The 57,671-nt window shown below is 38.8% G+C and carries 48 protein-coding genes and 5 pseudogenes (2 of these 53 only partly in view); 13 read left to right on the forward strand and 40 right to left on the reverse strand.

Going from position 1 to position 57,671, the window contains the following annotated elements; genetic code table 11:
* Positions 1-87, reverse strand: partial view of a 50S ribosomal protein L33 gene (rpmG, locus tag EHR_RS02605; RefSeq protein ID WP_002294578.1) — the 5' portion only. It extends 66 nt beyond the left edge of the window; 87 of the gene's 153 nt are visible here — the first part of the coding sequence; the start codon lies at positions 85-87; its stop codon lies off the left edge, out of view.
* Between the two features lie 160 nt (positions 88-247).
* Between rpmG and cbpA the strand changes: the two genes are divergently transcribed.
* Entirely contained in the window at positions 248-889 is a 642-nt protein-coding gene (gene cbpA, locus EHR_RS02610; protein ID WP_010738510.1) for a cyclic di-AMP binding protein CbpA, read from the forward strand.
* Positions 890-1,099: 210 nt separating this feature from the next.
* Here the strand turns inward: cbpA and EHR_RS02615 are convergent, their stop codons facing one another.
* On the reverse strand, positions 1,100-1,603 hold the full coding sequence (locus tag EHR_RS02615; RefSeq protein WP_010738511.1) for a QueT transporter family protein: 504 nt from the start codon (positions 1,601-1,603) through the stop codon (positions 1,100-1,102).
* A gap of 426 nt (positions 1,604-2,029) precedes the next feature.
* Here EHR_RS02615 and EHR_RS02620 point away from each other — a divergent pair, with 426 nt between their 5' ends.
* Positions 2,030-3,007, forward strand: a complete 978-nt coding sequence (locus tag EHR_RS02620) for a diacylglycerol/lipid kinase family protein (RefSeq protein ID WP_010738512.1) — start codon at positions 2,030-2,032, stop codon at positions 3,005-3,007.
* Positions 3,008-3,433: 426 nt separating this feature from the next.
* On the opposite strand, the gene recD2 is transcribed toward EHR_RS02620, so the two are convergent.
* The 4 genes from recD2 to EHR_RS02640 all read right to left on the reverse strand — a co-directional run bounded on the left by recD2 (position 3,434) and on the right by EHR_RS02640 (position 8,570).
* Positions 3,434-6,049 (reverse strand): SF1B family DNA helicase RecD2, encoded by a 2,616-nt coding sequence (recD2, locus tag EHR_RS02625; RefSeq protein WP_010738513.1) that lies wholly within the window; start codon positions 6,047-6,049, stop codon positions 3,434-3,436.
* Positions 6,050-6,068: 19 nt separating this feature from the next.
* Positions 6,069-6,725 carry a histidine phosphatase family protein gene (locus tag EHR_RS02630; protein ID WP_010738514.1) on the reverse strand — a complete coding sequence of 219 codons (657 nt, stop codon included), beginning with the start codon at positions 6,723-6,725 and terminating at the stop codon, positions 6,069-6,071.
* 263 nt (positions 6,726-6,988) lie between these two features.
* On the reverse strand, positions 6,989-7,492 hold the full coding sequence (gene trmL, locus EHR_RS02635) for a tRNA (uridine(34)/cytosine(34)/5-carboxymethylaminomethyluridine(34)-2'-O)-methyltransferase TrmL (RefSeq protein ID WP_010720164.1): 504 nt from the start codon (positions 7,490-7,492) through the stop codon (positions 6,989-6,991).
* 220 nt (positions 7,493-7,712) lie between these two features.
* Entirely contained in the window at positions 7,713-8,570 is an 858-nt protein-coding gene (locus EHR_RS02640; RefSeq protein WP_010720165.1) for a methyltransferase domain-containing protein, read from the reverse strand.
* Positions 8,571-8,710: 140 nt separating this feature from the next.
* Here EHR_RS02640 and EHR_RS02645 point away from each other — a divergent pair, with 140 nt between their 5' ends.
* The gene (locus EHR_RS02645) at positions 8,711-9,349 is read left to right on the forward strand and encodes a copper homeostasis protein CutC (protein WP_010720166.1); all 639 of its coding nucleotides are present in this window, start codon (positions 8,711-8,713) and stop codon (positions 9,347-9,349) included.
* Between the two features lie 104 nt (positions 9,350-9,453).
* Here the strand turns inward: EHR_RS02645 and mgtE are convergent, their stop codons facing one another.
* From mgtE to yjbM, 4 genes are read right to left on the reverse strand one after another with little or no spacing between them, the layout of a single operon-like run.
* Complete coding sequence (gene mgtE / locus EHR_RS02650) at positions 9,454-10,815, reverse strand: magnesium transporter (RefSeq protein ID WP_010720167.1); 1,362 nt, start codon at positions 10,813-10,815, stop codon at positions 9,454-9,456.
* A 17-nt stretch (positions 10,816-10,832) separates the two neighbouring features.
* The gene (locus tag EHR_RS02655) at positions 10,833-11,732 is read right to left on the reverse strand and encodes an RluA family pseudouridine synthase (protein WP_010720168.1); all 900 of its coding nucleotides are present in this window, start codon (positions 11,730-11,732) and stop codon (positions 10,833-10,835) included.
* 1 nt (position 11,733) lies between these two features.
* Positions 11,734-12,531: an NAD kinase gene (locus EHR_RS02660; RefSeq protein ID WP_010720169.1), complete on the reverse strand. Its 798-nt coding sequence runs from the start codon at positions 12,529-12,531 to the stop codon at positions 11,734-11,736.
* Positions 12,509-13,210, reverse strand: a complete 702-nt coding sequence (gene yjbM, locus EHR_RS02665) for a GTP diphosphokinase (protein ID WP_010738515.1) — start codon at positions 13,208-13,210, stop codon at positions 12,509-12,511. Before yjbM ends, EHR_RS02660 begins: the two co-directional genes overlap by 23 nt.
* Before the next feature lie 130 nt (positions 13,211-13,340).
* On the opposite strand from yjbM, the gene EHR_RS02670 reads away from it, so the two are divergent.
* Positions 13,341-13,916 carry a CYTH domain-containing protein gene (locus EHR_RS02670; RefSeq protein WP_025480558.1) on the forward strand — a complete coding sequence of 192 codons (576 nt, stop codon included), beginning with the start codon at positions 13,341-13,343 and terminating at the stop codon, positions 13,914-13,916.
* A gap of 117 nt (positions 13,917-14,033) precedes the next feature.
* Positions 14,034-14,705: pseudogene (locus EHR_RS02675) on the forward strand (ClpXP adapter SpxH family protein).
* Between the two features lie 283 nt (positions 14,706-14,988).
* On the opposite strand, the gene EHR_RS02680 reads toward EHR_RS02675, so the two are convergent.
* The 10 genes and pseudogenes from EHR_RS02680 to EHR_RS02730 form a co-directional block, all read right to left on the reverse strand.
* On the reverse strand, positions 14,989-15,501 hold the full coding sequence (locus tag EHR_RS02680; RefSeq protein ID WP_010738518.1) for a type 1 glutamine amidotransferase domain-containing protein: 513 nt from the start codon (positions 15,499-15,501) through the stop codon (positions 14,989-14,991).
* Between the two features lie 116 nt (positions 15,502-15,617).
* Complete coding sequence (gene pheA, locus EHR_RS02685; protein ID WP_010738519.1) at positions 15,618-16,463, reverse strand: prephenate dehydratase; 846 nt, start codon at positions 16,461-16,463, stop codon at positions 15,618-15,620.
* Positions 16,435-16,965 (reverse strand): shikimate kinase, encoded by a 531-nt coding sequence (locus EHR_RS02690; RefSeq protein WP_010738520.1) that lies wholly within the window; start codon positions 16,963-16,965, stop codon positions 16,435-16,437. Before EHR_RS02690 ends, pheA begins: the two co-directional genes overlap by 29 nt.
* Positions 16,962-18,248: a 3-phosphoshikimate 1-carboxyvinyltransferase gene (gene aroA, locus EHR_RS02695; RefSeq protein WP_010738521.1), complete on the reverse strand. Its 1,287-nt coding sequence runs from the start codon at positions 18,246-18,248 to the stop codon at positions 16,962-16,964. Before aroA ends, EHR_RS02690 begins: the two co-directional genes overlap by 4 nt.
* A gap of 4 nt (positions 18,249-18,252) precedes the next feature.
* A pseudogene (locus EHR_RS02700) lies at positions 18,253-19,332 on the reverse strand (prephenate dehydrogenase).
* A 12-nt stretch (positions 19,333-19,344) separates the two neighbouring features.
* Complete coding sequence (gene aroC / locus EHR_RS02710; RefSeq protein ID WP_010720178.1) at positions 19,345-20,508, reverse strand: chorismate synthase; 1,164 nt, start codon at positions 20,506-20,508, stop codon at positions 19,345-19,347.
* Positions 20,509-21,573 (reverse strand): 3-dehydroquinate synthase, encoded by a 1,065-nt coding sequence (gene aroB / locus EHR_RS02715; RefSeq protein WP_010738524.1) that lies wholly within the window; start codon positions 21,571-21,573, stop codon positions 20,509-20,511.
* A gap of 15 nt (positions 21,574-21,588) precedes the next feature.
* Entirely contained in the window at positions 21,589-22,608 is a 1,020-nt protein-coding gene (gene aroF, locus EHR_RS02720; protein ID WP_010738525.1) for a 3-deoxy-7-phosphoheptulonate synthase, read from the reverse strand.
* 638 nt (positions 22,609-23,246) lie between these two features.
* Positions 23,247-24,551, reverse strand: coding sequence for a DUF438 domain-containing protein (locus EHR_RS02725; protein ID WP_010738526.1), 1,305 nt, complete (start codon positions 24,549-24,551; stop codon positions 23,247-23,249).
* Positions 24,548-24,781, reverse strand: coding sequence for a DUF1858 domain-containing protein (locus tag EHR_RS02730; RefSeq protein WP_010738527.1), 234 nt, complete (start codon positions 24,779-24,781; stop codon positions 24,548-24,550). The genes EHR_RS02725 and EHR_RS02730 overlap by 4 nt, the downstream gene beginning before the upstream one ends.
* Positions 24,782-25,164: 383 nt before the next feature.
* On the opposite strand from EHR_RS02730, the gene EHR_RS02735 reads away from it, so the two are divergent.
* The 3 genes from EHR_RS02735 to EHR_RS02745 are packed head-to-tail and all read left to right on the forward strand — an operon-like array spanning position 25,165 to position 27,318.
* Complete coding sequence (locus tag EHR_RS02735) at positions 25,165-26,553, forward strand: Y-family DNA polymerase (protein ID WP_010738528.1); 1,389 nt, start codon at positions 25,165-25,167, stop codon at positions 26,551-26,553.
* Positions 26,516-27,013, forward strand: coding sequence for a hypothetical protein (locus tag EHR_RS02740; protein ID WP_010738529.1), 498 nt, complete (start codon positions 26,516-26,518; stop codon positions 27,011-27,013). The genes EHR_RS02735 and EHR_RS02740 overlap by 38 nt, the downstream gene beginning before the upstream one ends.
* Positions 27,014-27,072: 59 nt before the next feature.
* Entirely contained in the window at positions 27,073-27,318 is a 246-nt protein-coding gene (locus tag EHR_RS02745; RefSeq protein WP_010720185.1) for a hypothetical protein, read from the forward strand.
* A gap of 264 nt (positions 27,319-27,582) precedes the next feature.
* Here EHR_RS02745 and EHR_RS02750 read toward each other — a convergent pair whose 3' ends face one another.
* The 5 genes from EHR_RS02750 to EHR_RS02770 all read right to left on the reverse strand — a co-directional run bounded on the left by EHR_RS02750 (position 27,583) and on the right by EHR_RS02770 (position 35,248).
* Positions 27,583-29,163: an alpha-L-rhamnosidase-related protein gene (locus tag EHR_RS02750; protein WP_010738530.1), complete on the reverse strand. Its 1,581-nt coding sequence runs from the start codon at positions 29,161-29,163 to the stop codon at positions 27,583-27,585.
* Between the two features lie 18 nt (positions 29,164-29,181).
* Positions 29,182-30,513 carry an MFS transporter gene (locus tag EHR_RS02755; protein ID WP_010720187.1) on the reverse strand — a complete coding sequence of 444 codons (1,332 nt, stop codon included), beginning with the start codon at positions 30,511-30,513 and terminating at the stop codon, positions 29,182-29,184.
* 302 nt (positions 30,514-30,815) lie between these two features.
* Positions 30,816-31,787, reverse strand: a complete 972-nt coding sequence (locus tag EHR_RS02760) for an AraC family transcriptional regulator (protein ID WP_010738531.1) — start codon at positions 31,785-31,787, stop codon at positions 30,816-30,818.
* 111 nt (positions 31,788-31,898) lie between these two features.
* Positions 31,899-33,239 (reverse strand): MFS transporter, encoded by a 1,341-nt coding sequence (locus tag EHR_RS02765; RefSeq protein ID WP_010720189.1) that lies wholly within the window; start codon positions 33,237-33,239, stop codon positions 31,899-31,901.
* 17 nt (positions 33,240-33,256) lie between these two features.
* Positions 33,257-35,248, reverse strand: a complete 1,992-nt coding sequence (locus tag EHR_RS02770; RefSeq protein ID WP_010738532.1) for an alpha-L-rhamnosidase-related protein — start codon at positions 35,246-35,248, stop codon at positions 33,257-33,259.
* Between the two features lie 463 nt (positions 35,249-35,711).
* Between EHR_RS02770 and EHR_RS02775 the strand changes: the two genes are divergently transcribed.
* Positions 35,712-36,374 carry an AraC family ligand binding domain-containing protein gene (locus EHR_RS02775; protein WP_014834300.1) on the forward strand — a complete coding sequence of 221 codons (663 nt, stop codon included), beginning with the start codon at positions 35,712-35,714 and terminating at the stop codon, positions 36,372-36,374.
* Positions 36,375-36,469: 95 nt separating this feature from the next.
* On the forward strand, positions 36,470-36,676 hold the full coding sequence (locus EHR_RS14390) for a helix-turn-helix domain-containing protein (protein ID WP_243464876.1): 207 nt from the start codon (positions 36,470-36,472) through the stop codon (positions 36,674-36,676).
* 179 nt (positions 36,677-36,855) lie between these two features.
* Here the strand turns inward: EHR_RS14390 and EHR_RS02780 are convergent, their stop codons facing one another.
* A complete protein-coding gene (locus EHR_RS02780) occupies positions 36,856-38,235 on the reverse strand; it encodes an FAD-dependent oxidoreductase (RefSeq protein WP_010738534.1) in 1,380 nt (459 codons plus the stop codon).
* A 459-nt stretch (positions 38,236-38,694) separates the two neighbouring features.
* Between EHR_RS02780 and mazE the strand changes: the two genes are divergently transcribed.
* A complete protein-coding gene (gene mazE / locus EHR_RS02785; RefSeq protein WP_010738535.1) occupies positions 38,695-38,925 on the forward strand; it encodes a type II toxin-antitoxin system PemI/MazE family antitoxin in 231 nt (76 codons plus the stop codon).
* Positions 38,925-39,266 carry a type II toxin-antitoxin system PemK/MazF family toxin gene (locus EHR_RS02790; protein WP_010738536.1) on the forward strand — a complete coding sequence of 114 codons (342 nt, stop codon included), beginning with the start codon at positions 38,925-38,927 and terminating at the stop codon, positions 39,264-39,266. The genes mazE and EHR_RS02790 overlap by 1 nt, the downstream gene beginning before the upstream one ends.
* 163 nt (positions 39,267-39,429) lie before the next feature.
* Here the strand turns inward: EHR_RS02790 and EHR_RS02795 are convergent, their stop codons facing one another.
* The 14 genes and pseudogenes from EHR_RS02795 to EHR_RS02860 form a co-directional block, all read right to left on the reverse strand.
* Positions 39,430-40,596 carry a pyridoxal phosphate-dependent aminotransferase gene (locus EHR_RS02795; protein WP_010738537.1) on the reverse strand — a complete coding sequence of 389 codons (1,167 nt, stop codon included), beginning with the start codon at positions 40,594-40,596 and terminating at the stop codon, positions 39,430-39,432.
* Between the two features lie 29 nt (positions 40,597-40,625).
* Positions 40,626-41,735: a M20 family metallopeptidase gene (locus EHR_RS02800; protein ID WP_025480561.1), complete on the reverse strand. Its 1,110-nt coding sequence runs from the start codon at positions 41,733-41,735 to the stop codon at positions 40,626-40,628.
* Positions 41,695-43,044 (reverse strand): aspartate kinase, encoded by a 1,350-nt coding sequence (locus tag EHR_RS02805; protein WP_010720195.1) that lies wholly within the window; start codon positions 43,042-43,044, stop codon positions 41,695-41,697. The genes EHR_RS02800 and EHR_RS02805 overlap by 41 nt, the downstream gene beginning before the upstream one ends.
* Positions 43,041-44,042, reverse strand: a complete 1,002-nt coding sequence (locus EHR_RS02810; protein WP_014834302.1) for an aspartate-semialdehyde dehydrogenase — start codon at positions 44,040-44,042, stop codon at positions 43,041-43,043. Before EHR_RS02810 ends, EHR_RS02805 begins: the two co-directional genes overlap by 4 nt.
* Positions 44,043-44,056: 14 nt before the next feature.
* Positions 44,057-44,752: a 2,3,4,5-tetrahydropyridine-2,6-dicarboxylate N-acetyltransferase gene (dapD, locus tag EHR_RS02815; RefSeq protein WP_010738540.1), complete on the reverse strand. Its 696-nt coding sequence runs from the start codon at positions 44,750-44,752 to the stop codon at positions 44,057-44,059.
* Positions 44,753-44,766: 14 nt separating this feature from the next.
* Positions 44,767-45,473, reverse strand: a pseudogene (gene dapB / locus EHR_RS14670) (4-hydroxy-tetrahydrodipicolinate reductase).
* On the reverse strand, positions 45,470-46,351 hold the full coding sequence (dapA, locus tag EHR_RS02825) for a 4-hydroxy-tetrahydrodipicolinate synthase (protein ID WP_010738542.1): 882 nt from the start codon (positions 46,349-46,351) through the stop codon (positions 45,470-45,472). Before dapA ends, dapB begins: the two are co-directional and overlap by 4 nt.
* Positions 46,344-47,150 carry a diaminopimelate epimerase gene (gene dapF / locus EHR_RS02830; protein ID WP_010738543.1) on the reverse strand — a complete coding sequence of 269 codons (807 nt, stop codon included), beginning with the start codon at positions 47,148-47,150 and terminating at the stop codon, positions 46,344-46,346. The genes dapA and dapF overlap by 8 nt, the downstream gene beginning before the upstream one ends.
* Positions 47,147-48,394, reverse strand: coding sequence for a diaminopimelate decarboxylase (gene lysA, locus EHR_RS02835; RefSeq protein ID WP_010738544.1), 1,248 nt, complete (start codon positions 48,392-48,394; stop codon positions 47,147-47,149). Before lysA ends, dapF begins: the two co-directional genes overlap by 4 nt.
* A gap of 374 nt (positions 48,395-48,768) precedes the next feature.
* Positions 48,769-49,416 carry a PAQR family membrane homeostasis protein TrhA gene (gene trhA, locus EHR_RS02840; protein WP_025480259.1) on the reverse strand — a complete coding sequence of 216 codons (648 nt, stop codon included), beginning with the start codon at positions 49,414-49,416 and terminating at the stop codon, positions 48,769-48,771.
* Between the two features lie 98 nt (positions 49,417-49,514).
* A pseudogene (locus tag EHR_RS02845) lies at positions 49,515-50,341 on the reverse strand (class C sortase).
* 33 nt (positions 50,342-50,374) lie between these two features.
* Complete coding sequence (locus EHR_RS02850) at positions 50,375-52,252, reverse strand: SpaH/EbpB family LPXTG-anchored major pilin (protein ID WP_010738546.1); 1,878 nt, start codon at positions 52,250-52,252, stop codon at positions 50,375-50,377.
* The gene (locus tag EHR_RS02855) at positions 52,249-53,658 is read right to left on the reverse strand and encodes a SpaH/EbpB family LPXTG-anchored major pilin (RefSeq protein ID WP_010738547.1); all 1,410 of its coding nucleotides are present in this window, start codon (positions 53,656-53,658) and stop codon (positions 52,249-52,251) included. Before EHR_RS02855 ends, EHR_RS02850 begins: the two co-directional genes overlap by 4 nt.
* Positions 53,658-57,164, reverse strand: a complete 3,507-nt coding sequence (locus EHR_RS02860; protein WP_010738548.1) for a SpaA isopeptide-forming pilin-related protein — start codon at positions 57,162-57,164, stop codon at positions 53,658-53,660. The genes EHR_RS02855 and EHR_RS02860 overlap by 1 nt, the downstream gene beginning before the upstream one ends.
* A 354-nt stretch (positions 57,165-57,518) precedes the next feature.
* Between EHR_RS02860 and EHR_RS02865 the strand changes: the two are divergent.
* Positions 57,519-57,671: pseudogene (locus EHR_RS02865) on the forward strand (helix-turn-helix domain-containing protein); it runs 1,337 nt beyond the window's last position.

Here is a 57,671-nt window from a genome sequence, read left to right on the forward strand (position 1 = left end):
TTCGCCACTTTTTCCTTCACTAACCGATTTGGTATAGTTTCTAGAACCACAAACGGAACAAGCTAATGCTGCTTTCTTCTTTGCCATCCGCTCCTACCTCCTCACTGAAAATCAAAATTATACTCATTTACAGTATCATGGAAAAGATTTTCTGTCAATTCGAGATTGAATAACCTATTGTTTTATAATTAATTATGATATGATTAATTTGAAATTAAGTAAAAATGAGATACATGGAGGTAACTTTATGCTACTAAAAACACTCGTATATAAGAAAAAAGATTTAACAACTGTCACAGAAACTAGTACCTTGGAAGAAGCCTTAGCGATTCTAGAATCCTCTGGTTATCGTTGTGTGCCAATTTTAGATGCTTCAGGAAATATTTTCCGTGGAAATATTTACAAAATGCACATTTATCGTCACAAAGCGAATGGTGGAGATATGACTTTACCCGTCACCCACCTCTTGAAAAATGCAACAAAATTCATTTATTTAGATACTTCATTCTTTAAAATATTTTTTACGATCAAAGAGTTGCCTTATATTGCTGTTCTTGACAATGACAATCATTTCTACGGTATTTTGACCCACAGTACATTGCTAAACATGCTTTCACAATCTTGGAGCGTAGAACAAGGCAGCTATGTTTTAACGATTGCTTCTACTGGAAAACAAGGAGATTTAGCTACGATCGCTAAAATCATCGCAAAACATAGTAGTATCGCAAGTTGCATCACTTTAGATATTGAAAAAGAAGAATACATCCGTCGTACACTGATCACGTTACCTGCACATACAGATCAAAAAGTTTGCGACACGATCGTGAACCATCTTGAAAAGAAAAATTACAAAGTGATCGAAATCGAAAATTTACAAAACCCTGAATAAATGTGTAAAGGATCAGTCAACTTTACGACTTTACGATAGAAAAAAACATACTAAGATTAGCGGATAGAATCAATAACGGTTGGTTCAATCCGCTAATTTTTCAGAAATAAAAACAGTAGCTAAAGATGAATTTCTTTTAACTACTGTTATCCCTTTTTATAAATATATTTTAACTGATTAACAGGTTTTCCTATATCTACCTATTGATCGCTATACTCTTTTTTCAAAGTCTAGGGAACGATCCAAGTAATACATCAATGGTGCAGAAATAGCCATAATGATGAACTCACTCAAAGCTAGCGTACCGTAAGTTGTCCAAAATGCTTGTCCACCAGTTGGTACCAACATGTACGCAATCAATCCCATACTAATTGTAAAGAAAAGCGTATTTAATGCTAATCTTATTTTGACATTCTTTACTTTATTTTGTAGCAAAGCAGTCAACCCCAATGAAATCAAGGTTTGTCCCCCACCATAGACCACATCTAATATACCAAAACCAAAAAATGCGTTATAGACAATGACGCCACCTAACACGCCCCAAAGTAATTTCCGGTTGAAGACTACTAAGTGATTCAAGCTTTCAGAAATACGAAATTGAATAGGTCCAGAAGAGACTGGTGCCACTAAAATCGTAAGTGCCAAATACAAAGCCATAATGATTCCATTTACTACAACGACCATCAATCGTTGGCGTTCCATCGTTTTTTGCATAAAATATTCCTCATTTCTCCTAGTTTTTTTAATGCGGGATGGTTGATGAACCGCAGCTGTCATAAGCAAGGATTCATTATAGCAGATATCCCCGCGATTTGAAACTGCTCCTACAAAAAACGTTCTCTAAATATAAGTCTTTTGCTTCCATGCTATTTATTCAAATCAGGGTGAACTTTACCTCTTATTTATGCACGGTGCTTTTTCAAAATTCCTCTTCTCTGCTATAATAGCCAAGGATAAAAAATAATGTTTGTTTTCTTAGTTTCGCTAAGACACAAACCATGTAAAATTAACGATAGAAGTTTCAGTTGCTTGTTCACTAAATGACTAAGCAAAAAATAGTTTGATCATTTTTTCTATTTTAATGAATGAGTGGAATGAGTGAGATTTACTCATCTTCTGAATCAGATGCAGGAGGTAAAAATGAATTTCCATTATTACTTATTGATCAATCCAGCTGCTGGAAGTGGTGCTGGTAAAAAAGTAGCAGAAAAAATGATTCCGCTATTTGCCGAAAAAAAGCTTCACTATTCGATCCAATACAGTGAGTATCCAGGGCATGATGCTAAAATTGCCGAAGAGTTAGCGAAAGAAACATTAGTTGAATGGACAGACGAACCACAAGAAAGCGAGTCTGAATTTCCCCTACTCGTGATCATCGGTGGTGATGGTACACTGCATCAAGTGTTAAATACCTTTTATCAACTAGATGTGGCATTTCCAGTAGCCTATATTCCCGCAGGCTCTGGCAATGATTTCGCTCGAGGGATTGGGTTACCTAGAAATGCCGAGAAAGCATTAGAAAATATCCTAAAGACGAACAAACCTCAAGAAATCAACCTCTTAACTTACGAGGAAAAAGTGAGTGACAAACAAGGTGTAGTAGTAAACAATTTTGGTATTGGCTTAGATGCGACAATCGTTCATGCTACAAACCACTCTACTTCAAAAACAAAATTAAATAAATATAATTTAGGTTCTTTTGCTTACCTATTTTCTATCCTACGTGTCTTTTTTTGGCAAAAAGGGTTTCCAATCTTAGTGGACATTGGCGGAAAACAAATCAGTTTTGACAAAGCCTTTTTATGTACTGCAACGAACCATCCTTATTTTGGCGGCGGTGTAGCGATTGCGCCGACAGCAGAAATTGCCAAACCAACGATCGATCTAGTTGTTGTTGAACGAGTGAATTTATTCAAAATCTTGGGAATCATCTTCTTATTACTACAGAAAAAGCAAATGAAATCAAAAAATTTCCATCATTTTACTACTAGCAGATTGCGCATACTATCAACTGTTCCTCAGTATGGTCAAGAAGATGGTGAAGATAGCCAAAAACAACCTTTTGATTTGCAATTAGCTACCAAAAAGCAACTGTTTTGGTGTAACGTGTCACATTGATTTTGCCTATTTTATATACATTTTCTTCCATGGGGAAGATAACCCCATAAAAAGAGCTGTAGATATTAAAAAGACCGCAAAAGTCAGACTTGTTGGGCTAACTTTTGCGGTCTTTATCTATCTCTTGGCTCTTAAAAAATAAGTAACATTCTCATTAGGAGCGATTCAAGTGAGCCTGAGCCAAAACTTGCCTCAGGCTCTTCTGCCTATCTCTAAAAACGGATAAACGGTGTTCAAACATCAGCTCCTTGAAATAAGCCTGAATTTTTCAAAACATGAGAAGCTGTTTCAAAAAATTCTTTCTTATTGTCATCAGAGCTACCCGATGTTTTCACGACCTCTTGCTAAACGGCGTTCAAGAAGCAACTCCTCAACAATAAGCGATGATTTTCTAAAATATGAGGAGCTATTTAAAAAAATCCTCTCTTATTCGGAGCTAAACGCTTCTTTCACAGCCTCTTGCTCCATCCCAATCATTGGATCAATCCACTGTTTTTCAATCGCTTCGGTTGTTAAAATATATGTTTTTGGCAGTTGCTCTGTTGGTGCTTCTTCCATCACTTTTGATTCGACAGCCGTTTCGGTTGTGTCTTGTTCTACTGATAAAGTAAAGAGATCATCGCCAACATTTCCCTCCGTTGAATCTACGACATTTTCTTGAGTGGCTTGTTGACTTGTCTCTGTTTTTACGGAATGAGCAGTTTCTCCCGCCTTGGTATAATTTCCTTCTTCAAAAGGATCATTACCTACAAGGGAATCTTCATAAGCGACAAGCTTCGTCCGTGTAACAAGACTCATACTGTCATTTTCTTCGATCCGCTTCTTCAATGTCGTCATTCGACTAGCCGATTCATTCGCAACGCAGGTAACGTAAGCTTGTTCTTCCCCTAGTAGAATCAATAGTTCTTTACTTCTTGTGACAGCCGTGTAGAGAAGATTCCGTTGCAACATCCGTTGGTACTGATGAACCATCGGTAAAATGACCATCTTAAATTCGCTTCCTTGAGATTTATGGATCGAACAACAATAAGAAAGGGTGATTTTATTCCATTCATTGCGTTTGTAAGTCACTTCATTCGCATCAAATTGAATCACTAATTCATCCACTTTATCTTCTGAATCTTTCGCTAACACGATCCCCGTGATCTCACCCATATCACCATTAAACACATTGAGTTCAGGTGTGTTCACTAATTGTAATACTTTATCACCGATTCGATAAACAGTCTCATTCCAGTGGACTTCTTTCCGCCCTGCACCTCCAGGGTTAAAAATCGACTGCATCATTTTGTTTAACGCATCGATTCCAGCTGGACCACGGTACATTGGCGCCAAGACTTGGATATCTTGTGCAGTGAAGCCTTTATTTTTGGCTTTTTCAACAATCTTTGCGATTAAAGGTTCGATACTGTAGGCATCGCTTCGAAAGAAAGAACGATCTTTTTGATTTTGCAAAAAATCACTTGGTAAATGACCTTCTTTGATTTCATGAGCAAGGGGGATAATACTTGATCCGTCTCCCTGCCGATAAATTTGATTCAATTCCACTTTCGGGATTTGGTCAATTCCTAATAAATCATGCAAGACTTGTCCCGGTCCGACAGATGGTAATTGATCTTTATCTCCTACTAAAATCACTTGCATGTTGGTAGGGATGGCTTTAAATAGCGTATTAGCTAGCCATGTATCGACCATCGACATTTCATCGATGATCAACAACCCACCTTCTAATTCTTTCGTACTTACTGAAGGAGATTTTTCTCGACCATTCAAACCTAGTAGTCGATGGATCGTACTGGCAGGTAATCCTGTCGTCTCGTTCATCCGTTTGGCTGCTCGACCAGTTGGTGCAGCCAGTAGAATCGGAAAAATTTCTTGGGTATATTTGTTTGGATCTAATTCTAAGCCATTTAATTCTGCAAACAAGTTGACGATCCCATTGATAACTGTTGTTTTCCCTGTGCCGGGACCCCCAGTTAAAATAAATAAAGGTGACCGGATTGCTTCCGAAATTGCTTTTTCTTGCGATTCTCCATATTGGATACCAAATATTTTTTCAATTCGCCGAATGTTTTTCTGCACTTCTTTTTCGTCATAGTTGATTTCTTTTTTCCGACTAAGTAACCGTTGGATCGAGTTACCGATCCCCCATTCTGAGAAATACAGACTATTTTCATAGAGATTGGTTTCTTCTTGTTGGATCTTACCTTCTTCCACAAGTTGAATAATGACCGTCGCCACTTGATCAGGTTGGATCTCGATTGGTCGACTGGTTTCCAAAATTTTGATTGTTTGATGAAGAAGCGTTTCAGCTGGTACATATGTATCGCCAGTTTGAACAGCATGTTGAAAAATCTGATGTAAAACTGCAGCTCGAATCCGTCTTGGTGAATCAGCCGCGATCCCTAATTGTTCTGCAAGATTATCTGCTCTTTTAAAGCCGATCCCTTCCACATCTTCGACTAACTGATAGGGATTTTCCTGGATGATATCTAAAGCTTCATTTTTATATGTTTGATAGATACTAAAAGCTAACTGACTACCAAAGCCATAACGATTCAAGCCCATGATCACTTGATCCATCCCATGGTTCAAACGAATCGTCTCAACGATCATATCTCTTTTGGCCTGATTCAAGCCTGCGATTTGTTCTAATACGGACGGCTCTTCGATGATTTTTTCAATCGCTTCTTCACCTAGTTGCTCCACGATCTTCTCAGCTGTTTTCTTGCCAATCCCAGGAAATTTTTCACTGGATAGATAACCCACGATCCCGTTGACTGTTGTTGGTTTCTCCTGCTCATAGCGTTCAACCTTTAACTGTCGCCCATATTTAGGATGATCGACTAATTCGCCGTAAAAACGATAAAGCTCATTTTCTTGGATCTCACCAAAGCTTCCAGTGACCACAATTTCTTTTTCACGATAGTCAGCTGTTGTTTCAGTGAGCCGAACCAACAGTACTTTATAAAAATTACTTGGATTTTGAAAAAAGATTGCGGCAACTGTACCAACAAAATAAGGCATTTCTTCTGGCTGCATCTTGCCGCCTCCTTTCCAATTAGAGTAATGGTTCTGGTTTTGTCTCTTTTCCTAAAAAGTCAATTTCGTTCCAAACTTTTAATTCATAAGGCAACAAATTGTTGGGTTCTCCTGTTTCTAAAATCGTCAAACTACTATTATATAAGCCACCCATTTCTCTTAGTTGACTCAGTTTTTTTCCTGTCAACCATTGGATCGCCGCAGTTAATGATGCCCCATGCCCAACAAACAAGATCGGTCCATCATGTAAAGCAACGGCATCAGCCACAACTGTTTCAATACGAGTAATGGCACATTCGATCGCTTCTCCTTTAAAAGGTGTCGGATCATAACGATCTAAGTGGTTACGTAGATTGGGAAGGTTTTCCGGATATCGTTCGTACATTTCATCAATTGATTGACCTTCTAATTCTCCTAAACCCAATTCTCTTAATTTATCAGTATAAATAATTTCGACTGGATGCGCTAATTCCTGATTGATCCCTTCGGCTGTGTCACGGGCACGCTTAGCGGTACTTGAATAGATTGCTTTAAATGGTACATACTTCACTTTTTTACCAAATGCTTTGATTTCCTCATAGCTTTCAGGTAAAAGTGGTGAGTCGCCTTGGCTTCCTTGAAAACGGCGTTCGAGATTCCATTGTGTTTTTCCATGTCGGGTAAAATATAATTCCATTTATATCGGACTCCTTATAGGCTCATTTAGACAAAGATGATGCTACTATTTTATAAAATTTGTTCCTTAAAAACAAAGAACTCCTTCAATAAAAAGTCCTTGTGATTATTCGTATTGAATCAGAGCACTTGGAAAATGACCTCTTGATAAACGGTATTTTCCAAGTTGATTCTGTGCATTAAGTCTAAACCAAGTAAAACATGAAAAGCTGTTTTTCTTTGTTTCTCCTTAATGCTTGAATCAGAGCACTTGAAAAATGACCTCTAGTCTAGTTTATCATTTTCATAATGGTGCGTTAACTCTAAATTAGGAAATCCTTGTTGGCGCAATGCTTCATAGACGATCATTGCAGCCGTATTTGAGAGATTCAATGAACGGACATGTTCGTCATTCATTGGGATTCTTAAACATTTTTCTTCATTTTCACGCATAAATTCTTCAGGTAATCCTGTTGTTTCCTTGCCGAATAAAAAGAAATGGTCTTCTCCATCAGCAAAATTTTCGTCACTATATACTTTATGGGCAAACTTCGATACCAAATGAAGTTTACGTTCCCCTAAATAAGCCATAAAAGCATCTAAATTTTGATGATAGGTAATATTGACATCGTTCCAATAATCCAATCCTGCACGTTTTAGATGTTTATCATCTGTTGAAAATCCTAACGGTTCAATCAAGTGCAAGGGCGTGTTGGTTGCTGCACAAGTTCGGGCAATGTTTCCAGTATTTGCTGGAATCAATGGTTCAAATAAAACGATATGGTTCATTAAGATCCATCCTCTCATCTATATGTTAACTAACTAGTAGTGATTTTGGCATAAAAAAAACGTATCAACTCGGTGTCAGTCACTGCGAGTCGTTACGTTAGTGAAGCTCTTCTCACTAACTTTTATCAGAACAGGAACCTGATAAAAACCAATGAAAAAACAACTTGTCGTTACTATATCATCAACAAACTCTTTTTGCAACCTTTAGAAATGAATAATTTCATTGCAATCGTTTTCTCTTATTTCCTTTTAATAATTCTACGTCAATTGTAATCTTTTTCAAAGGATTCTGGTACACACGCTCTTTGACGTCTTGACTGACTTGCCATTCGAGCGGAGACATCGCTAACAAATCTTGCCGATTTTTTTCTGGGATATCAAATTCGTAAGTAACACGCCGACGTTCAGTCAATTCTAGGGACTCCGCAAACTTAGCCACCACTCGTTCATTTGAATACTGTTGTTTCTCAGGCTGGTCTGGATAAAACGCTTGGCGTAATTCTTTTAAATAATCTTGTTGCGGAACGATTTTCAAGACTTCCCCATCATCGGTTAGCACACGTTGAAATTCTTTATAGTGAGAAGGCGAAAAAATATTTAGAATCGTAGTAAATGTTTGGTCTTCAAAAGGAAGATTGGTTAAATCTGCTACACACCAAAACGCCTCGACCGGCTGAGCAGTAGCCGCATAAACACCTTCTTTAGAAAGATCAAAACCTACGGCCTTTTTCAACGGTTGCAGTCGTGCTAATTCATTTAAAAAGCTTCCTTCGCCACAGCCAACATCTAAGACCTCTGATCCCTGCGATACTTGTTGTGCTAACAAGTCGATCACAGGCTGATACATCCCTGCTTGGATCATTCTACGTCTGGGATCAAACATACTCTGATCATATTCCGTTTTTACCCCATGAGATAAAAAGTAAAGCGTGCCTTTTTTGGATAAGTCGAAGCGATGGTTCTGATGACAAACCAAACCGTTCTCAGTGACTGCTACTCCAGCATGGCAAAGTGGGCATCGGAACAACTGTTGATTTCCCTTTAAAAATTGGCGACCTTGATCAATTTTTTTTAACATTTTTTTTGCTCATTTCTTGTTTTAATCGTTGAATATTGCTTTATTCCCTTTTCATCTTACCGTTAGAAGAAAACTTTAGCAACTACAAAAAATATGGTACAATTTTAGAAGAAGAAGGCGAATGATAAAGGAGCAGGCAAATGATCAAAGAATTTTGTGCAGAAAATTATACTTCCATTCCTCTAGCAATTGCTAAGGGAGCGAACCGGATCGAATTATGCGATAACTTAGCTGCTGGCGGAACCACACCTAGCACCGGAGTGATCGAAGAAGTTTTAAGCTATGCCAATGAAAAAGAAGTACCTGTAATGACAATTATCCGACCACGAGGTGGCGATTTTGTCTACAATGATATTGAATTAAAGATCATGCATACTGATTTAATCGAAGCAAAGAAATTAGGTACAGATGGCGTAGTTATAGGCTGTTTGACTCCTTCAAATTGGATTGATGAAGAGGCAATGGAATTATTGATCGAAACCTCAGAAGGTCTACAAATCACGTTCCACATGGCTTTTGATTGTATCCCGCAAGAACGGCAATTTGAAGCAATTGATTGGCTGGTTGAACACGGTGTAGACCGTATTTTAACTCATGGTGGAGATGCGAACGCACCAATTGAAGCCAATTTTGACCATTTAAAAAAATTGATTGCTTATGCTGACGGACGTCTGATCATCTTACCTGGTGGCAAGATCGATTACAAAAATGCAGAACATGTTGCCAAAGAACTAGGCGTGAATGAAGTTCATGGAACAAAGATCGTTTCATTCGACTAAATTTTTTCTAGTAATAATAAAAACGTAAGAAGCAAGTTGATTACTTTGCTCCTTACGTTTTTTATTTTTATCACAGACTTGTTGCACCATCTCAAAAGGAATGGCTACATAAAATACCCCATAAACAATGAAGCGATGTTGAAATAGATCAAGACACTAGTCAAATCACTCAAGGTGGTAATAAAAGGACCACTAGCCACGGCAGGATCAAACCCTAAGCGATCCATCAACATCGGAATCAAGCTTCCTGCCAAGTTGGCTACAGTAATCGCAAATAACATGGCAATCCCAATTACAAAGCCTAAAATAAAGTTATGCTTCCAAATTCCTACAATCAAAAAGATCGTCAAGCCAGTGATTGCCCCTGTCACAAGTCCTGTGAGTACTTCAGCTAGAATCAAACGGACAAAACCAGCATCTTTGTCGTCAGAAACAGCCAAACGGCGAACTGCAACCGCCAATGATTGGGTGCCAGCATTCCCCGCAGTTCCGGTGATCAACGAAATGAAGACGGCTAAAATACTTGCTTCACTCACCAGTTCTTCGTAATGGCTGATCAACGAAGCCGTAGACATCCCTAAAAATAATAAGGTGATCAACCAAGGAAGACGTCTAGCAGCTGACTTCACGGGATTTTCATTGATTTCCTCAACATTGACCCCTGCCAAACCAGAGTAATCACTTGCAGCCTCATCATCAATAACATCAATAATATCATCAACTGTTACGATCCCCAGTAGATGGTCATCGTAATCTGTTACGGGTAATGCTAGAAAGTCATAATCACGAAAGGTTTGCGCGACATCTTCTTGGTCATCCCCCACATGGACGGATAACACACGTTCGCTCATCAAGTCAGAGATCATTGCATCATCATCATTAACGATCAAATCCCGCAATGAAATAACTCCAACCAATTGTTCTTCTTGATTGACGACATAGATATAGTAAATGGTTTCAGCTACATCTGCTTCGTTTTTTAAGACATACATCGCAGAACGAACCGTTTGATTCGCCACGATCGAAACAAATTCTGTCGTCATGATCGCGCCAGCTGTTTCATCTTCATAGTGTAACAACTCTTTGATTTCACTAGCATCGTCAGTAGTCATTAAACTTAAATATTTAGCGACTTGTTTTTTATCTAAGGTATTTAGCAAATCTACCGCATTATCGGTATACATCTCTGAAAGCATTTCTGCAGCATAACTCGGACGCATCTCAGCTAAATACTCTTTCATATATTCATTGTCTTCTTCAATCACATCAAACATATCTGCCAATTCTTTAGGAGATAAGTAGGAATAGATCAGTTGACGATCCTCTTCGTTCAGAGATTGATAGAATTGCCCCTGCTCGTAAATATGCATTTCCAGGAAACTATTTCTAAATTCCTGTAGGTTATTTTCTCTTAAATCCTGTAGTAACTGGGCAAATCGTTCCTCTAGTTCTTGATTTTCATCCAACTCTATCTCACCTCACCCTAACTTTCAAAATGCTGGAGAACAGTCGCCATATCTTTAGCCAAAGGCTGTTTAAATTCCAATCGTTCCTGTGTAAAAGGATGATCAAAACGCAGGTCGTAACAATGTAAAGCTTGTCTTGCTATTCCAAGATCCATACGCCCACCATACATTTCATCTCCTAATAGCGCACAGCCAATTTCTGAAAAATGAACTCTGATTTGATGGGTTCTCCCCGTATGCAGTTGGATATCTACCAAAGCAACCTCTGCGGTGTTTTTCGTTAACCAATATTCGGTTTGTGCGCTTCGCCCAGCTGTCGAAACCATCCGTTTCAGTAAAGAAGATTGGTCTCTCGCAATTGGAAGGTCAATCCAGCCGTGGGGTGCCAATTTAGTTATTTCGCCACTCACAAGTGCTTGGTATTTCTTCACAAATCGTTTTTCTCGAAGCTGTACATCTAACTTTGCATGAGCAAAGCCATGTTTGGCAAACAACATCAACCCAGAAGTATCCCGATCTAGTCTTGTCACCACATGAATGACTTGATTTTCGTAACCTTGTCGTTTGTAATAAGCTTTTACTCGATTAGCCATCGTATAGTTTGGATGATATTGTGCTGGAATCGAAGAGACGCCAGCTGGTTTATTCACAACTAAAAGATGTTCATCTTCGTAAACGATCTCGATCGGTGTTTCATCTAAAAGCACCGTTTCATGTTCGCCTTCTGCTGGAATGACAATCGTTACCTTATCATTGTACGATAGAGAAAACAAGACATTTTCAGTTTGACCATTTACTTTGATCTCGCCACCTTGAAATTTGATTTTCGCTAACAAACCTTTAGAAATTCCTTTTTCTTTTAAAAAATATTTTATCTGCTGCGGATGATTTTTTTCATACGTCCACACAAATTCCATGTTATCCCTCACCAATAAAGGAATCTTTTACACGATGCCAAAAATGCATATGGCGATAAGAAGCAAAATGAATTCGCTCTTTTGCAATGCGATAATAGATGGAACGAATATTCGATTCCTTAATATCCAATTGGTCGACTGTAACAAGATAATCCTCTGTATTTTCTAATTTGATTTCCAGCCATTCGTCTTGTGCGATGACCATAGGCGAACCGAGTGTACGAAAGACTCGATTATTTAATGAAGCAATTTCAGTTAACTGAAAGGCATTGATACTCGGATGAATAACTGCCCCGCCGATACTTTTATTATAAGCGGTTGAACCTGTTGGCGTAGACACAGCCAATCCGTCCCCTCTGAAACTTTCAAACAATTCATTTTTGATATATACATCGGCAACCATCGTCCGATTTGATCGTTTAATCGTGGATTCATTCAAAGCCAAGAAATGTTTTGCCGGCTTATCATCTAAATAACTGATCTTTATATCGAGCAAAGGATAACTTACACTTTGTTCTTGATTGGTCTGTAAGCTATTGACTAATTCTTCCAATTCATAGTCACGCCAATCCGTATAAAAACCTAAGTGCCCTGTATGGACCCCTAAAAAACGAACTTCATTTAATAGATGGCTATACTTGTGAAAAGCGGACAATAACGTCCCATCACCACCTACGGAAATCACTAAATCGGGGCGTTGTCCGTCGATTTGAATAGCCGATTGTGTCAAAAGAGCTTTCAATCGTTCGGTAACTTCAATTGTTTTCGCTTCTTGGTTATGAACGATCGCTACTTTCATCCGTGGCCTCCTCTTTTTTCTCTCGATTTAATACGGTACGATAGTAAACGTCATCTCGTTTTCCTCTACCATGGGAAAACAGACGTTGAGCTTCTTGGATTTCTTCCCGAATATTGGACATTTCTTCGTCCAATTGATAAGCCGCTTCTGCCGCACGTTGGAGTCTTTCACTCATTTCTTCAGGAAACACGCCTTGATATTTATAGTTCAATGAGTGTTCGATTGTCGCCCAAAAGTTCATAGCTAACGTCCGGATTTGAATTTCAGCTAAAATTTTCTTTTCGCCACTGATCAACTGAACAGGATACTCAATCACTAAATGATACGAACGATACCCACTGGCTTTTTTATTTGTAATATAATCTCTTTCTTGAATCACTTTCATATCTTTTCTTTTACGAATGATATCTACTACTTGGTAGATATCTTCTACAAACTGACACATGATTCGTAATCCAGCAATATCAGACATTTCTTCTTCTAAACGGCTCATCGGAATATGACGCAGCTGTGATTTTGTCACAATGCTATCGACTGGTTTGACTCGTCCAGTAACAAACTCAATCGGAACATGTCGGTTTTGTTCTCTGAATTGCTTACGGATCCCGCGTAACTTTACTTTTAATTCTGATACTGTTTGTTCATACGGTGCTAAAAACTCTTCCCAATCTCGTTCCATCGCTGATCCCTCTACTTCGTTAACATTCTTTTCTATTTTAACATATAAATGAAGTTTTTTTGTACCTCTCGGCTTTTTGTATTGACCAAAAAGGAAAAATTAGGCAGAATGAATGAAAGGGGCGATCATTATGTCTGAAATGTTAGAAATTGAATACAAGTCCATGCTGACGCAACAAGAATATAGTCAATTGATCCAGTATTATCAACTAAAACCAGAAGATTTTACGGTTCAAACGAATATCTATTTTGATACACCAGATGGACAGCTAGCACAAAAAAATTGTGGATTACGCATCCGATTACTTGAAGATCGGGCAGAATATACACTAAAAACACCTGCAAAAGAAGGAAAACTTGAAACCACTGATACTTTAAGCAAAGAGGAAGCACTCTCTTTCATTGAGCAACGTCAATTACCACGTCAGGGTGCTGTTTTTCAAAAATTGTTAGAATTGGCTGTTCCTTCGGATGAATTGGGCAAAATTGGAGACATTACTACCAAACGTGCGGAATTTCACATTGAGGAAGGTCTTTTAGCGATTGATGAAAGTTTTGGAGAACAATTACATGATTTTGAACTGGAGTTAGAAGTATCTGATGCTACTCTTGGTAAATCTGCCTTTTTAGCGTTTTTGGAAAGACATTCTTTCCCTTATCGACCAGCTAAAAATAAAATTCAACGGATGCTAGCAGCGAAAAATTAAAGTTCTATCATTTTCACAAGGCACTTGAGTTCATTTTTTATCATTTTTCTGTTAAGTTATACGTTGTGAATAAAAGAATTCACGAGTTGTATAGAATCTATTTTGGGGGAGATTCATATGATCGAAATCTATTTATTTGTTAATCCTTTGGGGAAACATTGTTTTACACTAGAACAATAGTTATTACAATTTATTGAAGAAGAGTACGGAAAAACATCCAAAGAAAAGATGCAATTTCGTTTTCTGCCTTTAGTTAATTTGCAGACAATTGGGGATGTCATGCAACGTAACGGAATTTCTCAAAACGACCTCGTTACGCGTAACCACTTATTTTCAACTACCTATTCTGCTGCGTTAGACTGTAAAGCGGCACAGTTCCAAGGTAAGAAAAAAGGACGTCAATTTTTGATCAAAATGCAAGAAGCTGTAGGTTGTAATAAAGTACCGTATTCTCCAGAACTTGCTGAATCACTTTTTGCAGAAGTCGGCGGCGATATCGAGATGTTCAAAGAAGATCGTCAATCCGAGTTTGTTAAAGAAGTTTTTTTCTCTGATCAAAAAATTGCTCGAGAAATGGGCATCACCAAACATCCTTCTGCTGTAGTGTATAACTACTCCTGTGAACAAGACTTCGGTGTCTTAATTGAAGGCACAAATACAGTCCGAAAAATAAAAGAACTTTGTAAGACTAAAAATGATTCTTATCAAATTTTTGATGGTGAACATTTACATACAAATGATTCTCGCTTACAACCAGGAAGTAGCCATTTATATTTACTCTCTAACTAATCACGTCAAGAACCATTCGTTTCACTAACTAACCGTTTTTCAAGTACTTAGATCGCTAAGTATTCGAAAAACGGTTATTTGGTGCTTGTAGAAAAACATGGGAATCTTTACCAACATGGACTAATAGCATCGTCTGAGGTTGAGATAAAAGTGTGTAGCATCAAGAAATAAGAAAGAGTTTTTCGAAAAACGACAAAAAGCAATCGCATCCTTCAGAAAATAGCTGATGCCATTTTCGACCGATACGACTGCTTTTTTAATGTTTAGAACTAAACTTTTCAAATTAGTTTGCTAGTGCTTCAACGATTGCTTCGTTAAATGCTGGAATATCATCAGGATTTCGGCTAGTAATCAAGCCTCGATCAATTACCACTGGCTCATCCTTCACGACGGCACCAGCATATTCGATATCTGGACGTACCGTATCATAAGCTGTCATTGTCCGTCCTTCAGTTAAACCTGTTTGAATAAATAGTTGTGGACCGTGACAAATTGCAAATAACGGTTGATCATTTTTTAAAAAGTAAGAAACAAAATCAACGAATCGTTGATCTGCTCGTAATTGATCCGGTGAAAATCCCCCTGGTATCAATAGCGCATCGAAGTCTTCAGGAGAAACATCTGCAATACTTTGTTCGACTGTGAATTCTGCGCCTTTTTTTCCTTTGATTGTTTGATTTCCTTCAAACCCAATCAAAGTCACTGTATGTCCAGCCTTTTCTAGTGCTTCTTTCGGTGACGTTAGTTCCACATCTTCAACTAAATCTGTAACGATTGCTGCAACTTTTTTTGCCATTTGTTCTCTTCCTTTCTTATCGCTTAATTCAAGCCTAAAGGAATTTATTCAAGTGTGCAAATCATCTGTTTGGACTAAAGAGCGGTTTTTGTCTCCGTCCATCTTGTTGCTTTTAGTCATTCATCGATGTGATAAACCGGATAACAACCAACCAAATGCGTAGGATAGCCTTGCTCTTTTAGCACTTCCATCAGCTCATTCACCTTGTCGATCTTGTCATCGATAGCAACATCGATAACAAAAAAGTATTCGCCTAACCGCGTTTTTTGTGGGCGTGATTCGATTTTTGTTAAATTCACTTGATTATTAGCAAAGACCGAAAGAACTTGATAAAGCGCCCCAGGTTTATTTTCTGGCAAATCCACAAAGAATGTCGCTTTATGACTGTTTTTTTGTAATTTTGCATCAACAGGCGCGGCACTTAGAACCCAAAAACGGGTCTCATTAGTTGCAATGGACTGGATATCTGATTGCACGATGGTCAACCCAAATTCGTTTGCAGCTTCTTTGGAGCCGATCGCACCTAGACATTCTTCTGGATGGGTTGCTACTTGCCGGGCTCCTTGGGCAGTGGAACCTACTTGTTCAATCTCGACCTTTGGAAAATTTGCCCGTAGAAAAAGTTGTGATTGGGCTAATGCTTGCGGATGACTACAAATCTTTGTGATATTTCGCCAGTTGGCTTGTTGGGTCGGATGGACCATCAATTGTTGTCGGATCGGCAGAACGATTTCTCCTTGAATAGAAGGTAATGTCTCATACACATGAACAAGTGTTGGCAAAACAGAACCTTCAATCGTATTTTCGATCGGCACCATTGCATAAGTAATCTCTTTTTCTAATTGTGCCTCGATCAAATCAATCAAGGAATCATAAGAAAGAAAAGTACCTTGTTTGAAATAACGTGTGGCTGCACTATAAGTAAAGGAACCTTTAGGACCTAGATACCCAATTTTCATCATTATTTTCTACCCACTTTATGATTTCTGTGATAATTTCGTCTGGCAATTTCTTAGACGTATCTATCGTGATTTTTGCTAAACTTTTGTATATTTTTTCCCGTTCCCACATGATCTCACGTAGTTTTGTGTCACTATTCTTTAACGCTAACGGTCGAATATTTGTTTGATCTTGTCGTATCCGTTCGATCAAGATATCGGCTTCTCCTTTTAAATAAATGACTTGTTGCTGTTTTAATAGTTCCTGATTTTCTTTCTGTAAGACAACCCCGCCACCAGTAGCGATCACTGCCTTTTTTTGTAAAATTGTTTTTAAAAGAGCGGTTTCGTGGTCGCGAAACGCGGCTTCTCCGAAGGTAGCAAAGTATTGCTCAATGGAACAGCCTAATTGTTGAACTAAATAGTCATCCATATCGATGACTGGTTGATCCAATCGAGCCGCTAATTTTTTACTGATCGTCGTCTTACCAGCGCCCATAAAACCGATCAATACAAGTGACGTCATGATGGGTCCTCCTGAACCAATTTGGCTAGATCCGTAAAAAATTCAGGATATGAAATATTGACTGCTTCAGGATTGAGTAGTTCGACAGGTTCTGCGGTTAGTAAAGCGGCGATTTGTAACATCATCCCAATTCGATGGTCCCCATGGCTATCCACTGTCGCTCCATGTAAAGATGTTGGTCCGTGAATAATCAAACCATCTTCTGTCGGTTCAATGTTCGCACCCATTTTCGTTAATTCTTCCGCAGTTGCATCAATCCGATTCGTTTCTTTGACTTTTAATTCCTGAGCATCACGAATGATGGTTGTGCCTGTTGCTTGAGTAGCAGCTAATGCAATGATTGGTAACTCATCAATCAAGCGTGGGATGATTTCTCCCTGGATCTCACAAGCATGGAGTTGCGCAGAACGGACAATCAAATCTGCTGCTTGATTTTGCTCATCCAGCTGTCTTTCTTCAATATTAGCACCCATTTGCATCAACACATCGAGAATCCCTGTCCGTGTCGGATTGATTCCTACTTGTTTTAAGAGGACTTCACTGTTTGCTAAAATACTTGCTGCGACGAGATAAAACGCAGCCGAAGAAATATCCCCTGGGACAGTGACTTCTTGTCCGATCAACTGCTGTGGTCCAGTGACTATAATTTCTTTTCCTTCCACTTGGATCTTCCCACCGAATTGTTTGATCATCTCTTCGGTATGGTTCCTTGACTGTTCTTTCTCGATGATTTTAGTGGTCCCTTCGGCTTGTAAAGCTGCAAAAAGGATAGCAGACTTCACTTGCGCACTAGCAATGGGCATGTGATACTCGATCCCGTGCAATGTATTTCCAGTTACTTTTAGTGGAGGAAATTCAGCTTCGGCCGTTCCTTGTAAATCAGCACCCATCTCACGCAATGGCTTCATCACACGTTCCATCGGACGGCGATTCAAAGAAGCATCCCCTGCAATCTCAGAAGTAAATGGACAGCCTGCTAAAATTCCTAATACTAAGCGCATCGTTGTGCCAGAATTTCCTGCATCTAGCCTAGAAGATGGTGCTGTTAATCCTTCAAATCCTTTTCCTTCAATCATGATTTGTTCATTTTTTTCGGTAATACGTACCCCTAATTGCTTAAAAACTGCAATCGTACTTAAACAATCTTCAGCTTTTAAAAAATTGTTGACGATCGTAGTTCCTTTGCTGATCGCACCAAACATGATGCTGCGATGGGAAATCGATTTATCAGCAGGAATCACTAATTCTCCATTGATCCCATTTTTAGCTGTCAATAGTTTCATGACTTCAACTCCTTATCCAACAATGAAATTTTTCGGCTTCGATCAGCTTCTGTCCTTTAAGTAAATCCGCTTGATTTTTAAAAGACAACTCTAACACACCAAAAATATCTTCTCTTGTTTCTTGGATGCTCAAATTAATAATGGAAAGATTTGCCTGACTTAGTACGTTAGTAACTTTTGCGACAGCACCAGCGATATCGGGAATATCGACATATAAATCATAAAAAGCTGGAATCGCTCCTTGTTTTTTCCGGGGCAACTGATCCCGTGTTTGTTTTGCCTGCACAAAGAACTCTTGAATTGCCGATTGGTTTTGATCAATCAGTTCCTGTTTTAACGTTTCCATTGCGCCTTGCCAGTCTTCCATCAACTGAATCATCATTTCTTGGTTCGTCATTAAAATATCCGTCCACATTTGGGGATCTGATGAAGCAATCCGTGTAATATCCCGGAATCCGCCAGCGGCTAATTGTGAGGCACGTGGATATTTTTGATTCAGCTGCTCACTGATTTGTACTAATCCTGAAGCGACAATATGTGGCAAATGACTTAGCACCCCAACGATCTCATCGTGATCTTTGGCAGTTAAGCGAACAAACTTTGCTCGAGTAGGACGTAGTAAAGCGATCAGTTCTTCTGTACGTTCACTTTGACAGTCATCCGTTACGATATAATACGCTTCTTCAAATAAATACGGATTGCCTGCTTTTACTCCTGATTTATGTGAACCAGCCATCGGATGCCCACCAATAAAATCAAATGGGAGTTGCTTCGCTAGCGCCATTATCGTCGCTTTCGTACTTCCGGTATCACTTACTAATACTGTTTCTTTCAAGGGAAGTGTCGCCAATCAGTTGAGATACTCCAAGCTAACTTGAACTGGAACGGCAAGGATAATCACATCCATTTGACTAGCTGCCTCGATCCCTGTGACAACCTGATCGACTAACTGTGTTTTTTCCGCTATTTCTCTTGTTTCTTCTGAATGATCCCAGCCATAAAGGGTAATTGCTGACCCTTTGATCGCTCGGCATAAGGAAGCGCCAATCAGACCCAATCCTATGACAAACACCTTTTTTTTCATCGCTACCTCCGATTAGAATTCTTTGGTCATTTGGCGGTGATTTGCAACGGCTTTTTTTAATTCTTGCATATTATCTGCTGGAAAATGCTCAAGTATCTCGCGAACAAGAGTGGTCGCAATCACATGCTCTGCGACGACTGAAGCTGCTGGAACTGCCGTACTATCGGAACGTTCCACACTAGCTTTATAAGGTTCTTTAGTATCGATGTTCACGCTCATGAGAGGTTTATATAAAGTAGGAATTGGTTTCATCACGCCCCGAACAATAATCTGTTCTCCGTTGGTCATTCCACCTTCAAAGCCACCTAAATGATTACTTGCTCGGTGATAGCCGCTTTCGTCCCAAGTGATTTCATCCATCACCTGTGATCCTGGTAACGAAGCAGCTTCAAACCCAATTCCAAATTCGACTCCCTTAAAAGCATTGATGCTTAACATCGCTTGAGCTAACTTACCGTCTAATTTTTTATCCCACTGTACATAGCTCCCTAACCCTGCTGGCACATTTTCGACCCGAACTTCCACTACACCTCCCAAAGTGTCTCCTGCTTTTTTAGTAGCATCGATCAAGGCTTTTACTTCCTCTTCAATCATTAGATCTACCATGTTCACTTCGGAGATAGTCGTCTTTTCTTTGATTTCTGTCACGGTCAAATTCTCTGGCACATTCGCTTTGATTCCTCCAAGGATCGCTACATGACTAGCAATCTCTATATCTAAAGCAGCTAAAATCTGTTTTGCTAGTGCCCCGATTGCTACTCGCATCGTCGTTTCTCTTGCGGAAGAACGCTCTAATACATTTCTAAGATCATGGTGTTGATACTTCATACCACCAACTAAATCGGCATGACCTGGTCTTGGTTTAGCCACTCGTCGTAGATTTTCTTCTTTTTCAGAAACTGGAGTAACTGACATCACCGTTTGCCAGTTCTTCCAATCTTTGTTCGTGACAGTCATTGTGATCGGTGAGCCTAATGTTTTGCCGTGACGAATACCCGATGTGATTGTCACTTGATCTTTTTCAATCTTCATGCGCCCACCTCGACCATAACCACCTTGTCGTCTAGCTAATTCTTGATTGATTGCCTCAATCGATAAGGTTAAGCCTGCTGGAACTCCTTCAATAATCGCTGTCAAATTAGGCCCATGTGATTCTCCTGCTGTTAAGTAACGCATTTACTCACCTTCTTCTAAATAATTTTTGATTGCTTCGATTGGGATCGATTGGATTTTTGCCTGACCGATTTTTTCTAATAAAATAATTTTCAACTGTTTTCCCCGGGCTTTTTTATCATGAGTGATCGCCTGGAACAACGCCTGTTCATCCCATGGTTCGTAAGAAATGGGCAACTGATACTTTTGGATCATCTTGATAAGTTGTTGCGTCGTTCCTTCAGGTGTTTCTTTCCTTTTTTCAGCATTCCGACTGATTTGTACCATGCCGATCGCCACTGCTTCTCCATGACTAATCTGTCCATATCCTGCTGTTTGCTCGATAGCGTGTCCGATCGTGTGACCAAAGTTGAGGAACAAACGACTGCCTTGATCAAATTGATCTTCTTCTACCACTTCTTTTTTTACACGTAAAGCTTTTTCGATCACTAGCTCGCTATGTGCTACTAAATCAGCTACATCAATAAAACGAGCTAACTCTCTCCAAAGACTTTCATCCTTGATCGCACCACACTTGATGATTTCTGCAATTCCTTCTTGGATCCTTTTTACTGGTAATGTCGTCAGCGTTTCTGGATCAATCAACACACCGTCTGGCTGTGCAAATGTGCCAATCATATTTTTAGCGTTTGGTGCATTGACTGCTGTTTTGCCACCTATGCTTGAGTCTACTTGTGCCAATAAGGAGGTAGGAATCTGTACAAAAGAAATTCCTCTCATGTAAGTTGATGCCACAAAACCAGCTAAATCGCCTACAACACCGCCACCTAGAGCAATAATGCCATCACTTCTCGTCAATTGTTCAGTGGCTAGAAAATCATATAATTTAGCAGCCATCGACAGTGATTTACTTTCTTCGCCAGCCGGAATAACATAATTCACAACCTCATACCGATCGGCTAATTGTTGTTGTATCTTTTGACCATAAAGCGGAAAGACATTTTCATCACTAATGATCGCAATTTTCTTTTCTTGCCATAAACCGGAAAGCCAATCTGCGACTTGATCTAGTGCGTTTCGCTGGATGATGATCTCATAGCTTTTTTCGGGTAAGACAACTTCTAACATCCGTGTTTCTCCTCTCTATAAAGCGTTTATTTTCTTCATCGCTTCTACTAAGATGTCCACTTCATTCATCATTTTCAGGTAGTTTTTCTCATTCAATGACTGCTGTCCATCAGACCAAGCATGAATCGGATCAGGATGGATCTCTACAATCATTCCATCTGCCCCACTAGCAACACCTGCTCGTGCCATTGGTGTCACTAAGTCCCAGACACCCGTTCCATGACTTGGGTCAACGATGATCGGGAAATGACTTAATTTTTTGATCAGTGGTACGGCACTTAGATCGAATGTATTTCTAGTAGCTGTTTCGTAAGTGCGGATTCCGCGTTCAATGAAGATGATGTTTGAATTGTTTTGAACTGCAATGTATTCAGCGGCATTTAACCACTCTTCGATCGTACCTGAGATGCCACGTTTTAAGCCAATTGGTTTTCCTGTTCGTCCTACAGCTTCTAATAAACGGAAATTTTGCATATTTCGTGCGCCGATTTGAATGATATCTGCGTATTCACTGACCACATCGATATGCGCTTCATCCATCACTTCGGTAATCACTTTCAAGTCATAATGATCCGCAGCTTTACGCATCATTTTCAACCCTTCTTCACCTAATCCTTGGAAAGCGTATGGTGACGTTCTTGGTTTGTAGGCACCACCACGTAAGATTTTAGCACCACCAGCCTTAGCCATTCGTGCTGTCTCCATGATTTGCTCTTCCCCTTCGACAGAACAAGGACCAGCCATTGTCACAAAACTCCCATCACCGATTTTCACTCCAGCTACATCAACGATCGTATCTTGAGGATGAAATTCTCGTGACGTCAATTTGTACGTATTGGTAATCGGTACGGCACGTTCTACGATATCGTAGCGTTCAAACGGAACATCCCGAATTACCTTTGGATCTCCTAAAAGCCCTAAGACAAAACGATCTTTACCATGGTTGATCTGTACATCTAGCCCTTCTTCTTTAATACGTTCAATCACTTGTGTTAACTCACTTTCTTGGATACCTGGTTTAATGATTAGAATCATACAATAACTCCCTTTGTTTTTTATTTTGTGTTTCGCTTCATCGATTTCCTCGCTGTTTGATTGGATTACATAAATTCTTGCAAATCAATCGTTACTTTGCTTATACCTTGTTTGAATGCGTTTAGTTCCCCCTTTATGTAACAAAAAAAGCCCACCGTAGAAAATCCATCTACAGTGAGCCCCTGAATCAATCAAATAAAAAAGCCACTATAGATTTTTCATCTATGCGGCGAGCAAGTCATCTCAAACATCCTTAGCCATCATAGATACAAACAAACGCTGATGTTTGCACCCATAATCGTATGAATACAAACTTATCTAAAATAGCTAAAGTAATAATTATTCAGTTGTGAACTATGTGTGATTTTCATAATAATCGCTCCAAACTGATATAAGATTGAGTTTAAGTATAGAGATGTTTTTGAAAGAAGTCAAACAATTTCTTGAATAAAATGATCAAAGGGTATGAAAAAAGGGCTTTTACCTGATAAAAACTCCAATTTACCCACTAAATAGTCGCAGGAGAATGCTGAAAATACCATAGAAAAGTATCAACAGCATGTCCGGCTTCTACTTCTATAATCAAACGAGCCCAAAAGTGAGCTGAAATTGTTCTTTATTTTGAAATTTGCCCGCTCTTACAATCGTTTTTGTCCGTCTAACTTTTGGATCTCAGTAATATCTTGCGTGACTTCTAAGCACCCAAGATAATCACCTGTCTCATTTTTTAAAGCAAAGTAGCGAATATAAATTTTCCGTCCTCTCATATCAATCCAAAATTCTGCTGAATCCCTTGTTCCTGTACGGAAATCGTCAAGTATTTGTTGGACAAGATGCATGCTTTTTGGTGGATGACAGTTGACGACTTCACGACCAATGACAGAAGTAGTTCTTGGAAAGACCCGTTTCTTTCCTTCTGAGAAGAAACGAACCCGATCCTCATGATCAACAAATGTCAAATCCACAGGCAACACTTGAAACAAGGCAACTAATTGCTCCAACTGTAACGCTCCTGTCGGAAATTGCACAACTAAATCAGTCATAGGTGCTGTTTCGTCTTGAACTGCCTCTGACGTAAACTCTTCGATCCCAAGACCAGCAGCAATACCATCGGTCGTTTCTTTAGCTTTTTTAATGGCTAATTGACGAGCTGGTTCCCGTTCGCTTTCTTTTTCGAGTGATTCTTGGCTTGGCTTCCATGGAAGTGGTTCAGGGATAAACGCAAAACCGATATCAAAGCTGTCATGAGCGATTTGTTCCCAATCTTTAAGGCTAAACACATCTAAGGTCATGGGTACCATGATCTCCTCTTCCTTAAAAATCATCTCTTCAACTTCTGTTTTTACTGCTTCCCATTTTTCGGATAGCGGATTATAAGCCGCTTTGTCTGTAGCTAAATAAGCATTCAGCGCTTTGATCATTTCACGGATATCATCATCTACACCCCACATCACTTTAGGTGGGGCTGAGATTCCGTATTTTTCCATATAAGAAAAGATCAACGTTTCTTTTCGTGCATAATGCTTGTCGATCTGCAATAAATCAGTCAAAGCGTGTTGCAATCGTTCCTTTTGTGACCAATCTCCTTTAGCCATTTTTGCCAATAACCCGTCAATTTCATCCGTCAGTAACGACTGCAACACTTGGTTTTCTAACTTTAAGGTATGGATCGGGTGTCCTGGTTGTGCGTGTTCATAATTGGAATGATGGATCTCATTGATCGCTCCTTTAAAAACAGCTGCATGGATATTACATAACTTTTGGATTTCTGACGGATCAAGACCGCTTTGAATCAATGCTTTTTCCGCAGCAGTGATTTCTGTAACATCGACTCCCTCAAATTCTTCATTGAACAATCGTTTTGCTTCTTCAAAAGAACCACCTTTATGTAAAAGTGACAGGATTTCAACAATCCGTTCTTGTCGTTGATTCGTGGGTTTCATTTTACCAATCCTTTCACAATAAATCCTGATGTTTCAAAAGCAGTAACAATTTGTTCTAAAGGAATTTTTTTCATTTGAGCCCCTTTAGGAATCGTCATATAGCGACCAGCAGTTTGCAACATCCCAGGTTGGTTGATGGCATTAAATCCTAGCTCTGACATGATTTGTTTGACTTCTGGATATTCAGTAACTAATTCAAATAATGTTTTGGAAAAATCGATTTCTCTCATTTTACTTCCTCCTTCATTGAGAATCGTTCTCATTCGATCGGATTCATTATAAACGATTTTGTGCACTTTTACACGATAATTTCAAAGCAAATCTTTTTTACCATTCTAACGATGAGTATACCTAGGCTCATTCTTTTTTTGAGAGTAAAACTTATTAATGACTTTCTGATCAGCAAAAAATAAAATAACATTTTTTATTAAACGAGGAGGTCATCTAGCAATTTTTTCTTTCAATCTAATTTTGCTCCAGATACTACCTATTTCTCTAAACGATAAAAAGACAAATGTCTTCTTTTCTATTATTTTTTTACCCATTCCATCACGTTTTTTCGTTGACACAAAACGCGAACATGTGTTCTAATCAATAGGAAGAGGTGGCGAATATGATTCGAAATCAAAATCCAGTCTTTGATTACACAAAAGAACCTTCGAGAGATATTCTTTGCATCGATTGTAAGTCGTTTTATGCTTCTGTTGAGTGTGCCGAACGTCATTTAGATCCTCTAACAACCAAACTCGTCGTCATGTCCTATCCGTCAGGGAAAACCGATGAACGAGGTAGTGGCTTGATCTTAGCTGCTAGTCCAGCTGCAAAAAAAGCCTATCATATTACAAATATCAGTCGAGCAAGGGATTTACCCTTTCCCTATCCCGACGATCTTTATATGGTCCCTCCACGAATGGCTTACTACATGAAAAAAAATACCGAAATAAATGCTATTTATAAAAAGTACGTGGATGAAGAGAATCACCATGTCTATTCTGTTGATGAAAGCTTTCTTGATGTCACCAACAGCTTGAAACTTTTTAAAGTCAAAAGTGCTTGGGAATTAGCTGAAATCATCTACCGGGATGTCTACCAACAAACAGGAATCCATACAACTATTGGGATTGGTGATAACCCACTACTAGCTAAGTTAGCGTTGGATAACGGTTCTAAAGGAAAAGAGCGAATGGCCGAATGGCGCTATGCAGATGTAGCAGACAATGTTTGGCGTATTCCTTCTCTCACCGATTTTTGGGGAATTGGTCATCAGACAGCGAAACGGCTCAAACGACTGGGGATTCATTCTGTTTATGATTTAGCTCATGCGGATTATTACCAATTAAAAGAAAAATTCGGAGTGATTGGCACCCAGCTTTTTGCCCATGCTTGGGGAATTGATCGAAGTTTTTTAGGAGAAGACTATACCCCCAAATCAAAAAGTATTGGGAATAGTCAAATTTTGAATCGTGATTATACAAGGCGTGAAGAACTTGAAATCGTTCTTAAAGAAATGGCTGATCAAGTCGGAACTCGTCTGCGGCGTGAACATGCGAAAGCGCAAGTTGTTAGCTTGTGGATGGGCTACTCTTTAGGTTATCGAGATCGTCTAGGGAAAACTGGATTTCATCAACAACTAAAAGTGGAGCCGACAAATTCTAGTCATGAACTCAGTCTCATTTTATTGAATCTTTTTCGTAAACATTACCAGCATCAAGACATTCGCAGTGTCGGTGTCAACTGCTCCAAACTAATTTACACAGACAGTCTGCAATTGAATCTATTTGCAGATCCCGATGAACAAGTCAACGATGCCAAAATCGATTTTGTCGTTGATCGTATTCGCCAAAAATATGGGTTCAGTGCAATTGTCCATGCCCATAGCTTATTAGAAGGTGGCCGTGCGATCGCAAGGAGTTCACTCGTTGGCGGACACGCTGGTGGTCATGCCGGTATTGAAGGTGAGGGCTATGCGTCGAACAAAAAAAGAATTTCTCGACTACAATGAATACCGAGATCGCCCATTCGGATTAAAATGGGGCACCGCATTCGCTATGGAAGAGCTAGTCACTGGGATCAAAAAAAATGAAGCGTGGGCAGTGAAAGAGATTCGTCCGTTGGAACAAATGTCTCGAGAAGAAATGGATAGTGTTTTATTAGAGGCTTTTCTTTACCATAAAAAAGTAAGTCTGCAATTAAATACCAAAGATGAATTTGGCCGCTACTTAGATAGCATCGAGGGTTTCTTTACTGGTGAAGCTTATCACGACTATTTTATCCTTGAAGAACAGACCGTTCACTGGTGTGACGTCCGACATGTTCAAATAAAACAGGAAGATAAGTGGTTTGATGTTTCCTATTTTCCCCAGTCAGTCACACAACATGAAACGTTAAGTAACCGAAGTCTTAACGAAGAGATCGTTCCGATCAAAGATGAATTTTACCAAAGTTTTCCTGAAGAAGAGTAGCGTTTTGTCATTGATCAGCATAAAATGCCTATTTCATTAAACTAGAAAGAAGTGATTTTTTGAAAACAGTCCATCAACATTTTGAAACGATCGCTATCACTGCGTTTATTGCCAAACAAGAAATCATTGTCCGCTGTAAGGATAACAACACTTATCGAGGATTTGTCCAACGAGACATGACAGAAAAAGGATTTTCCTTAGATGAGCAATTGATTCATTGGGTGGACATCGTTGAAATCCAATTGACCGATCAATACTTTCACTTTTGGGAAGATATTTTACATCTAAAGGAACCGACATCCTAACAAAGCCATATAATTGGAACACCTAATCCTATTATATGGAACGCATGGACTCCCCCCAAAAAACGTACAAGTCTTCTCGTAAGCGATAAACCTTTGATTATACGGATAAACTGCTCGTCCGTTTCATACTACAGCAAAAAATCTCAAAACCGCAAAAATGGTTTTGAGATTTTTTGCTTATGTCTAGGATGAATCAGTGAATCATTACTTAACGATCCAACTGTCTTTTTTTCAGTTGACAATGTAAAGTAACTGACTGCTTTTTCAATTTAGATATTTTTCGATCAAGTACGCTGGCGTACAGCTCCACGCATGGCAATAACTACTGATGATCGGGCTGCCATAAGGAGAAAAATCTGGTTCTTCTGGTTTAAAAGCTTCCCAAAAAGTGTCTGCTCCCAGCTGAATCATTTTGCCCCAATAGTTTTTCATTAACTGGATAGCTTCTTCTTGAAGTCCAGCTACAAATAACGCTTCGACTACATGATGATACATATAAGGTGTAGCAATCCCTGTGATCGGAAAATGATGAGCAATCATCGTCTCCAAAATTTCTCGATTCATTGGTTGATCAAAGACCTCTGCTAAAACCATCCAAACTTGACTCGCCACATTGATTTCTCCGGTTGTTTCAATAATAAACTGCTTTTGTTCTTCATCAAATAATTGTTGCTTCGCAAACGCAATCAGTTTCTCTGTTGTTTCTTGGTAATGACTCAGTTGTGGATCTTTCATTTGTTCTGCCAACTGGTTGAATCGTTTCATCGCATAGATCAACACTGCTTGCCCTGCTGTACTCTTTTCAAACTCATTCGACCAGTCAATAAATACTGGCCACTCTTCTAACAAATTCAGGCGTCCCTCTTCATCGACACATGTCAGTGCTAGTTCCATCTGCTTTTTCGCTACTGGATATAAATCCTGCAAGACAACTGAATCTTTCGTCTGATGGTAAAAATCAGCTAAGATCACTGCAAAAAACAAACTATAGTCGAATAAAAACGTATCATCTGGCGTCAATTGCGGGGCTGTGAAAACATTGGCTGGAATCTTCCCTTCACTGGTCGTCATCCCACCAAATAAATAAAGACAACGTTTCGTTAAAGCTAAATCACCGAAAGTCGCATAATTCGCTAACGCTTGTAAACGTAAATCACCAATCCATAATCGGCGATCTCGTTTGGGCCCATCTTCAAAGACTTCTTGCATGCAATCAAATAATGTTTTAACAGAAACTTGGTAGATGGAAGCAAGTTCTTCATCAGCGATCACAGGCTTTGGTAATTGGTCGAGTGACACACAACTTTCTGCGATAAAAAGCGGATCAGAAAAACTAGCTTGCCACTTGGGTGAAGTATCTAACACCTTTAGCTCAATATAACGACAGCTATATCTTCTTGGTAATTCTAAACGTGCCGGTAAAACATCTAGATGGATAAATTCTTCTTGAATCCAAGACTTTGACAACCAACCATCATATGCACTAGAATCTGCCGCAAGTTCAGCGGGTACTTCTGCAAATTTCAGTTGTAAATATAAGGGCGCATCCATTGGCGAACCAACCGAGTCAATGGACAGACTAAAATGCCCAACATAATGATCCCCTAAATCTAAGATAATCGCTTCATCCCTTTTTAAAGTATAATCAGCTAGTTGTGTGATTTCTTTGTCACTGTTAATTGCTGAATACCCATTCAAACCATGTGGGTCTTCAACGACTTCAGTGATTGCTACTGGTTCGATCTTCGTTTTCAGGAGATTTGGTACATGTTGTTGTGCTTTGGTTAACAGTGCCTCGTCCTTTTCCCAACGCACATCTTGATTGATTTGAAAAGTAAATGCCATTTTGCTTTCTCCTCTTCTTTACTTGGTGAACGATGCAGTCATTTTTCCTTCAGCCAACTCTTTATCCACCGGATCAATCACTGGGTATTTTTTCTGTAGACGCATCATGATTACTCCAGCAATTGTTGCTACTAAAACGATTCCCGCAAAGCCAAACATAGACGTCTGGATACGATCAGGAGCAACTAAGTAAGGGGTAACAAAAGCAAATAATCCACAACACATTCTTGAAAAACCATTGATGAACCCTTGAAGTGAAGCTCGTGTTTCTGCTGGGAAAGATTCTTGTGTCCACACTTTGTAGATTGCTTCTCCGGCTAGTGGATTCCCAAAATTATAAAAAGCAATTGTGATCGCTAATGCAATAAATCCTGCACCACCACCGATCAATGCCATACCTAACATTGCGCCAAATTGAACGACTGCCCCAATAAAGAAAGCTTTGTTTCTAAATTTACCACCTGCAACAGAGGCAAATGCAATCGTTGTTGCTAAAGAAATCACATTCAACCCGATCCCTAATCCTGTAGCTTGTGCTTGACTAGCTCCGGCATTTGTCAAAGCATAGGTTTGAAATTGTCCCCAAGTATTCGCTAAGAGGTTCCAACACACATAAAAAATCAAGATAGCGGCGAAAAAGCCAAGGTATTTTTGTTTGTTTTCCCCAAATAGTACTGTCTTGAAAGAAACTTCTTTCGAGTCGCTTGTCACTTTGGTCATTGCTTGTCGAGCAGCTCCGGCTTCATGAAATTGTCTAAACTTAGGTGAAAGTGTCCGCCATAACCAAGTGATCACTGCAAACGTAAATAAGATGGCAAAAACAATTCTTGCTCCTAACACACCTTCGATTCCCGATAAAAGAAACGAACAGATGTAAGAAATGAATATCCCCACCTGCCAAAAAATCTGTGTGGAAGAAATCAAACGAGCAGAAGTATGCTCATCAGGTGCATCATGAGAAACAACGGTCAAACTTAATGGTAAGTCTGCTCCAGATGCTACGCCCATGATAATCACGCCTAATAAGAGCATTGGGAAACTTGTGGCTAGAATACAGACCGCAGCTCCGATCGCGTAAAACAAATTGATCCAGTTAAATGAACGGATCAAGCCAAATGCTTTTGATATCTGTCCGGTAAACAGCGATCCGAAAGCGATTGCAAAAGTTAGCCCGCCAGAAACGATCCCGACTTGTCCAGTTGTCAGCTCTAGTCCCTTTTGCCAAACGGGAATCGTCGCTGAGAGTCCAACAATACAGCCAGATCCAAGCATGGAGCCAATTCCAGCAGCGACAGCTAGAGGCGAATACTCTTTGACCGTGGTAGTAGTTGATGCCTGTTGTTTCTTCATAAAAAACACTCCTTAAAATAAGTTTTATAAGTTCGAACAGTTAGAATTGTAAACGTATGAATTACTCAGGACTATAGCAAAAAAAGTGTTCTTTTTATCCAAATCACATTCGTATGCTTCAGCGAATCAAACAAGCGATTCTTTTTCGAACATTCAGGAAACGAAAAGAAGGTTCACACTTATCCAATACATTTGGAATACGCTTTCGTTAATCTTCGCTTTTCATTGCCAGTTCATGATTGGTCAAATCTTTTTTACAGATCACCTGAGAAAAAGGACTCGTTGCATCACAACTGCCTATTCTATTTTTTTAACAGACTATCTTTGAGTTCTTTAGGTGTCAGTTCTGTGTATTTTCCGACTAATTTGTACAAAGAAGCAAGAGTTTCAAAACCAAGTTCATACGAGATTTCTTCAAAAGTTTTATTCGTTTCTCTCATCAACTCGATCATCGTTTTATACCGCAAAGAATTGATCAATTCTTGGAAAGAACTCCCTGTTTCTTTTTTCAATTTATTACTTAAATAATTTGCATTATAACCAAAATGTTTCGCTAGATTTTTCAGTGTCAGTTTTCGAAAATGAAGATCGATATATCGTAAAATCTCTAATAATTCCTGATTCTCACGTTGCGTAACATATTCTTCTAAATCACGGGTAAGTTCGATCAATAGTAAAGACAATCTCAGATTCAGTGCCCGCATATAATAGTCTTGTTTGTTGTAATATTCCAAAATCATTTTGTGCAATAACCCTTGCACTTCTAAGTTATCACCACAATGAAAATGGATAAATTCATCATGTTTTCCTTTTTCCTGCGAAGCATTTAATAGAAATTCATTGACCAATCCACGTGACTTCACCATATTGATCACGATGTCAGTCGTAATCGATTCCCCTTTCAATAAAATATTGATCAAAAGGTCTTCCTCTTCTAAAGGATCGATACGCTGAACGATTTCTTTGTCTAATAACAGCAATTCACCTTCTTTCAAGTGAATTTTCTTATCGTTGACATATTGGACACATGAACCAGACAACATATAGTTAAATTCAACAAATCCATGCGTATGTGCAGGCATTTCAGCGTAACGATGATGTTTATTGATAAAGATATTACCCTCTTTGAAAAATTGGTTTTTGGGCATTTTAGGTACTGCGACTGTCTCATAGGGCAACTGTTGGTCATTGATATTTTGACCATCAATTTGTTGTCGACATTCAATTTCGTTATTTTCCATCAAAAATATTTTTAGTTGCTCAAAGGTAAACACTGGCATCCTCCCCTTTTTCTTCATTTTCAGTTAGCTTTTCGTCAATAGCAACCAGATCTTTTAGGTAATTAGGTAACTATCTTTCAGTCTAACGAACGAAAAAGCAGCAAATCAACCAATGGAAGGTTTTTCCTTAGTCGTAACAAATAAATAGTTCGCTGGATAACCGATTTGGAAAACACCGAGCGTGATTAGATAAAAAACAAGTGGTACTACAAAAGTAGAGAAAATAATGCCAAATGATGCGCTAGATAATTGCGCCTGATTCGCTACATAGCCTGTATAGCTCAAAACAAATCCTGGGATAGCTCCACCAATCGCCATCGCAAATTTCATGATAAAAGAATTCAATGAAGCGATCAGCGCTGCTGTTTCAATTCCCAACTCGTGTTTTATTTGATCCACGTTATCAGCAGATAAACTATACTGCAAAGTATTGGTTAGCCCTAAGCCAACTTGGACAGCAAGATAAGCCCCTAAGAAAATCATTTTCGATTGATGCACGCCGATCATCACGATCATCGCTAAACAGAGTAAAGATAATGCGCCAACATATACTTTTTTCTTCCCCCATCGCTTAGATAAACTAGGGACCAACACACCTGCTCCTAAAGCACCAAACAGTCCTAAAAAACTAGCGAAACTTAGCAATTTTGTGTCATTCAAAATATAGTTCAAATAATACAAAAGCGATCCACTAAAGATATTGCTTGCGGCGGTAATAAAAAGCATACTGATAAATAGGGTCATCACTGGACGAATTTTTAAGATAGCAAGCGCTTCTTTATAAGAATAGCCGCGCTCTTGCGATAATTCAGCGGGCTCTTCATTCCCTCTTTCTTTTAGTGCTAATGTACCAAAAATCGTGAAGAACAAGACGACTAGTACCGTTCCGACAATCAACAAGGTATACCCAGAAAGCCCATTATTGTAAGCGGAAAGGATCAACGGTGCCAAAATATTCAAACAAGTAGGTCCTACTGTATACGACACACCTTTTATGGACGACAAGATGTTTCGATCGGCTTCTTGATCGGTTAATACGGGGATCAAACTATTTAATGGGATATCCATTAAATCAAAAGTGATACCTAACAAAATATAAGAAATATAGATAACGACGATTTTTTGACTAGTAAAAAGTAACGGTGCAAACCAAACGAGTAAATAGTTGATACAACAAATCACTGTTCCCAGCACCAAAATCGGGCGATATTTGCCAAAGCGTGTCACTGGGAAACGATCGATCAAAAAACCTAATAAAGGATCACTGAAACCATCAAGTAGTCTGGAGACCAGAAAAAGCGTACTAACTACAGCAGGATTAATGCCAATTACATCGGTATAAAAAATCAAAAGGTACGTATTCAACAACGTCATCACTGGGATATTTCCGAGATTTGTTAAAGCAAAACCAATTTTTTCCTTTACACTGATTCGTGTTTGTTGCATTCCAATCCTCTCCTTTTTCAAATCAGTTGTTTGCTCTTAGTTGTTTCAAGGGAGATATCATAATTTTTTCCTGGCTCTAAATGAACCACTTGCTGGTTGATACGGAGAATCCCTCCTTCTCGTGTCGTTGAGATGTGTAGCTGTTCTTGTTCTTTATTGATTGTGACAAGTCCATTTTTGATTGGTATTTGCATGTTTAGACTTTCAAAAGCAGCTAGATTAGGTTCAACAACGAAAGTTTGATATCCTGGTGAAAGTGGTCGGACACCTGCGAAATATCTGCCTAATAGATAGATCGGGCTTGCTCCCCAAGCATGGCATAAGCTTTTGCCAAAAGGATCCCCATACATTTCATACACTTGTTCGCCCGTTTCCTCAGGGATATATTCTTCCCAGAATGTCACTGCCCCTCTTTCAACCATTCTGCCCCAGTAATCACAGATGATTTGATACACTTGGTCTGTTTGACCCATTTTACATAGAGCATCTTGCTCGAAAAATTTGAAATAAGGTGTCGTGATCTGGGTAATTTCAGGGTTTAACAATACATGGGTTAAAATCTGTTCTTTCTTTTCTTGTTCTACTAAATCGAATAAAATGGCAAAGATATTGGCATGACGAGTTACGTGGCGCTTTTTCGATTCATAGGAATCAATAAATGCCTGCTTTTCTTCGTCCCAGAAATAGCTCATGACGTTTTCTTTTAGTTGTTGATACTTCTGTTCATAGTCATCTACTTCACCCAAAACAGCTCCACAAGTCATCATCGTTTGGTAAGCTTTAAGCAATAGAATTTGTTCTGCTGCCAAGGTTCCTTCTCGATCCATCTCCGTCCAGTCAATAAACAACCAATCTTTTTCTCGCCCATAAATAAAGCCAAGTTCATTCGTTTGTGCTTGGAGATAGTCCATCATCGTCTTCATCTTAGGATAGATTTGTTTCAAGAAAACCGTGTCACCCGTCATTAGATAGTGATTCTCAACAGCGATGATCCATAAAATCGAGTAGTCAACGATCGTATTCATATGTTGCTTGATTTCATTTTGCCCACGAAGCGCTAACATCGTTCGGGTATTGATTTCTTCATCGAAAAAGAGATATTGGTTGATAAAATAGCTTTGGTAAGCATCGCCTGACCAGATCCACCGATCTCGCTTGATCCCATCGATAAAGAACAATCCACTACATAGGGTAAATGTTTCCACAGAAACTTCCCAAATCTTGTTTAAAAGGACATTGTCTGAAGAAAAAGCAGCATGATTGGTTAAAGGAAGGGATTCATGGATCGCCTCGATCTCAATTTCTTCCTTCGCAACATCTGGAACAAACAAATACCGAAAAGCACGCTTTCTTGGGATTGTTTCAACAGTAGCTGCTTTTTCTTTGTAATAGCACATCTCCACATCCAATGCTTCTGATGCAGATTCACCATAGCAAATCATGATCGGTTGCCCATGTGTCATTTTTTTGATCGCCAGTGTTCCGTAAACCGCACGACCATAATCAATCAATACCCCCTCATTCTGTTCGTTGATTGAAACAGGTGTAACCACTTTTTTTTCAAAATAGACATGATTTGGATCGTTTGCTTTATCCAAATAAAGTGAGCTCCAACCAGCTGGTAGTTCTTCAATAAAGTTACTTGCTCGCCAACCTACATCACTCTTGATAACCTCTCCTTCGACAAAGACAGCGGGTAATCCAGTTGCGTTGCCTACAAAAATCCTGATTTTATTCTTTCCAGGCTGACAATTGATTGTTTCTTTAAGTGGATACTTTTTCCCATTCACTTCCACATAGCCAATCCCTGTTGCATAAACAATAAAAGAAGTTGGTTCTGTCAGTTCGTAGTAACGTTTGAATTTCACATTTTTATGACAATCATCAACGTTCCAATAAGCAGGCCAGTCATAGCCTCTTTCTTCTCTTGAAAAATTTTGTAATAATCCTTGTCTGATTTCAAAATCTCCTGGGTACCATAACCATCTTGTTTGTTTTTCACTATTCATCTTCCACACTCCTTGGTTTTGGATCGTAGCAATGGTAATCATGCACGATTCTTTTTTCTCATTGTCAATAACTGATAGTCTAAGCCTTTTGAACACATTGATTAATAACAAATGAAACAGCCCCGTACGTCTCACCCAAACTAGCGAAAGTTAAGCCAAATGAACACATTTGTTTAGTCATTTTGATAGCTCACTCTTCTTCAAAAATAAGTTAGAAATTTCCGTTTTGTACTTTCCATCACTTAAAAAAAACAGGAACGGCCGTTATCAATCAATAGTTAAATAGATTTAAGTTCTCCTTCCTAAACACTTATGCTTTTTCTCCCTCTACATATTAACCGCTTTCATATTCAGGGAACAATTTCCAAAATCCAGAATGTTTATATCAAATCTACAGGTTTTTTGGTTAAGAAGTTGTGTTACATTAATAGCAAGGTAAGATGATCATTAAGAGGTGAAGTTCATGGAGAAATGGATCTCAGAGTTATTCAAAGAAACGGAAATCGAAAAATTGCAAAAAAAATCAGGTAAAAATATTAATACGATGAACCTCAACTATCATCGTTCGATCGTTCCAGAAATTCCTAAAAGTAAGTTCTTTGAGTTTGGATCAATCGCAATTAACAAACATCCAAGATTTTCTTACACACCCGCGCATACCCATCATTTTATTGAGTTGAATTTTTTATTCAATGGGCAGTGCACCCAGCGTTTGAACGGTGACGTTTTTCATTTAGAAAAAGGACAGTTACTTCTGTTAGATAGTAAGGTTATCCAACAAATCGATTATGTAGGAGCAGAGGATATCTTGATCAATTTCCTCCTTGATATTCCAGCTATTCAAAATATTCTATTGCCTAATCTACCAAAATCCAATAATCTAATCACAGATTTTTTCTTTCAAGCAACCCGTTCGCCTACTGAACATACTAGTTATATCCTACTAGACTTATCAATGAGTCCCTTAGCGTATCAGCTAATTAAAAGTCTGATGATGACCACTTATCAAAAAGAGTCTGTGCATAAGCAACTTTTGCTGAATTTATTATTTTCTTCACTGATGGTAGAAAGCGCGCAAGCACCAGTGATTATCACGAATAAAAAACGATTCGTAATGAGCCGCTGATTCAAATCTTAGATTATATCAATGATCACTATGCAGAAATCACCTTACAGCAATTAGGAGAAACTTTTGGCTATAACAAAAAATATTTAAGCAACTTGTTAAAAAATAAAACCGGTAGTAGTTTCCAAGAGTTGATCGATCAAAAACGCTTATCTGAAGCAAAGCGACTCATGCTAGAAACAAACGATAGTTTAAGTACGATTGCCTTAAAAATCGGCTATAAAAGTGTCCCTTCGATTTTCAAACTTTTCCAAAAAGAAACCGGAAAAACACCTGATTATTTCCGAAAAAAACGGATGTAAAAAGAGTAGTTGAAACATGAATGGTACAACTCTCTAATTCCAACTGTAAAACAGTGACGAAAAGTTATTAACAAAAAAAATAACAAAAACCGCCTGAAACAATTGATATGTTTCAGGCGGTCCATTTATATTTTACGTAAAATACCACGTTTCTAACGAATGTCTCTAATTGTTTGATTTTATTCTACAAATGGTTCTTCTCCCAATGCTTGTTGCGCGGCTAGATTGATCATATTCCATTGGCGATCAAAACCAGGTTGGAAGAAAAAGTCAGCTTCTGCTAAATCTTCGATCGTCAGTTTTTGTTGGATCGCTAGCGCTAGTACGTTGCCTTGAGCAGTCACATCATAAGTAGATAAAACAGCTCCGCCAAGGACTTGATGTGTCATTGGGTCAAAGAATAATTGGATTGAAACTTTCGTGTTCCCATATTCTTCAGGTACATATTTAGGACGAATAGTATCTTCATAATAAGCTGTGCGAATGGCTACGCCTGCTTTTTCTGCTGTAAAACTATTCAAACCACTAGCTGCAAAGTGATAATCAAAAACACTTAATGCCGAAGAACCTACAACGCCTCCAAATGGTTGGCTTGGTGTATCCTCAAATAGATGTTTGACTACATATCGTGCTTCTCTTCTTGCCACTGTTGCTAGTGCAATCGGCATTTTTGAGCGGGCAGGTATCGAATAAGCAAGGGTTGCATCCCCTACTGCATACACATCAGGTAAATTGGTTTGCAAATATTCATCGGTAACGATCCAACCACGATCATCTAAATCTACGACTCCTTTTAGCCATTCCGTATTCGCTTTGACTCCAGCTGCTTGAATCACAAGATCTGTCGCGATTTCTTCATCTGCTGTTTGAATCGCAGCGACTTGTTGCTCACCAGTGAAAGCAGTGATTTTCGCACCCGTCACGACTTTGATACCCTTTTCTTTTAAATGTTCGGTTAAAATATCCGTCATTTCCGGATCTAAATAAGTGCCTAATGGTCGATCAATCACGTCTAATAACGTCACTTCTTTCCCTGCTTTTTGAAAAGCTTCAGCGGCTTCGATCCCGATATAGCCTGCACCGATAACAGCTACATTTTTGATCGCTGGATCAGTTAATTTATCTTTGATTCTAGTAGCCCAATCGTACCCACGCATCAAATAAACGTTCTCTAAATCTGTTCCTGGTACTGGCAATGAATTTGGTTTTACTCCTGAGCTTAAGATCAATTTATCATATTCATACTCTTTGGTACTCTTATCTAAGATACTAGTCACCGTTACTGTCTTTTGGTCTGCATGAATCGCTTTTACTTCATGATTGTTTAAAATGTGAACATTGGGTTGTGGAAAGTTTTCTGGTCTGAAATTTCGTACATCATTAACATCTGTCACTTGGTCCTCTAAATATAATTCCATGCCACATGACATGAACGAAACATAATCCCCTGCTTCAAATAAGGTGATATCGACATTTTCACCATATCTAGATAGCAATTCTAAAATCGATTGATGTCCGCCATGAGATGCGCCGACAATAATAACCTTTGTTTTCTCCATTGATGAAACCTCCTTGTTCAATTATTTAGAATAACTCTAAACAATTCAAACATAACACTCGATTTTTTATAAATCAAAAGAAATGCCCAAATATTGGACAGAAAAAATAAGACTTTCTCTATTAAGTTTTTGACTTAAATGTTTATCAACTTTCTTTTTAGATGGCAATACTTTTTAGTAAGAAATAACTGTACAGAAAAATAAAACGGTTATGCTATTATTTGTCAATTATATCGCTTGACTTAACTTGTAAAATTTATATAAAAAACATTTTCCATACTAATAAAGTTAGCTGGTACTATAGACCTCCTCAGCCATGAAATTAGAAAAAAACATACCAAAAATAATAACTGTACAAAAAAGATCGTTTCAGAACACTTAACATTTACAAATAAATACAGGAAAAACTTTGCGTTACTTAATGTTGTATAGTATTATAAGAGTAAAGAGGTGGTATATATGCTCATTACAAAATCTAGATTACAAGGTAGTTCTGTAGTAATTACACTACCGTCTGATAATGGTAAAAAACCTTCAGAAAATCAAGAATATATTGTTGTCTACTCTGAAGATGGGACAATCACATTAGTTCCTAAAATCGAAGATCCATTTAGTGCTGGACAAGAAGCTGAGTATTACGAAAAAGATGAATGGAAAGACTTAACTCCTGAAGGGAGAGAAATTTTATAGTGCCTAAAGCTAGAAATTATATTCCTAAAAAAGGGGATATTGTTTGGATCGATTTTGATCCATCCACAGGCAAAGAAATTCAAAAGAGAAGACCAGGCTTGGTTGTATCTCGTTATGAATTTAATTGCACAACAATGTTTGCAATAATCTGTCCAATTACTTCTACTATAAAAAATCTACCGACACGCTATTCGCTTCCCAAAGATTTAGATACAAAGGGACAAGTACTTATTTCTCAATTAAAATCACTTGATTTCAAGGAAAGAAAACTCAAAAAGGTCGAAAATTTACCTTTACAAGATATGGCTAAAATTGATCAGATTATCCAGTATATATTTTAAGCACCTTAAATTGGATCATAATCTTTCGTTATGCCAAATAAAACTAAAAAATGTACACCATTAAAAAAGAAAAATGACAAATGTTCCTCTTTCAATCAACAAAGTAAACAAAAAATGAAAAACTTCGTTCAATAAAATGAACGTAGCTTTTCATTTTTTTTGATTACATATCAGCTAAAAAAAGGCGAATCCGTTGGCAAGCTTCCGTAAGTTCTGCCAAACTACTTGCATAAGAAATCCGAATATAGCCTTCACCCTCTGGTCCAAAAGCTGAACCAGGGATACAGGCGACTCTGCCTTGTTCTGCTAACTGTAAGCAAAACTCCCAAGAATTCAAGGTAACTTCTTTTGGCAGTTTACAAAACAGGTAAAAGGCGCCATCAGGTGGTATGACTTCAAACCCTAACTCACTTAATTGACCTAAAAGATAATCTCTTCTCTTCGCATACTGTTCTTTCATTTTTTCCCCATCATACATTCCGGTAGTAAGTGCCTCAACCGCAGCTTTTTGAGCCATCGTAGTGGCTGAAGTGACTAAATATTGATGGACTTTGATGATTTCATCAATCACATATTTTTGAGCAAAAATAAAGCCGATCCGCCAGCCGGTCATCGCATGAGATTTGGATAAACCGCTAATCACAATTGTTTGCTCCGGAAGATAAGACGCTGGCGAGACATGGTCTCCGACATAATTCAACTCTGCATAGACTTCATCACTGATCACGAAGACCGATCGTTGTTTGATGACTTCAGCTAATTTTGCCATTTGTTCTGAAGTTAACAGTGTTCCTGTTGGATTGCTTGGATAGTTCAAGATAATTGCTTTGATCGAGTCGCCATAAATAGCAAAGGCTGCTTCTAACTGTTCTGGTTGGCAAATAAAGCCTGTTTCTGACGTATCGATCGTGATCAATTCCGCTCCAGCAAGATCCACTATCGGCTGATAGCCAGGATAAGCAGGCGCAGGAATCAATACTTTGTCGCCTTCTTCTAAAATCGCTAGTAAAGAAGCAGCGATTGCTTCTGTGGCACCAACTGTCGTTAGTACTTCAGTTTGAGGATCGTATACCAACCCATAACGTTCTTTTTGAAATAAACAAGCAGCTTCACAAACTTCGGGTAGTCCCCTCATCCCCGTATAATGGGAATAATTTTCTTCAATAGCAGTGATCCCCGCCTGTTTGACATGTTCGGGTGTTGGAAAATCAGGCTCTCCTAAGGTTAACTTGATGACATCGGGGATAGCAGAAATTTGTTGGTCAAAACTTCTGATTTGTGACACTGCTATTTTTGCAAGCCTGTGATTAAAACGATTGGTTAAATTCATGTGGTTTTCTCCTTTTTATCACTTCTTTGTCACTGATCCTTTTTTAGCAAAAGTCCTTTTGTATGAAGGATCGTTTGATACCAAGCGACACCCTTTTCTAACACAGCCATATCAAAATCAAATCGTGCATCATGAAGTGCTGGTGTATCACCGACACCGAGAAAGAAAAAAACACATGGATACTTCTGGGTATAAACACCGAAATCCTCTGCTTGCAAGACCGGTTGTTCAAGCTCATGTAATTTTTCTGATTGCTTCAAGGCTGTATATATGTGAGGATCATTGATGACCGCTGGATATCCATCATTATAACGGAATTGGATCGATACCTGCGAATTTTTTTGAAATTTCTCTGCTAAATCAGCCAGTTGTGCTTTGATCGAATCTTGGATTTGCTGATCATAAGAACGGATGCTGCCTGAAATAGTTACTTCATTTGCTAAAACATTTCGAATCGTACCACCAGTGATCTGTCCAAACTTTATTAAACGTCGCCATTCTTTAGGTAAAGATTGTTCCAACTCGTATACTTCATCCATAAAACCAATGGCTCCTCGGATACTGTCGATCCCTTGTTCACTAGAGGCAATATGGGCAGATCTCCCTTTGACAATGATATCTGTCTCACTACTTTGTGCCATAAAGGCGCCCGATCGTGAATAGATCTCGCCTTTGGGAAGACCTGGCCATAAATGAAACCCGAAAATCGCTTGGACTTGATAGTCCTCTAACAAACCTGTTTGAATAACACTTTCCGCTCCGCCAGATATTTCTTCCGAAGGTTGAAAAATCAGAACAACGTTGTACATTAACTGTTCTTTATGATCTGCGATATATTCCGTTAACCCTAATAACATTGCCATATGTCCATCGTGACCACACGCATGCATCATCCCTTCATGAGTAGAAGCAAAGGGAAGATTTGTTTCTTCTTGGATCGGTAAGGCGTCAATATCTGTCCGAAAAGCAATCGTTTCGTTTTGTTGATGATCAAAATAAAGCAATAAACCAGTCTCGCCGATCTCATGCAGGACTCCCCCAAGATCCTTGATTTGTTCATGCAAATACGCTTTGGTTTTAAATTCATGAAAGCCGATTTCAGGAATTTGATGTAACGCCATGCGATGTTTTGCTAACATCGACATTCACCATCCCTTCATAGAGCCCTTTAACGACTGTTTCATATTCTTCATTTTTTACCCCAATGATCAAGTTTAATTCTTGTGCCCCTTGGGATAAGATCGATGTCCGAATCTCTAGTTGATTTAAGATGGATAAGACTTTGCCAGAAAGTCCAATCAGTTCTTTATGTGGTCCGCCAACAACTGAGATCAATGCCAGATTCTCGATAATTTCGACTTCCTCGACACCCAAATTTTCTTTTAACTCTTTGGTAATCAAAAATAATTGATCTGCAATGGCTTCTGCTGAAACGACTACTCCAATATTGTCGATCCCCGAAGGAATGTGTTCGATCGAAATACCATGATTCGCAAAGACACTCATTGCTTTCCAAATAAACCCGATTTCATCAGACATATGTCGTTTAAATAGTGTTAGCGAAAGAAAATCTTTTTTTCCAGCAATCCCTGTTAAGCCATTTTCTTTTTCGACTTCTTTGCTGGAAATTCTAGTGCCTTGCGCCTCTGGATCGTTCGTATTTTTTATTTGAATCGGGATACCTGCTTCTTGTACTGGGAAAATAGCTGATTCATGGAGAACATTTGCCCCCATATACGCCATCTCTCGTAATTCTCTAAATGAAATTTCTTTGATGATTTTTGGCGTGTCAATGATTCGTGGATCAGCCATCATAATCCCAGAAACATCCGTCCAATTCTCATAACAGTCGGCATTCAATAGTTTGGCTAAGATTGCGCCAGTGATGTCGCTCCCACCTCGCCCCATCAATTTTTCTTTTCCAACTGGATTAGCACCATAGAATCCTGGGACTACTAGTGGGCCTTTTTCTTGATAAATAGTTATTATTGCTTGTTTCGTCCGTTCTTCATCGATCTCACCCGTATAATCAAAGAAAATCAGTTCTTTCGCATCTATAAACGTATAACCAACATATTCAGCTAATAACTTCGCAGTGAGATATTCTCCCCGACTGACCAAAAAATCTTGCGAGACTTTTTCTCGCTGTAATTTTTTTTGGATCTCTAATAATTCATCTTCAATCGGAAAAGTCAACGACAAGACATCTCTCACTTGAATGAATCGTTCACAGATCCTTTCCCACAAAGGTGTCCAATCGACTCCATGATGAAGATAGGCATGGATCAAATACAAGAGATCCGTGACTTTGTCATCTTCTTTTGTTCGTTTTCCTAAAGCGGAAACAACGATCACACTTCGTTCAGGAGCAGCTAAAATAATAGATTTTACCTTTTTGAATTGTTCTTCATGAGCCATCGATGAGCCACCAAATTTTGCGACTTTCATTGGATCACCTCCCTGATTGGTGATAACAATGCAGAGGCGATTTGTACAGCATTCGCAGCTGCGCCTTTACGGATATTATCCGCTACGGTATACAGCAACAGCCCATTTTCCAATGTAGGATCATGCCGGAGTCTGCCGACGTATACCTCATCTGTTCCTTTAGCAAGGATACTGGTCGGGTAAGTATAGTTGGGCAAATCATCCACGACTGTTATTCCCGGGAAATGTTGCAAACATTGACGGACTGCTGCAAGTGAAAATGGCTGCGCCAACTGGACTGCGATTAAAACACCATGACCAACTTCGATGGGGACACGTACACAAGTAGCCGAGACAGGTAAGTTAGGCAAATGTAGGATCTTCCTTGTTTCAGCCATCATTTTGTGTTCTTCTTTCGTATACCCATCAACCAACGGTGCATCAATTTCGGGGATGACTGTTTGACTGATATCATGCGGATAAAGCGAAGGTTCCTGCCCTTTTTGAGTGGCGTGAAGATCAGTTAGCCCTTGTTGCCCCGAACCAGAGACCGCTTGATAGGTGGAATAGTTCACGCGGTTGACACCAAATGTCTGTTGCAATGCCTTTAACGGTAAAATGGCTTGGATCGTGGAACAGTTTGGATTGGCAATCAATCGGTTCATTTCATGATCTGCTAGATTGACTTCTGGAACGATCAACGGAATCGACGGATCTTCTCGCCAAGCAGAAGAATTATCAATGACGACCAACCCATGTTCTCTAGCAAGTGGCGCAAATTCAAGTGAAATTTCTGCTCCGGCTGAAAAAAGCGCTAAATCATACCCGTCAAATGATGTCTTTGTTAATTCTTCTACTGTGTATTCTTTTCCCTTAAACACACAGACTTTTCCAGCTGAACGCTTGGATGCTAATAATTTCAAACGACCTACTGGAAAATCATATTCTGCTAACACGTTCAACATCGTTTGACCAACTAAACCAGTTGCTCCAACGATACAGGTATCTATTTTGCGCATCTTTTTCATCCTCTCTATAATTCCCGTAATGCAGCGATCAATGCGGTGTTTTCCCTCGTTTGTTCGTCTTTGATTTTTAATACTCGGGCAGGTGTTCCACCCACTACGGTATCAGCGGCTACATCTTCTAAAACAACTGCTCCAGCCGCTACGACTGCATTTTTGCCAATACGGACACCTTCAACAATGACAGCATTCGCACCAACCAAGACACCGTCTTCAACCACCACTGGTTGAGCGGAAGCCGGTTCGATCAAACCCGCCAACACTGCCCCCGCACCAATGTGACAATTTTTGCCGACAATCGCTCTTCCGCCTAAGATTGCCCCCATGTCGATCATCGAGTTTTCCCCAATCTCCGCACCGATATTGATGATCGCTCCCATCATGATGACCGCATGATCACCGATCGTTACTTGATCCCGAATAATTGCTCCTGGCTCGATCCGAGCATCGATTTCTTTTAAATCAAGCAGAGGTATGGCACTATTTCTAGCTGTTTCTTCTATTTCGATCTCAATGATTTTAGCGGATTCTTTTGCGAGGATTGGTGCGATTTCTTGGTAATCACCGAAAATAATTTGGCTATTCCCCTGACCAAATACTTTACACTTTTCAAATTTAATTGGTTCAGTGACATTTAAATACACTTTAACCGGTGTTTTTTTATCAGCTGTTTGAATCAAACGTATAATTGCTTGTGCGTCCATTTGCTTTCTCTCCTTTATCCACCTAAAGTATCTGCTAATTGATAGTATCCAGCTGGTTGATTGCTTAACCAAAAAGCTGCACTTACTGCTCCTTCTGCAAAAATCTGATTGGAAAACGATTCATGTTTGATTGATAATACTTCATCCGTAGATGCAAATAAAACTTCGTGCTCTCCAGGTAGAGAACCAATACGTAAACTGTGTACTCCGATTTCATCGGTTTTTCTAGGTTGATCTTTCCATTGGAAAACAGGCGATAGTTTACGGACTTCTTGCATACTAGCGAGTAGTGATTGAGCCGTTCCAGAAGGCGCATCTTTTTTTGGTCATGATGTTTTTCAATCAATTCGATTTGCCATGTTTTCAATAATTCAGCAGCCTGCTTCACTAATTGATTCATGACAAAAATCCCTAAAGAAAAGTTCGCACTGTATAAAATGGGGAAACGTTGCCCAAACGCTTCGATTGCCTGGAATTGTTCCTCACTATAGCCAGTCGTTCCGATCACGACTGGAAGTTGGTGTGCTGCTCCATAATCTAGCACTTTTTCCAAATTATCTGCGTGAGAAAAATCAATAAGGAGTGAGATATTACTCGGAAAAGATAAAGTAGTCGCTTCTTTAAGGGAGACCTTTGGAAAAACGACCTCATGTTCATAAGATTCAATGACTTCTTGGATTTTTTTGCCCATTCGTCCATGTCCGACTACACCAATTTTCATACCTGTTCTCGTCCTTTCATAGGTAATAATTCCTGTAATACTCCTCGCTTGTCCTCAGACAGAGGAACAAGTGGTAGCCGTAACACACCTGAAGGAAGAGCCATCATCTCCATTGCGGCTTTTATTGGGATCGGATTTGTTTCACTAAACAAGGCATGGATCAATGGTAAGGCAGTTAATTGGATTTGTTGCGCTCGTCGAAGATTCCCTTGCTCAAACGTTGCGACTAATTCATGGACTAATCTAGGCTGGATATTGGCCCAAACACTGATAACCCCACTTCCACCCACACTTAATATCGGCAAAATAGCATCATCGTTGCCACTATAAAGGACAAACGAGTCTGTCAAAAGACGACCAACTGCCATCACATAAGCAAGATCACCTGATGCTTCTTTGATCCCGCTGATTTGTGGATGTGTCGCTAATTTTTCCAGGACTGGAATTGGGATCGTCATTCCAGTTCTAGATGGTACATTGTATAAAATGATCGGTCGTGGTGATTGGTCAGCAATTGCAGTAAAATGCGCCAACAAACCTGCATCACTTGTCTTATTATAATAAGGCGTGATCACTAACAATTGATCCGCCCCAATCGCTGCTAAACGTTGGACTCTTTCAATTGTTTTTTTCGTATCGTTTGTTCCTGCGCCTGCGATGACTGGGATTCTTTTATTTACTTTTGCTACTGTAAAACGTAGAATCTCCTCTTCTTCTTCTGGCGTTAACGTCGAAGATTCCCCAGTTGTTCCTAACACTAACAGGCCATCTGTACCTTCTGAAAGATGAAACTCAATTAGTTTCTCTAATCCTTGATAGTCAATTTCGCCAAGCGCATTCATCGGTGTAATCAATGCAACGATCGAACCTTTAATCATACGACATCTCCTTTTGTGACCATTCATGAACAGCTGGTCCCGTCATTTGTATTTGTGTCTCCCCAGTAATCATTAACTCTCCTTGCTCTAAGTGAATCATGGCCTTAGCACTTGCTAAGTATCCATGATCTCTAGCTACAACATAAGCCGCACAACAGCCAGTACCACAAGCCAATGTCCAACCAACACCACGTTCATACGTGCGTACGATCAGTTCCTGTTCATTGACTCGTTGGACAAAATTAACATTGGTTTTTTCTGAGAATAATGGATGGTGACAAATCTGTTCCCCTAACGCTTTCATTTGTTGCGCTTTTGCATCCTCTACAAAAACAACGGTATGGATCGTGCCCATAAACAAACTAGTTAGCTGGACATCCACTTGTCCAATACATACTATTTGATCCACGATGGGTTCTGTTTGATTGACCGCTAACTTTTCTGTCGAATAATCGGGTTGTCCCATCTGAGCGGTACAATAAAAAGGTTCTTCTGTCAAAATTTCAATGGAAATCACACCCGCTAATGTGTGTACGTCGAAAGGTGAAGTTTCTACCATAGCTTTATCCCATACATGCCGAGCAAAACAACGAATCCCATTCCCACACATCGGCGCCTGACTGCCATCTTTATTGAAATAAAGCATCGTTAAAGGTTGCTCTCGAACGACAATCAACCCATCTGTATCAAATCGATCCTGTCCACACCACTTGCTGGCTAATTGGTGATAATCGATTCCTTCTTCATAGTCCATTAAGATAAAATCATTGCCGCAACCATTATATTTATGCAGGATCATTGAACTTCACCTCGCAATAAATCCTCATATTCTTGCCTACGTACCACTAATCGAGCAGTTTCACCGTTGACGAATACCACAGCAGGCGTCAAAGCTCGGTTATAGTTGCTACTCATTGAATAACCATAAGCGCCTGTGGCATATACCGCTAATATATCTCCGGGTTCAGCGATAGGCAAAAGAGCTTCTTGAATAACCACATCACCTGACTCACACATTTTCCCAGCGATCGTGACTTTTTCGGTTTTCTTTTCCCTTAATTTGGTTGCCAGATCACATTGATAGCTCGCTTGATAGAGTGCTGGACGGATATTATCGGTCATTCCCCCATCGACAAAATAATATTTTTTATTTGGCGTTTGCTTAATAAATCCTACCGTATAAAGCGTCGTTCCTGCTTCCCCAACGATACTTCTTCCGGGTTCGATCAACAATTCATTGATTACTAATCCTTGTTTTTTTAAAGCTTCTTCCGTAAAACGTACTAATTCTCGAACAGATTCTTCAATGGGTAATGGCTGATCACTTTCGGTATAACGAATACCGAACCCTCCCCCAAGATTTAGCGAAAGTACTTCATCAAAATCTTTAAGATAACCAACCAGTTTATGGATTTCTGCTATCCAGGCCGATAATTCAAAAATCTGCGAACCAATATGTGCATGAAAGCCTTCTAACTGTAAAAATTCACTACCCTGAATAAATTGGATCGCTTTTTGACACTCTTCACTTTCATAGAGTAGACCAAATTTTGAATCAATATGAGCGGTAACGACATATTCATGCGTATGTGCTTCGATCCCTACATTCAACCGGATCATTACCTGGAGTTCTTTTTGATATTCTTGGCTAAGTGCGACTAACAATTCAACTTCCATGAGATTATCCGCTACAAAATGAACAAGTCCATTTTCAATAGCATAACGGATTTCCGCAGGTGTTTTATTGTTTCCATGAAAATAGACCTCTTCCATTGGAAAGTCAGCACACACAGCTGTATAAATCTCACCACCACTAACTACATCTAAACCTAATCCTTGTGATTGAATCAGTTTTAACATGGCGACGGTCTGAAATGCTTTTGATGCATATAAAATCTTTGTCTTAAAATGATCTGATTGAAATCCTTGTTTAAATGCCTTGATGTTCTCCACCATTTGCTTCTCATCGTAAACATAAAGGGGTGTTTGATATTGTTTTACTAATTGACTAACAGGAATTTCACCGATCATTAATTCTGACATTCGAGACTACCTCTTTTCCGCAATGTTTTTTAAAATTTCTCTCATTAAGATTTGAATTTTATTTGAATAATATTAAACAAATTCTCAGTGATTGTCTACTATATTCATAAATTTAATAAAAAAAAGTGCATTCATACATTTTTTTGTATAAATACAAAACTAGCGAATAAAAGATTAAAAAACAATGGATATGCTCATAAATCTCACTATTTCAATCATACAATCTAGTGAAAGCAACTACTCCATCAAATAAAAATACGTTTGGTTGCGATCATTCCATCGAAACCAAACGTATTTTTTAATTTAATCCTTCGTTGTAAAAAGGAGAGCTATTCCTTTGTTCATCAGAAAATTCATTCTTAAATTGATTTTTTTTAAACCACATACCCAAAGTAAACGGCTAAAAACATCAATGATGCACCTAACATCACAAATAAGTGCCAAATAACATGTGTGAATCTCTTACTTTTCATGCTATAAAAAATTGAGCCGATCGAGTAAGCTAACCCACCAGCGACCAATAAAAGTAAACCGGTCAAATTGATGTTTTGATAAAGTTTTGGTAAAACAATCACGATTCCCCAGCCCATCACATTATAAATAATCGTTGATACTTTAGAAACCTGACTGGCTTTCGCTAAAGTCAAACACTTGTAAATGATCCCGATAACTGCTGTTGCCCAGATTACACTAAGTAATAGTACACCAGAAAGTCCCTGAACGATTAACAGGCAAAAAGGCGTATAGGTCCCGGCAATCAGTAAATAGATCGAACAATGATCGAATATTTGAAACACTTTTTTTGCTTTTGTAAAAATCAAGCTATGGAACAACGTAGAACTGAAAAAAAGCAAAAACAGCGAACTGCCATAAATGATAAACGCAACATAATCGAGGGTTGAATGAGCTTGTTCCATCAGCAAGTCAAAACAAATGAGACTTAAAAACGCTGCAATCCCATGGGTGACGGCATTCAACACTTCATTCACTATTTGATACTTCCGACTAAATTCTACTTCCATTTTTGTATTTCCTCCAATCATTGATGCCTTCTTCTTATAAACCTATTATATACTGTTTGTAAGACTTTTACATCTAGTTTTCAAAACTATATTAAAACTTAATGTTTAAAATAGCAAATGAAACACACTATCCCGACCACTAGCAATTCAATCAATACGAATACAAGAATCAAAAGAGATCGTTTTTTTTGGCTATCAATTTTCTTGACTTCTTTTTCAATGTCTTGATCTTCATAGGGAATACGGTGTCCTCGTACCAGCAACCGGTGACTATTGACCATATAAGGGGTACATGTTAATAATGTAACTAAATCCTGCCCTTTTTCAATCATCAGATCATCAAGATCTGTAGGCTCAATAATTTTGATTTGATCCACTTGATACGCTAATTTACCATTCTGACTTTCGATAAAAACAAATCGTTTTTCTCTAGTTGATCTAAATCCGTAAATAGTTTGGCTTTGGGTAATCCACGATGACTAGAAAGAACGGCATGAGTACTTTCACCCCCAACTGGATAAGAGGTTTCTGCCAATAAAGAGGCACCTTTTTCCAGAAAAAAAGAAGTCGTTTGGTCAAAAATCGGTAGTCGCACATTGATTTTCGGGATTGATAACACACCAATGGTATGTTTTTGGATCGTTGATTGTGTTACCTTCTCCGGTTCTTCTTCGGCGAATGGGTCAGAGCCTGGGGAAGAATTACTTTTTGCAAGTTCTCGATTTTTTTCTAGATATTCTTGTTGGATTTTCTCTAACTCTTCTGTCTTTTGTTGTTGTGCTTGTTGTTGGTATTTTCTAATGATTTGCTGATCCAGGTAATCATTGATACGATCACTAACAAAAGGATACATAAAAATTACGATTCCTGTGATGAATAACAAGGTCATGAAACTATCCAAATATCGCCGCTTTTTGTTACTCATTGATCGTCATCCTTTTTTGACTCGTTTTTCCTTTTATTGATGGGATTTTTTTACTTTTACAAAATAACCAATTCCCATGATTAATAAGACTGTACCAATTGTTAGGTAAAGGTAAATCCCTTTGCCACCTGTAGAAGGTAATGTTCCTTTATGCTTGTTTGGTACCTTTTCTGGTGAAATGACTTGTCCAGACAAATGATAAGATTGTTCATCGACTACAAATGAAAGGCGGTTAGTCAACTGTACATAATTTTCTGGTGCCTTGATTTCTTCTAAATAGTAGGTTCCATAAGCTAATCCAATGATGGTAATCAACCCATCTTTTTCAGTAGTAAAAACAGTCGCTTTTCCTTGCTCTTTCGTCCAATTAACGGCTTTCGTTTGAGGATCAATCAACAAATAGTTCGCCTCACTTGAATCTTGGTCTCGAACGACAAAGCTAGCACCTGCTAACGGTTGGTTTGTCGAAACCGCTCCATCAACTTTGATAAACTGCTTACCACCTGTAACTACTTCAACAGTTGGTGGTGTTTGGTCTTTCGTATAGTCGTTTTCTACATTTGCTTCATTTTGGTATCCTGTAGTTGGATTTGCTTGGTCATTCAAATACATATAATAAATAAATTTCAATGTTCCTCCAGGCGTTAAAGAAGGAATGTACGCTGGATCAACTGCCACCGTAAAGCCATTTTCTTGCTCAATCACTGTATAATGACTTGGATCGATTGTTGTTTCTCCATCGTAAAGTGCATAGCCATTGGTGCCATTGACTGCATGATGAAAAGTCAATGCTGCATCGTGTTGATCGATTAAATTGAATTTCGTGTATTTGTTCATTGAACCTTCTTTATCAGCAATTCCTTCGGGAAGATTGACCTTGATTTCATACTGGATCATTTCGCCAATTGCTACATCTTTGCCATTTAATTTTGGCGTACTTTTTTCAACTTTTGATGTATCATTTTTAATCGTTTTTTCGACAGGCGTTTGATTATTTTCGGTAATTTCAAATGCTGTTTTCGTTTGACTCTCAATCAATGCGGCGTTATCTGGTGCCTTCACTTCTTCCAAAAGGTAGTGGCCAACTTCTAACCCGTAAATTTCCATCTGACCTTTTTCACTGTTTTCTTCAATGAAGTCAGCTGTCCCGATATGATACGTTTTCCCAGTCAAAAAAGATTTAGCAGCGGTTTGATCAGTTGTCCAAGTATAAAGCCCGTCTTTCACACTATGAAGGTATTTTTTTACTGCTCCTTCGGTTTTTGAAATGTTAAAGACTGCGCCATTCAATGGTTCATTTTCGGCTGTCCCCACTTTTTTGACTTGCAATACCCCATTATTAGAAACAAGATTTTTAGGATATAAATGAATCGTGTCTAATTCTTCTGTACCATACTGATAAGAGCCGTCTGGTTGTTTGATCATTTCATAAACAGGAAAAGCCAATACCATATTGCCAGCTGCGACTACCCCTGCTTTCGGTTCTTCTTTGATGACATAAACCGCATCTTTTCCGTTTTGAGATTTTGGCAATTCCAGCGTTACGCTTCCTTGTGCATCTGTCGTTCCCGACGTGATAGGTTCTCCAGGAGTCAGCTCTTGAACTGCTTGTTGCGCTTCTTCGACTGATTTACCATTATTTCGTTGTTCATAAAATTGATTCGTTACATTATAAACAGTAAATGATACATCTCCTAGACCTTGATATTGGTCAAACTCTGTCATCTCTTTCCCACTGTTTTGAATAACATTGGGTAAAGAAAGTGCTTTTTTTTTATGCAAGATCACTTGTGCAACTTCTTGATCGGTAGCTGCAAAGACAGGCGATTGCCCTACCCAGCTACCTAAAACAGCTGATAACACGAATAATATTCCCCAACAAATGTCGATTGCTTTCCACTCTTTTTTCATTTATTTTCACCTTTCTTTCTCCATTTCCACAGACTGATACTAACTAGTATTAGCCCAACGATGACATAAAACTGGCTATTTTTTTCATTTGTTTTAGGCAGCAAACCGAAATCTGCTTTACGATTCTTTACCTTCAAAGGATCCGCCTGTTGTCCGTTTTGCTGAAACGAATTTTTTTCAACTACAAAAGGAATTAGCTCTTCACTTTTGATATAACCTTTCGGTGACTGGATCTCTTCAAGGTAATAATTCCCGTCGGTCAACCCTCGAACTGAAAAATTCCCTGATTGGTCGGAAGTTAGTCTATACGCTCCTTCACTACTCATTCGCCAAGTAACGCCTTCCTTCGTTTGATGAAGGTATTTACCTCTTTGATTTCTTACTAGAAATACAGCGCTTTGTAGAGGTCTTTGATTTCGACTATCAATTTTCAAAAAATGCTTTCCTCCCGTACGGATGGCAGTTGATCGTTGGAGGTACTCACGTTCTGTAGTGACCGTGACGTTATTCTTCAATTCCTCGTCTGGAATTGCTGTCGCTGATACTTGCATCTGATAGGTAATCGAAAGTGGTTGTCCAACCATTTTTTGGAGTGTCTCTTTGGCCAATGTCAATTCAAAGCCATTTTGATGAGAAACCATCTTATACCCGGAATGTATTTCTTGTCCGCCAATTTTAAGTTTCCATGTATCAGGTAAGAAGAACAAATGATCATCAGCTTCATCAATGAGTTGATAGCTTTGACAGTCAGAAACAACGGTATCTACTGTATAAGTGACGATTTCACCAAACGAAACACTGGAATCTCCTTGGATCTTTTTTTCCAAAAAAGAAAGTGGAGTCGTTTCTTCGTTCTTAGGATATAAATGAATCGTCTTCAATTCTTGACCTTGCTCATTATTAATTGGGAGTACCACAACTAAATTGGCTGATTTTTCTTTGACGTTTACTGGTGTCTTCGTTTCTTGAAAAAGATACACTTGATCTCTTCCTTGTGCATCTTGCTTTGGTAATTGAAATTGAGCGATACCAGCTTCGTTACCAACGGTTTTGGTGATTTGTTCTGTTACAAACGTTCCGATCTCTTGTCCCTTTTTTGCTAACTGTTGTTGCGCTGTTGTGACATCGATCCCTTGTTCTCTCAATTGATAGAAAGAAGCTGTGACATCATAAACCGAAAAACTCACCTCATTTAGCCCCTGAGCTTCTTGGAAGAATACTTGCTCTTCACCCGTATTTTTTTGTGGATCAGGTAAATTCCCTTCCGTAAACAGAAGTTTATGCAAGATAATCTGTACCTGCTCATTCGAAGATTGGTTCGGAATATTTTGAGCCGCACTTCTTTGCGATCCAATCGTCAACAACAGCGGAATGAGGAACAAGATATACCAGATTCTTTTTTTCATTACGCCACGCCCTTTCTTTGTTTTTTGAAAAAGGCAACGAAACATGTGCTGCTTATCGCAAGGAAACCAGCTAAATAGAACCAGATACGACCCATTCCGCCAGTCTCAGGTAAAGGAACTTTGACTTGATTGGTAATCGTTAACGTAATTTGATTATTTTCGGCTCCAGCTACTAATCCACTTTCTTGTTTGGACCCATCCACGGTCACTGTTCCATCTTCCTTCACAACGATCAAGACTGGCTTTTTCAATCCTTGATACCCATCTGGTGTTTTGCTTTCTGTTAACGTGTAAGAACCAGGTTGAAGGTTTTCAAATGTAAATGTATCCGTTGATTCACCTGCTTGAGGTAGTTCGACACTTGACCCTTCTCCCTCTAGTTTAAAGCTAGCCCCTTTTAATGATTGCCCGTTATCTTGTTTTTTATAGACCGTAAGATTAAAAGGTTTGAGATGGTTTTGATGCTGTAATGTCCACTGCGGATCTACCTCAACATTTTCATGTTCATAGTGGAACGTGCCATATTGATCAATCGTCCATTCATAATTCCCGGCAATCGTATCATAGCCAACGGGTCCTTTCGTCTCTACCATTCGATATTCTCCTGGTTCCTCTACTGTAAATTGAGCCAGTCCCGTTAGTTCCGATACTTTTGTCGCTACTGTTCGATAACTATCAGCAGCATCTTTTTTCTGTAATTCAAAAGTAGCACCTGCTAAGTGGACTTTTTCTGACCCATGAAGCGTATATTTGTGAATCGCCAAAGGAATTTTTTTGAAAGGATTTTCGATCGTTAGAAGAATCGCCTGTTCCTCGATTTTTGCAGATTGTCCGTCGATCGTTACCTTTCCTTCGGCTGATACCGCAATCTTCCAAGTGTTTTTTTGAGCAAGTTCATGTCCGTCTGGTGCCTGTACCTCTGTAAGCGTATAGGTTTCCCCTTTCATTAATCGAACATCAGCAGGCAAGTGATAACTGCCATCTTTGTTATCGATCAAGCGGATCGTTTTAGATTGACCAGTTAATTCGAAAACTGCTCCTACAAGATTTTTTGCTCCAGATGAAGAATGTTTGGTGATGTTCAAATCAAATGGTGTAAACTTTTTAGTATTTTTCCAAGTCGTATCGTTGACTTTAGCAGCCTCATAACCTTCAACGGTCATTTCGTTACTTGCTTGATAGTTAAACGCTTGTCCTTGGTTATTAAATTTTGGCAACATCATGTTTTCATGATAGTCAGCGCCATTACTTGCTGAGAGTAACTTGATGTCTTCACGTCTCCAAGTTCCCTCGGTATCATTAGTTGGTTTATTTAACTGGACAAATCCAGTTTGCCAACTATTTTTATCTGTTGTTGGTGTTCGTTTTATTTCATAAGTGATGTGATCTGGTCGTAGGCTAGTATCATGATCATATTCTTCCCATTCTTTTGTGAAAGACAATGTTACGCCTGGTGCTTTTGCGGAAGGAACGCCAAATTCAACAATTGTTGAAGCATCCGCCGTCGGTTGCAAGGTTGTTTTTTCATTCATTTGGTACCATACATCGGGTTTAAACGTTTTACTTTCAGTTTGGATTCGTACCTGATAATGGATTTGGATTTCCTGATCTTTCCCTAAATATAGTTGATTGCTTTGGATCGTTGAACCAGAAATACCAATCGTAGGCATTACTGCGACAGCATTTTTCCCTACATCTTTGATCGTGAGAGTATTTTCTTCGTAAACAAAGGGTTGAGCAATCGGATCAATCACTTTTCCATTACTGATGGTTCCAGCAATATGGACCGCTTTTTTCGCTAAATAATCAGAAATATCTGTGGCGCGATCAGCCGATTCGTAATAGAATTGACCAGATTCATCCGTTGATACCATTTTCTTCATATTTGTTTCCACATCAGCTTTTGATAAGCCTGCTGGAATATCTGATTGCAATTGGATTCCTAAGCCATGGATCTTGATTCCTCGTTCTTTCAGCGCTAATGCTTCGCCAATCGTCGCTATAAACGTACTCCGAATTTCCTTCTCTCGATTGTTTTGATCTGGAACATTGTAATATCTACTTAAAAGAGAAGTATTTCCGGCTCCTTCTCGTACATCGCTAAATTCAGTTCCATAATAACTACCATCTTGTTCTGTAAACACTTTGTTCACGTGATAGGAGTAGGTTGGCACACCATCCGTTAATAAAACAATCACTTTTTCATGATTATTTTGTTCAGCCAACATCTCACCAGCTTCTCTCAACGCTTTTTGAGTAAAGGTTCCCCCTTGTGTCGTTGAAGGTGTGATCGCTTTAATCTTATTTTTTACAGAATTGAATGAACTTAGTGGGATTGAACCGTTGTTATAACCCACACTAGAATACCCAATATAGCCAAGATTGATTTTTTCAGCTATACCACTATGATCAAGGGTATCTACAAAACTATTGACCCCTCGTTTCACTTCTGCCAAACGATTGTCTTCATTCATACTGCCTGACCAATCGACTACTAATACAACGTCTACAGGCGAAAACTCTTTTTGAACGTTCCCACGTACATTTAAAAAAACATCGTATAATCCTGGTGTAGTCGTTTCTCGTGCATATTTGCGAATAGCATAAGAGGATTCTTCTCCTGTTCCCCCGTATTCAATATAAGAATTTGACCGATTAGATGGGTCGCCATTCCATGACGTCACACCATCCCACTGACCATTTTGATTTCCTTGATAATTGAGAACCGTTTCGTTTCCTGTCGGCTGCCACGCTGCTTGTGGGTAGACCCCAGTAGAATCGTTGGTATAATTTGGTACGATAGGTGTGACAGTTTGTTTATTATTTCCAGCAGAAAAGAGAGCGGGAAATTCAAACGGACGTACAACCTCTTCTTTTGTCTCTTCTTCAAGATCTTGTTCCTTTGCTTGCTGTTCTTCATTTCCTCTTTCTGTTGATTCCTTTGTGTCTGCTTCGTTAGATTTAGTCGATTGCTCCGTTGTTTCCAGCGAAGACTCCTTACTACTTTGTTGCTCTAATGTATTATTTTCCAGAAACTTAAATGATTCCTTCACAATCGGCGTGAGTGCTTTTCCTTGCTCATTTTCTGCCGTTTGTTGTTCCACTAAAACTTCTACGTCAACTGACTGATTCTGCTTGATGCCTGCAAAAATCCACTTCTCGTGATACTCTTGCTTGAAAAATTGGCTAGTTGTGAGCCATTTTCCACTAGTTTCATTAAGGTATTCCGTATATTCAGTTGTTGGAATTGGTAGAAGCATTTCTTTTGTTTCTGAATCAATAACCCGTACCAAGTATCTATGTCCTTGGTCATTCTCAGAAAGCCCTAATTCGACGGTCAATTGTTCCGCAGATTGATGAGCTTGGACTTGGCCATATTCATTAGCCATTATTTCCATAGTAGCCTCATTACTTGCTTCGACAAGTTTCCTATTCTGAAAGAAAAAATTGAGTACAACAATGATTCCTAAAGCCCCTAACAAAAAGAATAATTGTTTCTTTCTCATAGATATCCTCCTTAAAAATTATTTAAAATTCAGTTAGATAATATAAAAAAAGAGAAAAAACCTCTATTTTTTCTCTTTTTATTCTCATTCAATTTTTAAGTGGTTTTTTTAGTTATATTAAATCTATAGAAGATATGTAAGTAAAAAATATATCTATAAACTTTCTGTTATTTTTATATAATGATATAGTTTATATTTTCAAAATAACTGATCGAATAGACTTGGTTTTGAAACACTGACTTTCTTCTCATTTCTACAATTACTGAAAAAATATAAAAATCTGAGATACATATTTACAAGATGATAAAAATGAGTTAATAATAATAATACTAAATTAGAAAAGATGGTGATTTATTGATCGAGCAATTATTGTTAGATGATCATTCGCGAGGAAAATTAGCTGTTTATGGTCAACTATTGACGTTATCTCCAGGAGAGCACTTGATCGATAACCTAAGAGAAAACTTAGAAACAACAATCAGTATGGTTAAACTAAAAAAATCCTTG

The sequence above is a fragment of the Enterococcus hirae ATCC 9790 genome, from assembly GCF_000271405.2.
Lineage (GTDB): Bacteria > Bacillota > Bacilli > Lactobacillales > Enterococcaceae > Enterococcus_B > Enterococcus_B hirae.

Bases quoted from the DNA above. Each gene is read 5' to 3' on its own strand.
- cbpA (WP_010738510.1), top strand. From the start codon at position 248: ATGCTACTAAAAACACTCGTATATAAGAAAAAAGATTTAACAACTGTC.
- EHR_RS02615 (WP_010738511.1), bottom strand. From the start codon at position 1,603: ATGCAAAAAACGATGGAACGCCAACGATTGATGGTCGTTGTAGTAAAT.
- EHR_RS02620 (WP_010738512.1), top strand. From the start codon at position 2,030: ATGAATTTCCATTATTACTTATTGATCAATCCAGCTGCTGGAAGTGGT.
- recD2 (WP_010738513.1), bottom strand. From the start codon at position 6,049: ATGCAGCCAGAAGAAATGCCTTATTTTGTTGGTACAGTTGCCGCAATC.
- EHR_RS02630 (WP_010738514.1), bottom strand. From the start codon at position 6,725: ATGGAATTATATTTTACCCGACATGGAAAAACACAATGGAATCTCGAA.
- trmL (WP_010720164.1), bottom strand. From the start codon at position 7,492: ATGAACCATATCGTTTTATTTGAACCATTGATTCCAGCAAATACTGGA.
- EHR_RS02640 (WP_010720165.1), bottom strand. From the start codon at position 8,570: ATGTTAAAAAAAATTGATCAAGGTCGCCAATTTTTAAAGGGAAATCAA.
- EHR_RS02645 (WP_010720166.1), top strand. From the start codon at position 8,711: ATGATCAAAGAATTTTGTGCAGAAAATTATACTTCCATTCCTCTAGCA.
- EHR_RS02655 (WP_010720168.1), bottom strand. From the start codon at position 11,732: ATGGAATTTGTGTGGACGTATGAAAAAAATCATCCGCAGCAGATAAAA.
- EHR_RS02660 (WP_010720169.1), bottom strand. From the start codon at position 12,531: ATGAAAGTAGCGATCGTTCATAACCAAGAAGCGAAAACAATTGAAGTT.
- yjbM (WP_010738515.1), bottom strand. From the start codon at position 13,210: ATGGAACGAGATTGGGAAGAGTTTTTAGCACCGTATGAACAAACAGTA.
- EHR_RS02670 (WP_025480558.1), top strand. From the start codon at position 13,341: ATGTCTGAAATGTTAGAAATTGAATACAAGTCCATGCTGACGCAACAA.
- EHR_RS02680 (WP_010738518.1), bottom strand. From the start codon at position 15,501: ATGGCAAAAAAAGTTGCAGCAATCGTTACAGATTTAGTTGAAGATGTG.
- pheA (WP_010738519.1), bottom strand. From the start codon at position 16,463: ATGATGAAAATTGGGTATCTAGGTCCTAAAGGTTCCTTTACTTATAGT.
- EHR_RS02690 (WP_010738520.1), bottom strand. From the start codon at position 16,965: ATGACGTCACTTGTATTGATCGGTTTTATGGGCGCTGGTAAGACGACG.
- aroA (WP_010738521.1), bottom strand. From the start codon at position 18,248: ATGAAACTATTGACAGCTAAAAATGGGATCAATGGAGAATTAGTGATT.
- aroC (WP_010720178.1), bottom strand. From the start codon at position 20,508: ATGCGTTACTTAACAGCAGGAGAATCACATGGGCCTAATTTGACAGCG.
- aroB (WP_010738524.1), bottom strand. From the start codon at position 21,573: ATGTTAGAAGTTGTCTTACCCGAAAAAAGCTATGAGATCATCATCCAG.
- aroF (WP_010738525.1), bottom strand. From the start codon at position 22,608: ATGATTCTAATCATTAAACCAGGTATCCAAGAAAGTGAGTTAACACAA.
- EHR_RS02725 (WP_010738526.1), bottom strand. From the start codon at position 24,551: ATGAAACCCACGAATCAACGACAAGAACGGATTGTTGAAATCCTGTCA.
- EHR_RS02730 (WP_010738527.1), bottom strand. From the start codon at position 24,781: ATGAGAGAAATCGATTTTTCCAAAACATTATTTGAATTAGTTACTGAA.
- EHR_RS02735 (WP_010738528.1), top strand. From the start codon at position 25,165: ATGATTCGAAATCAAAATCCAGTCTTTGATTACACAAAAGAACCTTCG.
- EHR_RS02740 (WP_010738529.1), top strand. From the start codon at position 26,516: ATGCGTCGAACAAAAAAAGAATTTCTCGACTACAATGAATACCGAGAT.
- EHR_RS02750 (WP_010738530.1), bottom strand. From the start codon at position 29,163: ATGGCATTTACTTTTCAAATCAATCAAGATGTGCGTTGGGAAAAGGAC.
- EHR_RS02755 (WP_010720187.1), bottom strand. From the start codon at position 30,513: ATGAAGAAACAACAGGCATCAACTACTACCACGGTCAAAGAGTATTCG.
- EHR_RS02765 (WP_010720189.1), bottom strand. From the start codon at position 33,239: ATGCAACAAACACGAATCAGTGTAAAGGAAAAAATTGGTTTTGCTTTA.
- EHR_RS02770 (WP_010738532.1), bottom strand. From the start codon at position 35,248: ATGAATAGTGAAAAACAAACAAGATGGTTATGGTACCCAGGAGATTTT.
- EHR_RS02775 (WP_014834300.1), top strand. From the start codon at position 35,712: ATGGAGAAATGGATCTCAGAGTTATTCAAAGAAACGGAAATCGAAAAA.
- EHR_RS02780 (WP_010738534.1), bottom strand. From the start codon at position 38,235: ATGGAGAAAACAAAGGTTATTATTGTCGGCGCATCTCATGGCGGACAT.
- mazE (WP_010738535.1), top strand. From the start codon at position 38,695: ATGCTCATTACAAAATCTAGATTACAAGGTAGTTCTGTAGTAATTACA.
- EHR_RS02795 (WP_010738537.1), bottom strand. From the start codon at position 40,596: ATGAATTTAACCAATCGTTTTAATCACAGGCTTGCAAAAATAGCAGTG.
- EHR_RS02800 (WP_025480561.1), bottom strand. From the start codon at position 41,735: ATGTTAGCAAAACATCGCATGGCGTTACATCAAATTCCTGAAATCGGC.
- EHR_RS02805 (WP_010720195.1), bottom strand. From the start codon at position 43,044: ATGAAAGTCGCAAAATTTGGTGGCTCATCGATGGCTCATGAAGAACAA.
- EHR_RS02810 (WP_014834302.1), bottom strand. From the start codon at position 44,042: ATGCGCAAAATAGATACCTGTATCGTTGGAGCAACTGGTTTAGTTGGT.
- dapD (WP_010738540.1), bottom strand. From the start codon at position 44,752: ATGGACGCACAAGCAATTATACGTTTGATTCAAACAGCTGATAAAAAA.
- dapA (WP_010738542.1), bottom strand. From the start codon at position 46,351: ATGATTAAAGGTTCGATCGTTGCATTGATTACACCGATGAATGCGCTT.
- dapF (WP_010738543.1), bottom strand. From the start codon at position 47,150: ATGATCCTGCATAAATATAATGGTTGCGGCAATGATTTTATCTTAATG.
- lysA (WP_010738544.1), bottom strand. From the start codon at position 48,394: ATGTCAGAATTAATGATCGGTGAAATTCCTGTTAGTCAATTAGTAAAA.
- trhA (WP_025480259.1), bottom strand. From the start codon at position 49,416: ATGGAAGTAGAATTTAGTCGGAAGTATCAAATAGTGAATGAAGTGTTG.
- EHR_RS02850 (WP_010738546.1), bottom strand. From the start codon at position 52,252: ATGAAAAAAGAGTGGAAAGCAATCGACATTTGTTGGGGAATATTATTC.
- EHR_RS02855 (WP_010738547.1), bottom strand. From the start codon at position 53,658: ATGAAAAAAAGAATCTGGTATATCTTGTTCCTCATTCCGCTGTTGTTG.
- EHR_RS02860 (WP_010738548.1), bottom strand. From the start codon at position 57,164: ATGAGAAAGAAACAATTATTCTTTTTGTTAGGGGCTTTAGGAATCATT.